The organism is Streptomyces sp. NPDC058326, assembly GCF_042879855.1.
In the GTDB taxonomy this organism is placed as follows: domain Bacteria; phylum Actinomycetota; class Actinomycetes; order Streptomycetales; family Streptomycetaceae; genus Streptomyces.
In genome coordinates this window covers 141180-198564 of the sequence record NZ_JBHVZO010000014.1, presented here as the reverse complement: position 1 = coordinate 198564, position 57385 = coordinate 141180, and the positions used below count along the sequence as shown (strand labels likewise).

47 protein-coding genes and 1 pseudogene (2 of these 48 only partly in view) are annotated in these 57385 nt (G+C 69.8%); 33 read left to right on the top strand and 15 right to left on the bottom strand.

Annotation, left to right across the window (positions count from 1 at the left end):
* Nucleotides 1-119 carry the start of an exodeoxyribonuclease VII large subunit gene (xseA, locus tag ACFVYX_RS25000; RefSeq protein ID WP_389683691.1) on the bottom strand. It extends 1099 nt beyond the left edge of the window, so only the first 119 of its 1218 coding nucleotides appear in the window; the start codon lies at nucleotides 117-119; its stop codon lies off the left edge, out of view.
* 270 nt (nucleotides 120-389) lie between these two features.
* Entirely contained in the window at nucleotides 390-1751 is a 1362-nt protein-coding gene (locus ACFVYX_RS24995) for an APC family permease (protein WP_389683690.1), read from the bottom strand.
* 54 nt (nucleotides 1752-1805) lie between these two features.
* Here ACFVYX_RS24995 and ACFVYX_RS24990 point away from each other — a divergent pair, with 54 nt between their 5' ends.
* Together ACFVYX_RS24990 and ppgK are read left to right on the top strand one after the other, a co-directional pair.
* Nucleotides 1806-2849: a 4-hydroxy-3-methylbut-2-enyl diphosphate reductase gene (locus ACFVYX_RS24990; protein WP_389683689.1), complete on the top strand. Its 1044-nt coding sequence runs from the start codon at nucleotides 1806-1808 to the stop codon at nucleotides 2847-2849.
* 30 nt (nucleotides 2850-2879) lie between these two features.
* Nucleotides 2880-3635, top strand: a complete 756-nt coding sequence (ppgK, locus tag ACFVYX_RS24985; protein WP_389683688.1) for a polyphosphate--glucose phosphotransferase — start codon at nucleotides 2880-2882, stop codon at nucleotides 3633-3635.
* A gap of 52 nt (nucleotides 3636-3687) precedes the next feature.
* Here the strand turns inward: ppgK and ACFVYX_RS24980 are convergent, their stop codons facing one another.
* Nucleotides 3688-4233 carry a DUF6542 domain-containing protein gene (locus tag ACFVYX_RS24980; protein ID WP_389683705.1) on the bottom strand — a complete coding sequence of 182 codons (546 nt, stop codon included), beginning with the start codon at nucleotides 4231-4233 and terminating at the stop codon, nucleotides 3688-3690.
* A gap of 350 nt (nucleotides 4234-4583) precedes the next feature.
* Here ACFVYX_RS24980 and ychF point away from each other — a divergent pair, with 350 nt between their 5' ends.
* Nucleotides 4584-5672 carry a redox-regulated ATPase YchF gene (ychF, locus tag ACFVYX_RS24975; RefSeq protein WP_389683687.1) on the top strand — a complete coding sequence of 363 codons (1089 nt, stop codon included), beginning with the start codon at nucleotides 4584-4586 and terminating at the stop codon, nucleotides 5670-5672.
* Nucleotides 5673-5836: 164 nt separating this feature from the next.
* On the opposite strand, the gene ACFVYX_RS24970 is transcribed toward ychF, so the two are convergent.
* Nucleotides 5837-6274 carry a hypothetical protein gene (locus tag ACFVYX_RS24970; protein ID WP_389683686.1) on the bottom strand — a complete coding sequence of 146 codons (438 nt, stop codon included), beginning with the start codon at nucleotides 6272-6274 and terminating at the stop codon, nucleotides 5837-5839.
* A 140-nt stretch (nucleotides 6275-6414) separates the two neighbouring features.
* On the opposite strand from ACFVYX_RS24970, the gene ACFVYX_RS24965 reads away from it, so the two are divergent.
* A complete protein-coding gene (locus ACFVYX_RS24965) occupies nucleotides 6415-7560 on the top strand; it encodes a LuxR C-terminal-related transcriptional regulator (RefSeq protein WP_389683685.1) in 1146 nt (381 codons plus the stop codon).
* 57 nt (nucleotides 7561-7617) lie between these two features.
* Here ACFVYX_RS24965 and ACFVYX_RS24960 read toward each other — a convergent pair whose 3' ends face one another.
* Complete coding sequence (locus ACFVYX_RS24960) at nucleotides 7618-8247, bottom strand: DUF6000 family protein (protein WP_389683684.1); 630 nt, start codon at nucleotides 8245-8247, stop codon at nucleotides 7618-7620.
* Nucleotides 8248-8250: 3 nt separating this feature from the next.
* Complete coding sequence (locus ACFVYX_RS24955; RefSeq protein WP_389683683.1) at nucleotides 8251-8481, bottom strand: hypothetical protein; 231 nt, start codon at nucleotides 8479-8481, stop codon at nucleotides 8251-8253.
* A 594-nt stretch (nucleotides 8482-9075) separates the two neighbouring features.
* Between ACFVYX_RS24955 and ACFVYX_RS24950 the strand changes: the two genes are divergently transcribed.
* Complete coding sequence (locus tag ACFVYX_RS24950; RefSeq protein ID WP_389683682.1) at nucleotides 9076-9690, top strand: LuxR C-terminal-related transcriptional regulator; 615 nt, start codon at nucleotides 9076-9078, stop codon at nucleotides 9688-9690.
* Between the two features lie 26 nt (nucleotides 9691-9716).
* Here ACFVYX_RS24950 and ACFVYX_RS24945 read toward each other — a convergent pair whose 3' ends face one another.
* Complete coding sequence (locus ACFVYX_RS24945) at nucleotides 9717-10553, bottom strand: UbiA prenyltransferase family protein (protein ID WP_389683681.1); 837 nt, start codon at nucleotides 10551-10553, stop codon at nucleotides 9717-9719.
* A gap of 638 nt (nucleotides 10554-11191) precedes the next feature.
* Between ACFVYX_RS24945 and ACFVYX_RS24940 the strand changes: the two genes are divergently transcribed.
* The 11 genes and pseudogenes from ACFVYX_RS24940 (at nucleotide 11192) to ACFVYX_RS24890 (ending at nucleotide 24764) form a co-directional block, all read left to right on the top strand.
* Nucleotides 11192-12028 carry a sugar phosphate isomerase/epimerase family protein gene (locus tag ACFVYX_RS24940; RefSeq protein WP_389683680.1) on the top strand — a complete coding sequence of 279 codons (837 nt, stop codon included), beginning with the start codon at nucleotides 11192-11194 and terminating at the stop codon, nucleotides 12026-12028.
* On the top strand, nucleotides 12012-12680 hold the full coding sequence (locus ACFVYX_RS24935) for a cupin domain-containing protein (protein WP_389683679.1): 669 nt from the start codon (nucleotides 12012-12014) through the stop codon (nucleotides 12678-12680). Before ACFVYX_RS24940 ends, ACFVYX_RS24935 begins: the two co-directional genes overlap by 17 nt.
* Before the next feature lie 4 nt (nucleotides 12681-12684).
* On the top strand, nucleotides 12685-13851 hold the full coding sequence (locus tag ACFVYX_RS24930) for an FAD-dependent monooxygenase (RefSeq protein WP_389683678.1): 1167 nt from the start codon (nucleotides 12685-12687) through the stop codon (nucleotides 13849-13851).
* A complete protein-coding gene (locus ACFVYX_RS24925) occupies nucleotides 13830-15656 on the top strand; it encodes an FAD-dependent oxidoreductase (RefSeq protein ID WP_389683677.1) in 1827 nt (608 codons plus the stop codon). The genes ACFVYX_RS24930 and ACFVYX_RS24925 overlap by 22 nt, the downstream gene beginning before the upstream one ends.
* Before the next feature lie 11 nt (nucleotides 15657-15667).
* Nucleotides 15668-16735: a methyltransferase gene (locus tag ACFVYX_RS24920; RefSeq protein ID WP_389683675.1), complete on the top strand. Its 1068-nt coding sequence runs from the start codon at nucleotides 15668-15670 to the stop codon at nucleotides 16733-16735.
* A 30-nt stretch (nucleotides 16736-16765) separates the two neighbouring features.
* Nucleotides 16766-17980 carry an MFS transporter gene (locus ACFVYX_RS24915; RefSeq protein ID WP_389683674.1) on the top strand — a complete coding sequence of 405 codons (1215 nt, stop codon included), beginning with the start codon at nucleotides 16766-16768 and terminating at the stop codon, nucleotides 17978-17980.
* Between the two features lie 386 nt (nucleotides 17981-18366).
* Nucleotides 18367-20097: an acetolactate synthase large subunit gene (locus ACFVYX_RS24910; protein ID WP_389683673.1), complete on the top strand. Its 1731-nt coding sequence runs from the start codon at nucleotides 18367-18369 to the stop codon at nucleotides 20095-20097.
* A pseudogene (gene ilvN / locus ACFVYX_RS24905) lies at nucleotides 20094-20324 on the top strand (acetolactate synthase small subunit); the annotation flags it as partial. The gene ACFVYX_RS24910 and the pseudogene ilvN, both read left to right, overlap by 4 nt.
* 232 nt (nucleotides 20325-20556) lie before the next feature.
* A complete protein-coding gene (locus tag ACFVYX_RS24900) occupies nucleotides 20557-23202 on the top strand; it encodes a BTAD domain-containing putative transcriptional regulator (RefSeq protein ID WP_389683672.1) in 2646 nt (881 codons plus the stop codon).
* 130 nt (nucleotides 23203-23332) lie between these two features.
* On the top strand, nucleotides 23333-24109 hold the full coding sequence (locus ACFVYX_RS24895) for a DUF4232 domain-containing protein (protein ID WP_389683671.1): 777 nt from the start codon (nucleotides 23333-23335) through the stop codon (nucleotides 24107-24109).
* A 172-nt stretch (nucleotides 24110-24281) separates the two neighbouring features.
* Nucleotides 24282-24764, top strand: a complete 483-nt coding sequence (locus tag ACFVYX_RS24890) for a cupin domain-containing protein (protein ID WP_389683670.1) — start codon at nucleotides 24282-24284, stop codon at nucleotides 24762-24764.
* On the opposite strand, the gene ACFVYX_RS24885 is transcribed toward ACFVYX_RS24890, so the two are convergent.
* Nucleotides 24749-25954: a pyridoxal-phosphate dependent enzyme gene (locus ACFVYX_RS24885; protein WP_389683669.1), complete on the bottom strand. Its 1206-nt coding sequence runs from the start codon at nucleotides 25952-25954 to the stop codon at nucleotides 24749-24751. The genes ACFVYX_RS24890 and ACFVYX_RS24885 overlap by 16 nt on opposite strands.
* Before the next feature lie 176 nt (nucleotides 25955-26130).
* Here ACFVYX_RS24885 and ACFVYX_RS24880 point away from each other — a divergent pair, with 176 nt between their 5' ends.
* Nucleotides 26131-27705 (top strand): S8 family serine peptidase, encoded by a 1575-nt coding sequence (locus tag ACFVYX_RS24880; RefSeq protein WP_389683668.1) that lies wholly within the window; start codon nucleotides 26131-26133, stop codon nucleotides 27703-27705.
* 264 nt (nucleotides 27706-27969) lie between these two features.
* Nucleotides 27970-29067 carry a DUF4190 domain-containing protein gene (locus ACFVYX_RS24875; RefSeq protein WP_389683667.1) on the top strand — a complete coding sequence of 366 codons (1098 nt, stop codon included), beginning with the start codon at nucleotides 27970-27972 and terminating at the stop codon, nucleotides 29065-29067.
* A gap of 216 nt (nucleotides 29068-29283) precedes the next feature.
* Here ACFVYX_RS24875 and ACFVYX_RS24870 read toward each other — a convergent pair whose 3' ends face one another.
* Complete coding sequence (locus tag ACFVYX_RS24870; protein ID WP_389683666.1) at nucleotides 29284-30690, bottom strand: glycoside hydrolase family 18 protein; 1407 nt, start codon at nucleotides 30688-30690, stop codon at nucleotides 29284-29286.
* 246 nt (nucleotides 30691-30936) lie between these two features.
* Between ACFVYX_RS24870 and ACFVYX_RS24865 the strand changes: the two genes are divergently transcribed.
* The 5 genes from ACFVYX_RS24865 (at nucleotide 30937) to ACFVYX_RS24845 (ending at nucleotide 35906) form a co-directional block, all read left to right on the top strand.
* Nucleotides 30937-31689, top strand: a complete 753-nt coding sequence (locus tag ACFVYX_RS24865) for a GntR family transcriptional regulator (RefSeq protein ID WP_389683665.1) — start codon at nucleotides 30937-30939, stop codon at nucleotides 31687-31689.
* A 272-nt stretch (nucleotides 31690-31961) separates the two neighbouring features.
* On the top strand, nucleotides 31962-32141 hold the full coding sequence (locus ACFVYX_RS24860) for an SPOR domain-containing protein (RefSeq protein ID WP_389683664.1): 180 nt from the start codon (nucleotides 31962-31964) through the stop codon (nucleotides 32139-32141).
* Between the two features lie 40 nt (nucleotides 32142-32181).
* On the top strand, nucleotides 32182-32625 hold the full coding sequence (locus ACFVYX_RS24855) for a (deoxy)nucleoside triphosphate pyrophosphohydrolase (RefSeq protein WP_389683663.1): 444 nt from the start codon (nucleotides 32182-32184) through the stop codon (nucleotides 32623-32625).
* A gap of 143 nt (nucleotides 32626-32768) precedes the next feature.
* Nucleotides 32769-33191: an ATP-binding protein gene (locus ACFVYX_RS24850; protein ID WP_389683662.1), complete on the top strand. Its 423-nt coding sequence runs from the start codon at nucleotides 32769-32771 to the stop codon at nucleotides 33189-33191.
* Nucleotides 33192-33335: 144 nt separating this feature from the next.
* Nucleotides 33336-35906: a SpoIIE family protein phosphatase gene (locus ACFVYX_RS24845; RefSeq protein WP_389683661.1), complete on the top strand. Its 2571-nt coding sequence runs from the start codon at nucleotides 33336-33338 to the stop codon at nucleotides 35904-35906.
* A 44-nt stretch (nucleotides 35907-35950) separates the two neighbouring features.
* Here ACFVYX_RS24845 and ACFVYX_RS24840 read toward each other — a convergent pair whose 3' ends face one another.
* Both ACFVYX_RS24840 and ACFVYX_RS24835 read right to left on the bottom strand, forming a co-directional pair.
* Nucleotides 35951-36658: a PspA/IM30 family protein gene (locus ACFVYX_RS24840; RefSeq protein ID WP_389683660.1), complete on the bottom strand. Its 708-nt coding sequence runs from the start codon at nucleotides 36656-36658 to the stop codon at nucleotides 35951-35953.
* Nucleotides 36659-36732: 74 nt separating this feature from the next.
* Nucleotides 36733-38841 (bottom strand): TPM domain-containing protein, encoded by a 2109-nt coding sequence (locus ACFVYX_RS24835; protein WP_389683659.1) that lies wholly within the window; start codon nucleotides 38839-38841, stop codon nucleotides 36733-36735.
* A 170-nt stretch (nucleotides 38842-39011) separates the two neighbouring features.
* Here ACFVYX_RS24835 and ACFVYX_RS24830 point away from each other — a divergent pair, with 170 nt between their 5' ends.
* Nucleotides 39012-40010, top strand: a complete 999-nt coding sequence (locus ACFVYX_RS24830) for a hypothetical protein (RefSeq protein WP_389683657.1) — start codon at nucleotides 39012-39014, stop codon at nucleotides 40008-40010.
* Between the two features lie 91 nt (nucleotides 40011-40101).
* Nucleotides 40102-40905: a transglutaminase domain-containing protein gene (locus tag ACFVYX_RS24825; protein ID WP_389683656.1), complete on the top strand. Its 804-nt coding sequence runs from the start codon at nucleotides 40102-40104 to the stop codon at nucleotides 40903-40905.
* Here ACFVYX_RS24825 and ACFVYX_RS24820 read toward each other — a convergent pair.
* Genes ACFVYX_RS24820 through ACFVYX_RS24805 form a run of 4 tightly spaced genes read right to left on the bottom strand, consistent with a single transcriptional unit; the run spans nucleotide 40886 to nucleotide 44667 of the window.
* On the bottom strand, nucleotides 40886-41656 hold the full coding sequence (locus ACFVYX_RS24820; RefSeq protein ID WP_389683655.1) for a succinate dehydrogenase/fumarate reductase iron-sulfur subunit: 771 nt from the start codon (nucleotides 41654-41656) through the stop codon (nucleotides 40886-40888). The two genes, ACFVYX_RS24825 and ACFVYX_RS24820, sit on opposite strands and share 20 nt — an antisense overlap.
* Nucleotides 41653-43584, bottom strand: coding sequence for a fumarate reductase/succinate dehydrogenase flavoprotein subunit (locus tag ACFVYX_RS24815; RefSeq protein ID WP_389683654.1), 1932 nt, complete (start codon nucleotides 43582-43584; stop codon nucleotides 41653-41655). Before ACFVYX_RS24815 ends, ACFVYX_RS24820 begins: the two co-directional genes overlap by 4 nt.
* Nucleotide 43585: 1 nt before the next feature.
* Nucleotides 43586-44407 (bottom strand): hypothetical protein, encoded by an 822-nt coding sequence (locus tag ACFVYX_RS24810; protein WP_389683652.1) that lies wholly within the window; start codon nucleotides 44405-44407, stop codon nucleotides 43586-43588.
* Nucleotides 44408-44439: 32 nt separating this feature from the next.
* A complete protein-coding gene (locus ACFVYX_RS24805; protein WP_389683651.1) occupies nucleotides 44440-44667 on the bottom strand; it encodes a hypothetical protein in 228 nt (75 codons plus the stop codon).
* 248 nt (nucleotides 44668-44915) lie between these two features.
* Between ACFVYX_RS24805 and ACFVYX_RS24800 the strand changes: the two genes are divergently transcribed.
* From ACFVYX_RS24800 to ACFVYX_RS24765, 8 genes are all read left to right on the top strand, one after another.
* Nucleotides 44916-47414 carry an ABC transporter family substrate-binding protein gene (locus ACFVYX_RS24800; protein ID WP_389683650.1) on the top strand — a complete coding sequence of 833 codons (2499 nt, stop codon included), beginning with the start codon at nucleotides 44916-44918 and terminating at the stop codon, nucleotides 47412-47414.
* A gap of 339 nt (nucleotides 47415-47753) precedes the next feature.
* Complete coding sequence (gene typA, locus ACFVYX_RS24795) at nucleotides 47754-49655, top strand: translational GTPase TypA (protein ID WP_389683649.1); 1902 nt, start codon at nucleotides 47754-47756, stop codon at nucleotides 49653-49655.
* A 481-nt stretch (nucleotides 49656-50136) separates the two neighbouring features.
* On the top strand, nucleotides 50137-51774 hold the full coding sequence (locus tag ACFVYX_RS24790; protein ID WP_389683648.1) for an ABC transporter substrate-binding protein: 1638 nt from the start codon (nucleotides 50137-50139) through the stop codon (nucleotides 51772-51774).
* A 170-nt stretch (nucleotides 51775-51944) separates the two neighbouring features.
* Entirely contained in the window at nucleotides 51945-52877 is a 933-nt protein-coding gene (locus ACFVYX_RS24785; RefSeq protein WP_389683703.1) for an ABC transporter permease, read from the top strand.
* Complete coding sequence (locus tag ACFVYX_RS24780; protein ID WP_389683647.1) at nucleotides 52870-53820, top strand: ABC transporter permease; 951 nt, start codon at nucleotides 52870-52872, stop codon at nucleotides 53818-53820. Before ACFVYX_RS24785 ends, ACFVYX_RS24780 begins: the two co-directional genes overlap by 8 nt.
* Nucleotides 53821-53834: 14 nt before the next feature.
* Nucleotides 53835-54893, top strand: coding sequence for an ABC transporter ATP-binding protein (locus ACFVYX_RS24775; protein WP_389683646.1), 1059 nt, complete (start codon nucleotides 53835-53837; stop codon nucleotides 54891-54893).
* On the top strand, nucleotides 54886-55995 hold the full coding sequence (locus ACFVYX_RS24770) for an ABC transporter ATP-binding protein (protein ID WP_389683645.1): 1110 nt from the start codon (nucleotides 54886-54888) through the stop codon (nucleotides 55993-55995). The genes ACFVYX_RS24775 and ACFVYX_RS24770 overlap by 8 nt, the downstream gene beginning before the upstream one ends.
* A gap of 230 nt (nucleotides 55996-56225) precedes the next feature.
* Nucleotides 56226-57385, top strand: partial view of an ABC transporter substrate-binding protein gene (locus tag ACFVYX_RS24765; RefSeq protein ID WP_389683644.1) — the 5' portion only. Its footprint extends 466 nt past the window's final position; only the first 1160 of its 1626 coding nucleotides appear in the window; its start codon is at nucleotides 56226-56228; its stop codon lies beyond the right edge, outside the window.

The following is a 57385-nucleotide window of genomic DNA, read 5'->3' as shown; positions in this document are numbered from 1 at the left end:
GACAACTGCGTGATCTGCCCCTCGACCCAGATCGCCCCGAGCCGGTCGATCCACCCCCCGATCAGCCGGGAGACCTCACCGACGGGAAGCGGTGCTTCGGCGGACGTAGTCAGACCCATGGACCGAGCGTAACCGCGCGGTACGACAACGTCAGGGGCGCGGGGCCGGGGATGTCTCCGGCAAAGGTGCCGCGTACCGAAAGGGCGGGTACGCCGGCGCCGCGCTCCGCCAGGGCGGGTACGCGGGCGCGCGCTCCGGCAGGGCGGGCACGCCGCCGCCGCGTCCTGAAAGGGCGGGTACGTCGGCGCCGCGCTGCTCCACGCGTCCTCAGCGTCGCGCCGCGCCCCCGAGAAGGCGGGCACGCCGGCGCCGTGCCGCTCCCCTCGTCCTCAGCGTGCCGCCGGGCCCCGCGTCGCCCCCTGGACGGCCAGGACCACCAGGCCCACCCCCAGCCACACCACTCCCACCACCTGCGCCTCCGGCGAGGCCTCCACGATGACCGCGATCAGGATCGCCGCCCCGACGACCGGCAGGACGATGTGTTTCAGCCAGTGCGGCGGACCCTCGGCCCGCCGTACCGCGAACCAGCCCACCACGCTCGCGTGCAGCAGGACGAAGGCCGTCAGCGCGCCGACGTCGACCACCGACACCAGGTGGTCGAGGCCGTCGTCCCTGCGGGCCGCCCACACCGCCGCGATCATCGTCACCGTCGCGGACACGAGCAGGGCCACCCTCGGCACGCCCCCGTCCGTCCGGGCGAGCAGGTGCGGGAGGCGCCGGTCGCGGCCCATCGCGAACAGCAGCCGGCAGCCGGCCGCCTGCCCCGCCAGCGCCGCGAAGGCGGCGCCGATCGCCTTGGACACGGCCACGAGGTCGTGCAGCCAGCCGCCGACCGAGGTCTCCACGGCGTCGTAGAAGGCCGAGCCCTGCTTCCCCGGATCCGCCGCGAGCTCGGCGGAGGAGACCGGTTCGAGGAGCGCGACGAGCCAGGACTGCGCCACGAAGAGGACACCCGCGAGGGCCAGGCAGAACAGCACCGCCCGCGCCACCTTCGCCGAACCCCCCGTGACCTCCTCCGCGAAGGAGGCGATGGCGTCGAAGCCCAGGTAGGAGAGGACGGCCACCGACACGGCGCCCACCACCGCCGCGAGCGAGAACGAGACGTCGCCGGTGAGCGGAGACCACCAGTCGCGCCGTGCCCCGTCCCGTACGAGCACCACCACGGCCGAGACGACGAAGACCAGCAGGACGACGATCTCCATCGCGAGCACCGCGAAGCCGACCCGGGCCGCGGCCCGCACGCCCCAGAGGTTGAGCAGCGTGGTGACGACGACGGCGATCCCGGTCCACACCCACCGGTCCACCTCGGGGACCAGCGCCTCCATCGCGATGCCCGCGAAGAGGTAGGCGACGGCCGGGATCAGCAGGTAGTCGAGCATCGCCATCCAACCGGCGATGAATCCCGGCCCCTCACCGAGCCCCTTGCGGGCGTACGTGAAGACGGAACCGGCCTGCGGGGCGACCCGCACCATCTGCGCGTAGCTGAACGCCGTGAACGCCATGGCGACGGTGGCCACGACGTACACGAGTGCGACGGCGCCGCCCGACTTGGCGTCGAGCGTGCCGAAGACACCGACGGGAGCCATCGGCGCGATGAAGAGCAGCCCGTACACGACAAGGTCACGGAACCCGAGGTTCCGTCGAAGTCCCGTGTGGTCCCCGCGCTCCGCCACCTGCGATTCCTCGGACATGGCGACAGTTTCGGCCACGACACCGATCAAACCCCTCACCGACGCGGCCTTACGATGGGACGCATGACTGCAACGCCCGCGCCGACGCCCGAGTCCGCCCCCGCGACGAACCGTCCGAAGCGTGTCCTGCTCGCCGCTCCGCGCGGCTACTGCGCGGGCGTGGACCGTGCCGTGATCGCCGTGGAGAAGGCCCTGGAGCAGTACGGGGCGCCGATCTACGTCCGGCACGAGATCGTCCACAACAAGTACGTCGTCCAGACCCTGGAGCGGAAGGGCGCGATCTTCGTCGACCAGGCGACCGAGGTGCCGCCGGGGAACATCGTGATGTTCTCCGCCCACGGCGTCGCCCCGACCGTCCACGAGGAGGCGCGCCAGGGCCGCCTCAAGACCATCGACGCGACCTGCCCGCTGGTCACCAAGGTCCACAAGGAAGCCGTCCGCTTCGCCAACGACGACTTCGACATCCTCCTCATCGGCCACGAGGGCCACGAGGAGGTCATCGGCACCTCCGGCGAGGCCCCCGACCACATCCAGCTGGTCGACGGCCCGGGCGACGTCGCCAAGATCGAGGTCCGCGACCCGTCCCGGGTGGTCTGGCTCTCCCAGACCACGCTCTCGGTCGACGAGACGATGGAGACGGTCGACGCGCTGAAGGAGAAGTTCCCGCAGCTGATCTCCCCGCCGTCCGACGACATCTGCTACGCCACGCAGAACCGCCAGATCGCGATCAAGGAGCTCGCCGGTCAGGCCGAGCTCGTGATCGTCGTCGGCTCGAAGAACTCCTCCAACTCGATCCGCATGGTCGAGGTCGCCAAGCAGGCCGGCGTCCCCGCCGCCTACCTCGTCGACTTCGCGAGCGAGATCGATGAGGCCTGGCTCGAGGGCGTGACCAGCGTCGGCCTCTCCTCCGGCGCCTCCGTCCCGGACGTCCTCGTGCAGGAGGTCCTGGAGTGGCTCTCGGAGCGGGGCTACGCGGACGTCGAGATCGTCAAGACGGCCGACGAGTCGCTCACCTTCTCGCTCCCCAAGGAACTCCGCGACAAGAACCTGCGGGCCGAGGCGGCGAAGCTCCTCGACGCCACGCCGGTCACGGAGTAACACCGCGCCCCAGCCCTTACGGTGGGTTCCATGAACGTCTTCGGAGTGGACATCGGCGGCTCGGGCATCAAGGGCGCCCCCGTGGACCTGGAGCGCGGCGCGCTCACCGAGGAGCGCCACAAGGTACTGACCCCACAGCCCGCCACACCCGACGGTGTGGCGGGCTGCGTCGCGGAGGTCGTGGCGCACTTCGGCTGGACCGGACCCGTGGGGGTGACCTTCCCCGGAGTGGTCACGGGCTCCACGATCCGTACGGCCGCGAACGTCGATCCGTCATGGATCGGCGTGGACGCCGGCACCCTCCTGAGCGACCGCCTCGGCGGCCTCCCGGTGACCGTCCTGAACGACGCCGACGCGGCCGGGGTCGCGGAGATGACCTACGGCGCGGGCCGGGGCCGCAAGGGCACGGTGATCCTGCTGACCCTCGGCACGGGCATCGGCTCGGCCCTCTTCGTCGACGGCCGTCTCGTCCCGAACACGGAGCTGGGCCACCTGGAGCTGAAGGGCCACGACGCGGAGACCAGGGCGTCGACGAAGGCCAAGGAGGACGAGGACCTCACCTGGGAACACTGGGCGACGCGCCGCCTGCGGAAGTACCTCGCGCACGTCGAGATGCTGTTCTCGCCGGAGCTGTTCATCATCGGTGGCGGGGTGAGCCGGAAGGCGGACAAGTTCCTTCCGCTGATCGAGGGCATCCGGGCGGAGATCGTCCCCGCGGAGCTCCAGAACAACGCGGGGATCGTGGGAGCGGGGATGGCGGCGGGGACGGTGAAGGCGACGCCGTGAGCCGGCGGGGACGTACGCCGAGGCTGACCCGCTGACCCGCTGACCGGGAGGTTCAGGCCACGGGGCGGCGGCGGGGGGAGCCTCCGCCCCTTCCGCCGGGAGCTTCCCCGGCCACCGAGGAGGGGCCGCCCGGTCCCGCGGCCGGACCGTCTGTCATGCGGGCGGCGGGCGGCTGACGCCGGCCCATCTCCCGTACCTTCCGTACGCTCGCGATGAGCCCGGCGACGAGGGTGCCGCCGTACAGCCAGCCGGCGTGCACGGCGAGGGCGGTCACGACCGCCATGGCCTGGCCGCCGAGGCCGCCCGTGCCGCCCGCGATGGGGACGACGCCGACGGCGAAGGCGATGGGGACGCCGATCGGGGCGGTGACGAGGTCGGCCGTACGGACCCACAGCGCGGTCAGGGCGCTGACCAGCAGGAACAGCAGCCCGTACACGATCGGGGAGCCGTCGAGGAGCAACCGGTCGAGGAAGCCGAGCACCAGCATCACGGCGGAGGCGAAGAGCCCGGCGCCGAGACCGGTGAGCCGGGGCGAGGGAAACCGCCGGAGGGCGAGGACGACCGGAGGCACGGGCCGGCCGCCGGGCGCCCGCCCCACCGCCTTCCCGCTCGGCCCCGCCGCCCCCGCCCGCTCGACCCGTGCCCCGCCGGGAAGCCGCCGGGCCCGGCCGGTCACGCGGTACACGGCCGCACCCTCCACGAGCGCGCCGGGCGGCGTCACGGGCGGCGCGACGGGGGTTTGCGGCCGTCGGCGGCCTTGCGGCTGACTTGTCCTGTGCTGCTCCACACCACCAACGTAGGTCGGGAGGGGGCGGGAACCGGGTCCGGGACACGCCCTTTGGGTGACCTTGCCCCCGAGAACGACCGAAGGTCGGCGTCACTGGCCGGTTCGGCCCGCCCGTAAACTGGGGGATCGGCCCCCCGTCCACACTTCAGGAAGTCGCCACCGTGTCGCTCACGATCGGAATCGTCGGTCTGCCGAATGTCGGCAAGTCGACCCTGTTCAACGCCCTGACCAAGAACGACGTGCTGGCGGCCAACTACCCGTTCGCCACGATCGAGCCCAACGTCGGCGTCGTCGGCGTCCCCGACGCCCGCCTCACCAAGCTCGCGGAGATCTTCAACTCCCAGCGCGTCCTCCCGGCGACGGTCGACTTCGTCGACATCGCGGGCATCGTGCGCGGCGCGAGCGAAGGCGAGGGCCTCGGCAACAAGTTCCTCGCGAACATCCGCGAGTCGGACGCGATCTGCCAGGTCATCCGCGCCTTCAAGGACGAGAACGTCGTCCACGTCGACGGCAAGGTCTCGCCGAAGGACGACATCGAGACGATCAACACGGAGCTGATCCTCGCGGACCTCCAGACGATCGAGAAGGTCCTCCCGCGCCTCCAGAAGGAGATGCGGATCAAGAAGGACACGGCGCCGAAGGTCGCCGCGGTCGAGGCGGCCCAGGCGATCCTGGAGAAGGGCGACACCCTCTTCTCGCAGGGCATCGTGCAGGGCTCGGAGAAGGCGGAGCTGCTCCACGACCTCCACCTCCTCACCACCAAGCCCTTCCTCTACGTGTTCAACGTGGACGAGGACGAGCTGACGGACGACGCCTTCAAGGCGGAGCAGAGCGCGCTGGTCGCCCCGGCGGAGGCGATCTTCCTCAACGCGAAGCTGGAGCAGGACCTCGCCGAGCTGGACGAGGAGGACGCCATGGAGCTCCTCCAGTCCGTCGGCGCCGACGAGCCCGGCCTGGCCACCCTCGCCCGCGTCGGCTTCGCCACCCTCGGCCTCCAGACGTACCTGACGGCCGGCCCCAAGGAATCCCGCGCCTGGACGATCAAGCAGGGCGCGACGGCCCCCGAGGCGGCCGGTGTCATCCACACCGACTTCCAGAAGGGCTTCATCAAGGCCGAGGTCATCTCCTTCGCCGACCTCGTCGAAACGGGCTCGGTAGCCGAGGCCCGCGCGGCCGGCAAGGCCCGCATGGAGGGCAAGGAGTACGTCATGCAGGACGGCGACGTGGTGGAGTTCCGCTTCAACGTCTAATACATCCGGCGAAAGGCCGTCTGACCTGCGGCGGAGCGGGTTGGGCGGCCTTTGCGGTCGGCGCAGAGGCCGCAGCGTGCTGGCTTCGGTCAGCGCGCGGGGCTCGCAGGGCACACTATGGCCCCTGACTCCGGTTCGGAGTCAGGGGCCTCGGTTCGGACGCGCTAGGTGAGTGGGTTGTCCTGCCAGGCGCTGAAGTAGCACCTGGGAGTCGACGTGTCGACGCAGGCCACCACCTGAACGCTGGTGATGTAGTAGCCGGCGTCAAAGCCGAGACCGGTCCAGTAGCCGTCGTCCCCGCGGCAGCCGTTGTAGTTGAACCGCTTCACTGTGGAATAGACATAGGTCGAATTGGCCTTCTTGGCCCGGAAGTGGACGTAGACCGGCTCCCCGTCGCACCCGGTGTCCCGCACCGCGGCGTTGCCGTTCTTCCAGCCGCTCCTCGTCCACTCCCAGTTCGCGGATCCGTAGACCCCGGTGCCGGATGCGGTGGCCGAGCCGGTGGCCGCCGAGGCGACTCCGGCGGAGGCCAGCAGCGCCGTCGCGACGGCCGCGGCGACGACCCCCGTGCGCCGCAGAGTGCCGGTGATAGGTCGTTTCATGGTTCCCCCTTGTTCAGTGAAGGCGGCTCGCGGAGAGCCGCCTCTGCCTGACTGAGTACGACGCTAGACGGGCCCCTGCCCGTACGGGATCCCCGGTCCTGGGGGTTTCGCGGGCCGGTGGGATGCGGTAGTGGCCCAGGGTGACGTCTGCGGAACGGAAAGCACGGAACGGCGCGCGCCTGGACCGGGCCCGCGCGCGGATCGAGCGGCTGTGCCAGGAACTGCCCACCGCCATGACGCTGTTCGCCCGGTTGAACGACATCGTTCCGGCGGTGGTCCCGGTCGACGGCGTGTGCGGGCTGACGCTCGACCCCGCCACGCTGCTGCACACCGGGGGCTTCCACGAGAAGGGCGTCCCGCACTCCCACCTGCCGAGGCTGCTGGAGATCGAGCACGGGGAGGAGGACGTCAACCAGCTGCCCGACCTGGTCAGGCGCGGTCGGACCGCCGCCGGACTCTGGCTCGCCACCGGGCACCGGCCGCACCGCAGCCTGCGCTACCGCGATGTGTACGAAGCGGTCGGGATGGGGGACGAGCTGCGGGTGCTGCTGTACGACAACCGGGCCGTGTGGGGTGCGCTGGTCCTGCACCGCGGCGGTGACCGGCCGCCCTTCACCGCGGCCGAGGCAGCGGCCGTGGAGGCGCTCGCCCCCGCCGTCACCCAGGGCTTGCGGCGGGCATACCTGCGGCATGACGCCGCTGTGGCGGGCTCCGAGGCCCCCGGTCCGACGGGCCTGCTGACCTTCGAGCCCGACGGCGGGCTGGACCGGATCACCGCCGGCGGAAGTTGGTGGCTCGACCAGTTGGGCGGGGCGGGGTCGCCGACGGCGGGTGCTCGTATCCCGCAGCCCCTTCTGCACGTGGGCGCGAGGGCGAGGAGGGAAGGCGAGGCGAGCGTACGGGTGCAGGGCCGGTCCGGTCGCTGGCTGACCCTGGTAGCCACCCGCGTGGACCAGGACGGCCGCGTCGCCGTCCTCGTCCAGCCCAGCCATCCCGAGCACACCGTCGGGATCATGATGGAGGCGTACGACCTCACCCCGCGCGAGCAGCAGGTGGCGCAGCTCGTCATCTACGGGCTGACGGACACCGAGATCGCCAAGCGGCTCGTGATCTCCACGCACACCGTCCGTGACCACCTCAAGAAGGTCTTCGACAAGACGGGGACCAACAGCCGGGGCCGCCTCCTCCATGTCCTGTACTTCGCCCACTACCGGCCGGACATCGAGGCCGGGCGTCCGATGGGCACCCGTGGCTGGTTCACCGCCCCCGGTCCGCCCCTGCGCTGACGGCGTGCGGCGGCGCAGACGTACGAGGGCGGGCTGTGTGCGCTCATCTCCTCACCGTCAAGGGCATGTCCAGCCGTTGGCGAAGTCGCATTGGAGATCCGTCCAGCGGCGCTGTTCGGCGGGGATGTGGCTGGGGTAGCCGAGGCGTCCCACGCCCTTGACCCACTCGTCCCAGAGGCCGTCGGGCTCAGTGAAACGGTCGGCGTGGCGGGTACCGAGGAGGGCGTCGAGGCGGAGGAGGGCACCGAGGGCGTCGGGCTGGTCGTAGTGGAGGTCGGTGCGGGGGAGGTAGTGGTCGAGGTAGGCGGTGAGGATCTCGGCGTCGGCGTGGGTGCCGAAGCGGGCCAGGGCGAAGCAGTAGGCGCTGCCGGAGTAGCAGACCTCGCTGGCCAGGAGCAGGTCGCCGATGCGTGCCCGGAACCGGTCGCGGCGGTCGACGCCGATCAGCCAGGCTGCGGTGAGGCGCGAGCGCCATTCGTACCCGAGGAGGGCTTCCAGTTCCTCGTCGGTGATCGCGGCGGCGTCACTGAGGAGGTGTCGGGTGAAGCGGGTGGTGTGCCACCACCGGGGGCCCAGGAACCGCCCGCCGTTCAGTACGAGGTAGCGCGGGAGGCCCCCGTACGTCCGCGTCACGTAGCTCTCGACCACATGGCCGTAGCCGATCTCCTCGGGGTGCTGGGACGGCATCGGTCACCTCTCCGGGTGCAGGTCGGTACGGTCGATCCAGGTGGGGGCGACGAAGATGCTGTCGCCTACGGGGGCTTCAGCGGCTTCCAGCAGGGACCAGAGGATCACCTGGGCGTGGTCGGCGAGGTCGTTGATGACCTCGGTGAAGCGGGCCGAGGGCCGGCCGGGGGCGTCGTACGACGGGCCGGTCGAGTTGTCGAGCTGCCGGATGAGTCTCTCGATGCGGGTCGTCATGGGTGGCCCGGCGCCAGAAGGTGGGGAGCCACCAGCAGAGCATCGAGCGGTCCTCCGGCCACGGGGCGCGGTTCTCGGCTGCGCAGTTCTCTAGGGCAGGAGTCGCTCACCTGCGCAGTCTCGTTGCAGTCCCGTCGGTGTGCCATGGATTTCTCTGCCACGGCACCCCGGCCAGTCCGCAGCCAGTCCGCGGAACACCCGTGAGCGGTCGGCGAGAGCCCACGCATGCCAACGAGGAATCCCAGGTCAGGGCTATGCGCGGGGCTGCGCCGCAGGTCAAGATCTGGCTTCGGGTATGCCGCTTCCCGTGCCGGGATGTGGTGCCCGGTTCGGTGCCCGGAGGGCCGGATACCGTTGGTGCCGCGGGAGATCTGGGGTGCCGAGGCTTCGCATGGGGGTGTTCGGTATTGTGTTCGGATCGAACATCGTCACACTGAGCTACGGCCTCGAACCGTGTATCCGGCTCGTCCGAGAGGGCTGTAGCAGGGAGGGTCTTTGCGTTACCCAGCTGCGGCGCAGTTTCTGCGTAACGCGATACCGGACGTCATCCATGCCTATCAGATGGCGTTGAGGACGGTCCGTAGTCCCTTGGCCATGCGCAAGGAGGCGTGGCCGAAGTGCCGCGACCAGGCGCAGGCGATCGTAGAGGACTGCGTCGCGCGACTGACCGGGGACGGCCCGCTCGAGTCGGCCGAAGCCTGGCGGTACTCGCATCTCGTGGGCACCGACCGTGCCCACCAGGGAATCGCGGTCGCCGAGTCGGTGCGTGCGGTGGAGATCCTGTGGAATGCCATGCAGCCGGCCATCAACGCCGCCGTGCGGCACGAGGCGCCCGCGCGACGGGCCTCCGCGCTGTTGCTGATCAGTACCGCGTTCCGCTCCAGCGCCGGAAGCCGGCTCTACGCGGGCGCCGTCGGCTATGGCGGGGCCACCGCCCGGTCCTCCGACACCCTGCCGAACGATGACGACACCGCAGCCGCGGCGGGCGTCTCCGAGGCGGCGCCGATGCACGCCGGGGTGGGGGTGGCGTTGTCCCGGCGTGAGAAGGAGGTGCTCGAGGGGGTGGCGAAGGCGATGACCAACAGCCAGATAGCCAGCCGGCTCGGCATCACCACGGCGACCGTGAAGCGCCATCTCAACAACATCTACGGCAAGTTGGGCGCCGTCTCCCGCATCGACGCCGTCAACAAGGCCTTCGGGCGGTACTGACACGCGGACCGCCGCACGGGCGACGGTCACGCGGGCCCGTGCAGCAGGAGCGCGAGCAGCATGGTGACGTTCGCCGCGAACTGGGTGCGCATGAACACGCGGTACGCACTGCGGCGGGTCTTCTTGTCCCCGTCGGCGGCCCTGGCCGTACGGATGATCTGCGCCACCATGCAGAGGGCTCCGATCGCCAGGGGGACCGCTCCGGCCAGCGTCAGCGGAGCCCGGACCAGCGCCGCCACCACCCCGCCCGCTCCGACGAGGAGAGCGCCCGCCACCGCGACCGCGCGGGCCCGGGCGGCACCGCAGCGCACGGCCACGGTGCGACGCCCGCCGACAGCGTCTCCTTCGACGTCACCGAGGTCCTTGACGACCGCTCCCACCAGGGCCATCCAGGCGCTCATCACCGTGGCGAAGACCAGTCCGGATGAGTCCAGTTCGCCTCCCACGGCAACGGCACCCGACGCGAACGAGGTCCAGCCGAGTCCGAACACCACCACCGCGCAGGTGCTGCTCCAGCGTTTCGCGGGAAACGGCGGCGCCGAATAGAGCCAGCCCAGCAGCAGAAACAGCGCCACCCACAGGGTGAGGCCGGGGATGTACAGCGACAGCAGGAGGGACCCAGCGGCCGTGACCCCGGTGAGCAACGCGGCCGTCCGCTCCGGCAGATCGCCCCGGGCGATCGGACGGGCGGACCCGTTGGCGCGGTCCTCCTTGACGTCCAGCACACCGTTGACGAGGTAGGCGGCCACCACGGCCAGCCACCAGACGAGGACCCCGGCGGCCAGGTGCGGTACGTCCGCCAGACCCTGGGAGACGAAGGCGGCGCCCACCGTGAACCGCGTGAGGAACACGATCTGAACCACAGGCCGTGCCTCGACCAGGCTCAGACGCGCGTAGCGGAGGCCGCGGAAAAGCGAAACACGAGGCCGCGATTCAGGGAGGAGAACTCTGCCGGAGGTCGATGTCACGGCGTTCAGGGTACGAGGAACGTGTCGTCCCGGGCCGTGACTGCATCCAAGGGTGTACTCAGGGCCTCGCTCTCGCGCCCGCCCGCGTCCTCACCCTCGCGCCTGCCCGCCTCCTCGCCTTCGTCGGCGTCCTCGCATCGGCCCTCGCCTCCGCCCACGCCCTCGTCCTGAGCGCGGTCGCGGGCCCGGTACATCCTTGGGTGCAGTTCCGCCTGCCCGCCGCCCCTGGTTGACATCGTATGGGTCGACCGAGGAAGCAGGAGAGAGTCATAAGTGGCCGGCATCAAAAATGCTCGGCGTGTGACTGCCGATCTGCCAAAGGCCGCCTGAAACCGCTCGCCGGAACACCGCCGGTGGATTCGGGCCGGTTCGGACTGCTCGACCCGGGCGCAGCGGCAACACGTTCACCGCATTCCCGCCGACTGGGTGCTCCCGGTTTTCGATGTAGCTGCCTGCCGACTGCGAAAGCAGCTATCGATGTGCACTGTGACGTGCCGTTCCACTATCGGGAGGTAAGCGAAGTGGATTACCACATGGGTACGGTCACCCTGGGTGGCTCGCTGCCAGATAAATTGGAAGCAATCGCTGACGCCGGCTTTTCCGGTATCGAATTGATGGAATGGGACCTTCAGGGATCCTCGGTGCCCGTCGCCCGAGCCATGGCGGAAGACCTCGGCCTGGAAATCATCAATTATCAGCCGCTCAGGGATTTCGAAGGCGGCCCCAGGGACCAGCTGGTGCCCAGGCTGGACCGGATCGAGCGAATCTTCGACTGTATGGAGCAGTTGAGGACGAGCACGCTGATCCTGTGCAGCAACGTCAGCGACGTCTCGGATCTCGACGACGACGCAGTCGCCGATGACCTGGCGCTCCTGGGAGAAAGGGCGGCGGCCAGAGGGTTTTCGATCGGTTACGAAGCGCTGTCCTGGGGCCTGCGGGTCAATACGTTCCGTCAGGCCTGGAGAATGATCGAGCGCTCCGGCGCCGGAAACATAGGTCTGGTGCTGGACAGCTTTCACACCCTGGCCCTGAACGACCACTTCGATGATCTGTCCGACGTGCCGCCGGATCGCATCGCGCTGATCCAGGTGTCGGATGCTCCCCGCATGGATCTGGATGTGAAGTCCTGGAGCCGGCATCACCGCTGCTTGCCGGGTGAGGGGGATTTCGATGTAGCCGCGTTCCTGGCGCCTGTACTGGCCAATGGTTATGACGGTCCGATTTCGCTTGAGATATTCAACGATCATTACAAGGCGCGGCCTCCTGCGCCGCTGGCGCGACGAGGTATGACCGCCTTGCGCGACGTCACGTCGGCGGCGATGTTGACGGCTCCCCGAGAAGGAAGGCAGTTCCATGAGCACCGAGTATGAAATATTCGACTTCCCGGAGATCCGACCCGGCCCGGAGAAGCCGTTGGTACTCGGCCCGGCGGGCGAGGTCTTCAACTTCGTGCAGACCGGCGAAAGCAACGGCGGCAAGTTCCTGTTCTCCAAGCTGACCGTGCCGCCGCACGTCGGCCCGCCGCCGCACATCCATCACCGCACCGACGAATGGTTCTATGCGCCGAACGGCGGATTCAGCATCTTCGTGGGGCCCAATGAATTTCCTGACCTGGACATCACGCCGGGCGATGGTGCCGACAAGGAAACGGTCGCCATGCTGCCGATGCGCCCGAAGGAACTGCTCTACGTTCCACGCAACTACACGCATGGTTTCGTCAATACGACAAACAGAAACCAGGAGATGTGGTTGGTCTGGTCGCCGGATACGCCGGAGAGTTCCATTCTCCCGTATTTCATGAACGCGGGCAAGGTCGTCACCAGCAAGCAGGACATCACGGAGCCGGATTTCCTGTCCCGCATTCGTCTTGTTTCCATGGCCCGCGACTACGGCATCAATCAGAGCGCGGACTTCTGGGACTTCGTCAAGGACGTCGTGGAAGACAGGCCCGAATGGTTGCCGAGCGACAGTCGCGCGAGGCTGCTCAACCTGTTCCACGATGAAATCGAGGCGCAGGCGTAGTCTCATGGGCATCCACAACAAGTCCTCAATTGCCATCGTCGGCGGTGGATTGGGCGGAGCCGCGACGGCCGTGTTGCTGCAGCGGGCCGGATATTCCGTGGCGGTATTCGAGCAGGCACGTACGTTCGAGCCCGCCGGCGCCGGGATCCATCTGTCGCCCAACGTGATGCGCATCTTGGGCAATGTGGGGATCGATGACGCACTCGTCAGGTCCGGATACCTGCCCGAATCATTTACCAGCCGGAACCTGACGTCGAATTCCGTCAGATGTGCATTGCCGCTCGGTGACCAAGCGAAGGAGGGGTACGGAGCTCCCTATCTCACCGTCGGTCGCGGCGTTCTCCATCGGGAGCTGGTCGACGCCCTGCGGCCGGGCACCGTGCGGTACGACAAGCGACTGGTCTCGCTCGACGATCGCGGCACGGAGGTGCGGATGCACTTCGCCGACGGAAGCACCGCCGAAGCCTCCTGCGTCATCGGTGCCGACGGTCTGGGGTCTCAGGTCCGTGAAGTGATGCACGGCGCCGAACGCCCCAGCTTTTCCGGCCAGATCGCGTACCGGGCGACAGTGCCCGCCCACACCCGAGTCCCTGTCGACAGGCGGTGCATCACCAAGTGGTGGGCCGACGAGAGTTTTGTCATCGGCTACCCGACCGACTCCCGGAGCGATGACTACTACTTCGTCGCCGGCGCGGCTGCTGACACGTGGACGCATCCGCAGTCCTGGGTCGAGGGCGACAAGGACGAGATGCTGGACGCTTTCACCGGCGCATGCGACGAAGTCCTCAGCCTGCTCGATGCGGCTCAGTCCCTGACCAAATGGCCACTCTTCGAGCGCCCGCCGTTGCAGCAATGGGGGCGAGGGCGAATCGCGCTCCTCGGCGACGCCTGTCATCCCATGAGGCCGCACATGGCGCAAGGGGCGGCCATGGCCATCGAGGACGGCGTGCTGCTGCTGCGTTGCCTGGAAGTCGAGGACGAGACCGAGGCCGCGTTCTGGCGTTACGCCGAGAGCCGCAAGCAACGTACCGCTCGGATCCAGGCCGTGTCCGCCGAGAACTCGTGGCTCAAGGATGCCGAAGACCCGGCCTGGGTTTTCAGCTACGACGCGATGAGCGTAGATCTACATGAACTCAGGAGAAATTCCACGTGTACGACACTGACGTCCTGATCGTCGGGAGCGGTCCGGCGGGGTCATCCGCAGGACTGATGCTGAGCACGTACGGCATCGACAACCTCGTGATCACGAAACACCGCTGGCTTGCCGACACTCCGCGTGCGCACTACAAGAACCAACGCACCATGGAGGTCTTCCGAGACCTGAACGTGGCGGACGAGATTCTTGCCAAGGCCTCGCCCAAAGAAGTCATGGGCAATGTGGTCTTCTGCACCAGTCTGGTAGGCGAGGAACTGGGGCGACTGCCCTATGGCGCCAACAGGGCACAACGGCAGAGCGATTACGCGTCGGCCAGCCCGGCCGAACACTGCGACCTGCCGCAGACCCTGCTGGAACCCATCTTGCTGTCCAATGCCGCCGCGCGCGGCAGCCATGTCCGGTTCGACACGCAGTTCCTGCGGCTCGACCAGGACGATCGCGGTGTCACCGCGCAGGTCCTGGACAGGCTGAAGCGCGAGCGTTACGAGATCCGGGCCAAGTACCTGATCGGGGCGGACGGCGGCAACAGTCTCGTAGCGGAGCAGATCGGCCTGCCCATGGAAGGCCACATGGGGCTCGCCGGCAGTATCAGCATCATTCTGCAAGCGGATCTCTCCCACCTCGTGGCACACCGTCCCGGCTATCTGTGGTGGATCATGCAGCCGGGCGCCAACGTCGGGGGCATCGGCATGGGTCTCCTCCGCATGGTCAGGCCGTGGAACGAGTGGCAGATCGTGTGGGGCTACGACATGAGCGCAGGCGAGCCCGATCTCTCCGAAATCGATGCGGTCGGCATCGCCCGTCAACTGATCGGCGACGATTCGGTGGACATCACCGTACGCTCGGTCTCGACGTGGACGGTGAACCAGAAGTACGCCACGAAGTACTCCCGAGGGCGGGTGTTCTGTATGGGCGATGCGGTGCATCGTCATCCACCGTCGAACGGCTTGGGCTCGAACACCTCGATCCAGGACGCCTATAATCTGGCGTGGAAAATGGCGATGGTCTTGAAGGGCCAGGCGACGGACCGACTCCTGGATACGTACGACCAAGAACGCGTGCCGATAGGCAAGCAGATAGTCGAACGCGCGAACAAGAGCATCGAGCAGTTCGGAGGCATTTTTTCCGCACTCGGACTGGACGCGAACCTGGACGCGGAGCAGATGCGCGTCAATATGTCCGGCCTGAAGGAGGCTTCCGCAGCGGGCGCCGAAAAGCGGAAGATGCTGCGCGAGGCCATCGAGCTCAAGTCGTACGAGTTCGCCACGCAAGGCGTCGAACTCAATCAGCGTTATGCGTCACATGCCGTCTGCCCGGACGGTACCGCGCAGCCCGCATGGCAGCGCGACCCTGAGCTGTACTACCAGGCGTCCAGCCGGCCGGGCGCCCGCCTGCCGCATGCGTGGCTCGACCGGCAGGGTACGCAGGTCTCGAGCCTGGACGTGGTGGGCAAGGGAAAGTTCACCCTGCTGACGGGGCTGAACGGGCAGATCTGGCTCCAGGCCGCCAAGCGTCTTTCGGAAGAGCTGAACATCGAGATCGCTGCGCATGTCATCGGCCCCGGACACGCCCTGCAGGATCTCTACGGCGATTGGGCAGACGTTTCGGAAATTCCGGAAGACGGCTGTCTGCTGGTGCGTCCGGACGCGTTCATCGCCTGGCGCAAGGCGGACTCTTCTGCTGCCGTGGACGCGCTGCGCGCAGCCTTGCAGGAGATTCTCGGGCGAGGTTCGGACGGGCGGTGCGACCGGGACGGGCTGATGCGCTCCGGAGGCGAGCGGGCCTCGGCGGCCCCTCCAGACATGGCGATGAACAAGTAGAAGAGGTGCGTATGACTATCCAGACGTCTTTTCAGACGGGGCCCGTTGCGCACGAAGGTCCTGAGAGCCGGGCATCTGCTGCCGGCGACATCCGCAGGATGCAGGAGCTGATCCGCGGGATGGCGGTCACCCAAATGATCGCTGCGGCCTGCGAAGTCGGACTCCCCGACGCGGTGGACGACGACGGAACCTCGCTGAGCTCTCTGTCCGGACGCTTGAAGGTTCACGCAGGCGTCCTGACACGGCTTGCCCGAGCACTGTCGTCCTACGGCATATTCGACGCGGATGCGGACGGCGGAATTCGCCACAGTGAAGCCTCGCGCCTGTTGAGGACCACCACGGCCGGCCCCTCGCTCCACTGGGCTGCGCGATTCTGGGGCATGCCCGGCATCTGGCGGTCCTGGGGAGCGCTGAGCCATTGCGCCGGTACCGGCGAGGAAGCGTTCTCACACGTCAACGGTCAGGACTTCTTTTCCTACATGAACGGAAGCCCTGAAGAGGAAGCGCTCTATCAGCGCTATATGGCGAGCGGGTATCCGGGGCGCTATGCGGCGATCGCCGACGTACTCACGGTGGCCCCTGGCGAACGAGTGATCGACGTGGGCGGGGGAACCGGAACCCTGGCGCGGACGATTCTCGAACGAAATCCGGACGCGCAAGCCGTCGTGTACGACCAGGCCAGCGTAATTTCGGCCCTTCCCGGGGCGCCGGGGGACGACCGGCTGAGCACGTGCGCGGGTAGTTTCTTCGACTCGGTACCCGTGGGAGGAGACATCTACATCCTGTCGTGGATTCTTCACGACTGGCCGGACGAGAAGGCGGAATCCATTCTTCGCAACTGCCGCAAGGCGATGAGCGCCGACGCCCGACTCGTTGTGGTGGATCGCGTTCTGCAGGAGTCTCCGAAGGACTGTGATCCGCTTGATCTGGTGCTGGATCTGCAGATGCTGGTCCTGCATGGAGGGCGTGAGCGCACACTGGACGACTTCACGCGAATCCTGAATGCGGCAGGCTTTTCCGCTCCCCAGGTTCTGTCCGCGCGTCCGGAATTCTCGGTCATCCAAGCATGTGCCGTGTGAACGTCGATTCCCTATCCTGTCGAGAGAGTAATGACCACTGAGAGTGCAACAAGCCGGGCGGCGCAGCTCGGCATGTCACGCGGCCTGACCTTCCTGATGGCTCTGGCCTGCGGCGCGGTCGCGGCCAACATCTATTACGCGCAGCCCTTGGTGGCGTTGATCGGCCCCGATGTGGGCTTGAGCGCGAACGCCTCCAGCCTCGTGGTGACCCTGACCCAGATCGGCTATGGCGTCGGCCTCGTCGTGCTGGTTCCGCTGGGCGACATCTTTGAGAACCGTCGTCTCATCATGGTCACCTTGACGGCATGCATGGCGGCGCTGCTCAGCGCGTCGGTCGCATCGAACGCCGGGCTGTTCCTTGCCACTTCGCTGGTCATCGGCCTGAGCTCGGTCGTGGTGCAGATGCTGGTGCCCTTCGCGGCTCATCTTGCCCCCGAGGAAAGCCGTGGACAGGTCGTCGGCAACGTCATGAGCGGCTTGCTGATGGGAATCCTGCTTGCGCGTCCTGTGGCCGGCATGACGACCGAGCTTCTCGGCTGGCGTGCGGTATTCGCCATCTCCGCCGGCCTGATGCTGGTGCTCGCCGTCATCCTGCGTTCGGTCCTTCCGGAAAGGAAGCCGAACACCTCCGTCCCCTACCTGGCGTTGTTGGGGTCGATGGGTCAACTGCTCGTCCGCACGCCGATCCTGCGGAGGCGGGCGTTCTACCACGCCATGTTGTTCGGGGCGTTCAGTCTGTTCTGGACCGCTGTGCCACTGATCCTGGCGAGCCCGGCGTGCGGTCTGAGCCAAGGCGGAATCGCCCTGTTCTCCCTGGCGGCGGTGCTCGGGGCCTTTGTCGCGCCGGTTGCGGGCCGTATCGCCGACCGCGGTCTGACGAAACCCGCGACGGGCTTCGCGATCCTGACTGTCGTGGCCTGTTTTCTTCTGGTGTTTGCCAGTGGCGGACATGGCGTCGCGGCCCTCTTCGTCGCGGCGCTCCTGCTCGACGTGGGCATTTCGTGCAACCTGGTGCTGGGACAGCGTGCGATCTTCTCGCTGGGGGCGGAGGTACGCAGTCGACTGAACGGCCTCTACATGGCGATTTTCTTCATCGGAGGCGCCGTCGGGTCTGCCGTGGCAAGTTCGGTGTACGCGTCGTACGGGTGGGCGGGTATCGCCTGGTGCGGTATCGCCTTCCCGTTGCTGGCGGGCCTCTACTATCTGACGGAGCTGACGCCACGGCGTCCCGCGCCGACTGGTTGATCCGGAGGCTTTCGCCACACCGTCACCGTGGCCGGCGAACCCCGCCGACGGTGACCCAGAGCCCGGGGGACTGGCATCCCCGCACAACGGGAAGATAGGCTGAGACCTCGCATTCCCGTGGTGTACCGCGAGATTTGCTTGAGCCGTCACGAACGGATTCGCTCTGCTCCGACGTGTGTTCTGACCCCTCGGAGCCGCCGAGCGCGTAGTCGTCACCCGACACCGCTCCTTGCGCGCCATCCTGTAGTACTTCCGGACTTACCGTCCGACTGCTGAATTCTGCGCGCTGCCCTTCGAATCAGTCTTGCGAACGGGCGTCCTCCTCTCATCCCACTCGGGTCAGCAGGCACGCCCAGCATTCGAGCCACGCCAAAAGGAACGAGCAAATGGCCGAACAGATGACAGGTGCTCAAGCTCTGGTCAGGGCTTTGGAGCACGTCGGAGTCGACACCGTGTTCGGATATCCGGGCGGTCATATCCTCCCCGCCTACGATCCGCTCTACGACTCGACCAAGGTCCGCCACGTACTGGTCCGGCACGAGCAGGGCGCCGGACACGCCGCGGAGGGGTATGCCCAGGCCACCGGCAAGGTCGGCGTCTGCATGGCCACCTCAGGGCCGGGCGCCACCAATCTGGTCACGCCGATCGCCGACGCGTACATGGACTCCGTCCCGATGGTCGCCATCACCGGTCAGGTGTCGAGCAGCATGATCGGCACGGACGCCTTCCAGGAAGCCGACATCTGCGGCATCACCCTGCCGATCACCAAGCACAACTTCCTGGTGACCGACGCCGACGACATCGCGCGGACCATCGCGGAAGCCTTCCACATCGCCTCCAGCGGCCGTCCCGGTCCGGTACTGGTCGACATCACCAAGGACGCGTTGCAGGCCGACACCGAGTTCCACTGGGAGCCGACGACGCACCTGCCGGGCTACCGGCCGGTCACCCGGCCGCATGCCAAGCAGATCCAGGAAGCAGCCAAGCTGATCTCCGAGGCCGAGTGCCCTGTGCTGTACGTCGGCGGCGGCGTGCACAAGGCCGGCGCCTCGGCGGAACTGCTCCGCCTGGCAGAGCTGACCGGTATTCCGGTCGTCACCACGCTGATGGCCAGGGGCACCTTCCCCGACAGCCACCCGCTCCACATGGGGATGCCCGGCATGCACGGCAGCGTCTCGGCGGTGGGCGCACTGCAGAAGGCAGACCTGCTCATCGCCCTGGGCGTGCGGTTCGACGACCGGGTCACCGGGCAGCTCTCGTCGTTCGCACCGCGGGCCAAGGTCATCCACGCGGACATCGACCCGGCGGAGATCTCCAAGAATCGGGCGGCGGACGTACCGATCGTGGGTGACTGCAAGGAGGTCATCGGCGCCCTCGTCCACGCGATCGACCGCCCCGGTGACTACGCCGAGTGGCGTGCGCTGCTCGACAGGATGAAGGAGACCTACCCGCTGGGGTACGAGGACTTCGGGGACGGCTCGCTGGCTCCGCAGTATGTCCTGGAAAGGCTCAGCTCCCTCGTCGGGCCGGACGCCCTCTACGTGGCCGGCGTCGGCCAGCACCAGATGTGGGCGTCCCATTTCATCGGCTTCGAGAAGCCCGGCGCCTTCATCACCTCAGGCGGCCTGGGCACGATGGGTTTCGCCGTGCCCGCCGCGATGGGCGCCAAGATGGGGCGGCCGGACACGGTGGTCTGGGCGATCGACGGAGACGGCTGCTTCCAGATGACCAATCAGGAGCTGGCCACCTGCACGATCGAAGGTGTGCCGATCAAGGTCGCGGTCATCAACAACGGCAACCTCGGCATGATCCGCCAGTGGCAGTCGCTCTTCTACGGCCGGCGGTACTCCAACTCCGACCTGCAGACGGCCCGGCGCGTCCCCGACTTCGTGAAGCTGGCGGACGCCTACGGCTGCGTCAGTCTGCGGTGCACACGGCCCGAGGACGTGGACGACACGATCGCCAAGGCGATGGAGATCAACGACGTGCCGGTCGTCATCGACTTCGTGGTCCACGAGGACGCCATGGTCTGGCCCATGGTCCCCGCCGGGACCAGCAACGACGACATCAAGATCGCCCGGGACATGACTCCGAGGTGGGAGAGCGACGACGCATGAGCACACACACCTTGTCGGTCCTCGTCGAGGACAAGCCCAGCGCGCTCACCCGGGTCACCGCCCTCTTCAGCCGGCGCGGCTTCAACATCGACTCCCTCGCCGTCGTCCCGGCCGAGGGGGAGGGCTTCTCCCGGGTCACCCTCGTGGTCGACGCGGACGACACTCCGCTCGAGCAGGTGACCAAGCAACTCGACAAGCTCATCAACGTGCTGAGCGTCACGGAAGTCGGCCATGCGCGGCCGGAGAACGCGTACGAACCCCGGCCGTGGTGACGTACGCCTCAGAAGGGGCCGGCTCCTCCGGGGGCCGGCTCCTCCGGGGGCCGGCCCGGTTGCCCGGGCCACGTGCGGATTCGGACGGCGGTGGCGGGATCGGGGATCTCCGCGCACGGGCGACCCCTCCACCCCACGTATCCTCGACTGCTGGGGAAATGGGGGAGAGGGATCCGGAGGTATACAGGTGGAGTTCCGGCTGCTCGGCTCCGTTGCGCTGGTGACGGAGGACGGGGACGTAGCCTTGGGGCCCGCCAAGCGGTCCAGTCTCCTGGTCATGCTCTTGTTGCGGCCCAACAGTGCCGTGAACGTCAGTCAGTTGATCGACGCGCTGTGGGAGGAGGAGCCGCCCACCCATGCCAAGACCGTGCTCCAGGGGCACGTCTCGCGGCTGCGGGCGCTGCTGGCCGAGCACGGGGCTGAGGCGTACGGGGTCGAGCTGGCCACCCAGGGCTCGGCGTACGTGCTGCGGATGCCCGAGTCGCTGGTGGACGCGCACCGCTTCGAGGAGCTCGTGGGGCTCGCCCAGGTGCAGCGGCGGCCCGCCGACGCGGTGCGGATGCTGCGCGAGGCGCTGTCGTACTGGCAGGGGCCCGCGCTCACCGGAACCGTGCACAGCCGCCCCCTCGAGGCGGCGGCCGGGGGGCTCGAGGAGCTGCGGCTCGCCTCGGTGGAGGCGTTGGCGGAGGCGTACGGGGAACTCGGCGAGCACGGCCGGGCCGCCGCCGTCCTGCGGACCGAAGCCGTCGCGCATCCACTGCGGGAGTCCCTCGCGGCCGCGCTGATGCTGGCCCTCGGCCGTTCGGGACGTCAGTCGGACGCGATCGACTGGTACCACCGCACCCGGCGGCTGCTCGCCGAGGAGCTCGGCGTCGACCCCGGCGAGACGCTCAGCGAGGCCTACGCGACGCTGCTCCGCTCGGCCGGGCCCGCCGCCGTGCCCCGTCCTGTCGTCCCGGCCGAGGTCCCGGCGCCGGAGGGGCTGCCCCGGGCGCCGCGCGGGTTCACCGGGCGGGGGCCCGAGCTGGCCGCGCTCGACCGGGTGGCCCTGGGCGGGGACGGCCCCGTCTGTCTCGTCACGGGGCCGGCCGGTGTCGGCAAGACGGCCTTCGCGGTGCACTGGGCGTACGAGCGGCGCACCGACTTCCCCGACGGGCGGCTTTTCGCCGATCTGCGCGGCTTCAGCGACACCCCGGCGCCCGAGACCGCCGCCGTCCTGCGCGAGTTCCTGCTTGCGCTCGGTGTGCAGCCGCAGCGGATCCCGGAGGCCGTGGAGGCGCGGGGCGCGCTGTTCCGTTCCCTGACCGGCGGCCGCCGGCTGCTCGTGGTCCTCGACAACGCCCGCTCCTCCGAGCAGGTCCGGCCGCTGCTGCCCGGCGGTGACCACTGCACGACGCTCGTCACCAGCCGCGACCGGCTCGGCGGCCTCATCGCCTCCGACGCGGCCCGGCCGGTGCCGCTCGGGCACCTCCCGCCCGCCGACGCTGCGGCCCTTCTCACCACCGTCCTCGGCGAGACGCGGGTCGCCGCCGAACCGGGGGCCGTGGCGCGGCTCGCCGGGCTCTGCGACGGCCTGCCGCTGGCGCTGCGCGTCACGGCGGCCCGCCTCGCCGAGCGGCCGGGGTGGACGCTCGACGCGATGGTCGGTGAACTCGCCGACGAACAGGGCCGCCTGATGCTCCTCGACGTCGAGGACCGGGGCGTCTCCGCCGCGCTGCGGCTCACCGTGCAGCAGCTGCCCGAGTCGGCGGCCCGGCTGTTCCGCGCGATCGGCCTGCACACCGGCTCCGATCTGGACCGGTTCGCGGCGGGCGCGCTCGTCGGGACGTCTCCCGCGCAGGCCTCCGCCGACCTGGACCGGCTCGCCGCGGCGCATCTGCTCACCGAGGCAGTCCCCGGCCGCTGGATGCCGCACGACCTGGTGCGGCTCTACGCGCGCCATCTCGCCCCGGAAGCCGACCCAGAGGGCCTGCCGCGTCTCCTCGACCACTACCTCTACACGGGTCTCGCGGCCGATGCCGCCGCCGAACCGGGCTCCCAGCCCTGCTACTCGCTGCCCGCCGACGCCCGGCGGCCGGCGGCGACGCGGGAGTTCGAGGACCGGACGGCGGCCCTCGACTGGTACGTGGCGGAGCGCCCCGCCCTGGAGGGCGCCGTGGCGGCCGCGGCGGCCCTCGGCCTGCACGACCGGGCCTGGCGGCTCGCCCTGGTCCAGTGGCCGCTGATGCTGATGCGGATCGGGGACGGCTGGACGCCGCTCCTGGAGGCGGGCCTCGCCTCGGCCGAGCACGTGGGTGATCTCGACGCCCAGTCGCGGTCGCGGGCGCTGCTCGGCTGGATCCTGCACGAGGAGGGCCGGGACGCCGAGGCGCTGGTCCATCTGGCGAAGGCGCCCGGTCTCGCGGCGCGGGCGGGCGACACGATCAGCGAGGCCATCGCCTACGTCAACTACGCGGCCGTCCTCGACGCCTCCGGGGAGCACGAGCGCGCGGGACTGCTCATGATCCACGCGGTCTCGCTCGCCGACCGCACGGGTCATCCCTCCACGCAGGCGCTGACCCTCCAGCATCTGGCGGGGCACTGCCTGAAGGCGGGGGACTACGAGGCGGCGCTCGCGCACACCCTTCGCGCCGGAGAACTCGTCGCCCCCGACGCGGTGGTCGTCCAGGCGCAGCTGCAGATCGTCAGGGGCGAGGCGCTGGCCGGTATCGGCCGCCTGGAGGAGGCCACCGACCAGCTGGAACGCGCGATCGTCGCGGCCGACGCGGCCGGGTATCCGGAGGGTTCGGCGCGGGCGGCGGCCCGTCTCTCGCGCCTGTCAGCGGATCGTTAGCGGTACGCAAGCGGGACGGCAGCGCGAGGCGGGAGTCTGGTGACTGCACGGAGTACGTGCATTGACCAAACGAGTCAGACGCGTCGACGGCGCCGACCGCGCCGATCGCGTCCCACGGGGGAGAACCATCATGCGTACGCACAAGTCCACCGTCCTGGCCGCCGCCGCCATCGCCGCCCTCTCGCTGGGACTGACCGCCTGCGGCGGCGGCGACAGCGGTGCCAAGGACGCGGGGAGCGCGAGCGCCTCGCAGGCGGCCGGCGGGACGGCCGACAAGGGCGGGGCCGACGGCGGCGCCGAGGGCTCGGCGGACCAGACCGCGGCGAAGAGCGGTTCGGGCTCCACCGGCGGCTCGACGTCCGGCGGCACCGGAACGTCCGGGTCCACGGCCGGTTCCACGTCCGGATCCTCGGCCGGTACCGCGTCCGGTTCCACGGCCGGCGGCTCCACCACCGGCGGCAAGAGCTCCGCCACGGCTCCCGCCTGCGCCCATGGCGACGTCAAGATCACGGCGGCGAAGGCGGACGAGGTCCCGACCGAGCACATCGTCCTCACCGCCACCAACGTCTCCGGCCGCTCCTGCACCCTCCTGAAGTACCCGCTGATCGCCTTCGGCCCGATCCAGACCGCCAAGGACATCCCGGCCGTCGCGAAGAGCGAGCCGGCCGGCCCGGTCGTCGTGAAGCCGGGTGCGCCCGCGTACGCCAACGTGCGTGTCTCGCTCGGAGGCGTCCACGAGGAGAACAAGGTCGTGAAGCAGTTCAACGTGAACCTCTTCGCCGCCGACGGCCCGGCCGAGGGCAGCGTCATCGTCAAGGCGCCCGCGGGCGGTCTCGCGGTCGACGAGGCCGCCGCGAAGACGGGCTACTGGACGTACGAGCTCCGCAACGGGGCCGACGAGTTCTGATCCGTACGGGATGCGCGAGGTGCGCGGGGCGTGACGGTGCGGCTTCGGGGACGGGATCGGTTCCGGCCACGAAGCCGCACCCTTCGGTGTGGTCCGGGGCCCGAATCGCCCTGTGTCAGCGGTGCCTGATTGACTGTCAGGACTGCTGACCCGTGACGAGACGGAGTGACCGATGTCCTACCCCGAGCCCCGCTACCACGGCGAGACCGGCGAGATCACTGCCTCCTTCCGGCCTGCCGGAGCGCCCGCCGACCTCGTCGTCGAGAACGGGACGGAGACGCACTACCTGGCCACCACCGCCTCCACGGGCGGGGAGTTCGGGCTCTACCGTGTCGACATGACCCCGAAGGCGGGCGGACCGGCCACCCACTTCCACCGGGGGATATCGGAGACCTTCTTCGTCCTCGACGGGACCGTCCGGCTCTACGACGGAGACCACTGGATCGACGCGACGAAGGGCGACTTCCTCTACGTGCCCACCGGTGGCCTGCACGCCTTCCGCAACGACTCCGACGAGGCGGCGTCGTTCCTGATCCTCTTCGCACCGGGCGCACCCCGCGAGGAGTACTTCGAGAAGGTGTCGACCGTCGCGACGATGACGGACGAGGAGCGCACCGCCTTCTTCGTGAAGCACGACACCTACTGGACGGACTGAGGGCCGCCCCCGGGGGCCAGGCCCGTCTTCGCGCCCGCCCCACAGAGCGGCACCACGGTGAGGCCGGGGCGTGGCGGGGCCGCCTGGACCGCCGCCCAGCAGGCCACGCCGGTGGACTCGACGAAGAGGCCGCGGTGGGCCAGGTCCCGCTGGGCCGAACGGATCTGGCCCTCCGTCACCGTCAGGAAGGTGCCGCCGGTCGCGCGTACCGCCCGCAGGATCTGGCGGGCGCGGGGCGGGGCCGGGATCGCGATGCCCTCGGCGAGGGTGGGGCGGGCGGGGGCGGGCGCGCCGAGTTCCTCCGCGCCCGCGTGGAAGGCCGTCGCCAGCGGGGACACGGCTTCCGCCTGGACGGCGACGAGCGCCGGCCGGGTGTCCGTGAGCCCGTGGTTTCGGAGTTCGTCGAGGGCGAGGGCGGCGCCGAGGAGCAGGGTGCCGTTGCCGACGGGGACGACGATCGTGTCGGGGAGCCGGCCACCGAGCTCTTCCCAGAGCTCGTACACATAGGTCTTGGTGCCGTGCAGGAAGTACGGGTTGTACACGTGCGAGGCGTAGAAGGCGCCGGGCTCGTCGGCCGCCGCCTGTGCCGCGCGGGCCGTCGCCTCGCGGTCGCCCGGCACCTCGACGACCTGGGCGCCGTGCGCCCTGATCTGCTCCAGCTTCTTCGGGGACGTGCCCTCGGGTACGTACACGAGGCAGTCGAGCCCGGCCCGTGCGCCGTACGCGGCGACGGCGGTGCCCGCGTTCCCGCTGCTGTCGGCGACGACCCGGTCGAGGCGGCCGGCCCGTGCGAGGCGGAGGGCATGGGCCGCGAGCATCACGGCGCCGCGGTCCTTGAAGGAGAGCGTCGGCATGAGGAAGTCGAGCTTGGCCGAGACGGACCCTCCGCCGGGCGCCGCCGCGGTCTCTGCCGCCGGTTTCTCCTCCGCCTTCGTGAGCGGTGCGAGGGGTACGAGCGGCGTACCGCCCTCTCCTAGCGTCACCTCCGGTGCGTAGGGCATCGGAGGTAGAGCTTCCTCGTAACGCCACAATGAATTTCCTCGTGACGCGAGTGACGGGAGGGAAACCGACGCACTCGCGAACTCCAGGTCCCAGGGTCCGCGGCATTCCGGACAACGCCAGGTGAGCGCGTCCGTGGGCGACTGGATCCGGCAACGGGAGCACACGTAGGCGGTCATGACCTCCAGCATGTCAGCCGTGTGGCGCGGTCGTTGCGGGGATGGCACGACTCTTGTGCGATTCCTATGGATCCGCCAATCTTTCGCTCGGCAGCCGAATGTCCGAGACGGCGCGGAGCCCGCGTCGCCTTGTCATGCTCCTGCCATTCCCCCACAGCAGCGCACCACCAATGAGGAGGACCCCTCACATGTCAGTGATGCGTGACTCACGCCGCCGAGTCGCCACCGCAGCGGCCATAGCCGTCGCCGCCCTCGCCCTCGGCTCCCTCTCCACCCTCCCGGCCGTCGCCTCACCGGCGGCCCCGGAGGGTGTCATCGAGAACGCCGGAGCCGAAGGCGCGATCGCCGGCAGCTACATCGTCACCCTCGAGGAGTCGGCGCAGGCCGAGACCGCGAAGGGCCGTGCGGTCGCCGCCGAGTACGGCGCCAAGATCAAGAAGACGTACACCTCGGCGCTCAACGGCTACAGCGTCGAGCTCTCCGAGGCGCAGGCCAAGAAGCTCGCCGCCGACCCCGCGGTGAAGTCCGTCGCGCAGAACCGCGTCTTCAAGATCAACGGCACCCAGCCCTCCCCGCCGTCCTGGGGCCTGGACCGGATCGACCAGCGGGGCCTCCCGCTGAACCAGAGCTACACCTACCCGGACACGGCCGGCACGGGCGTCACGGCGTACATCATCGACACCGGTGTGCGGATCTCCCACAGCGACTTCGGCGGCCGCGCCTTCAACGGCTTCGACGCCGTCGACAACGACAACGTCGCCCAGGACGGCAACGGCCACGGCACCCACGTCGCCGGCACCGTCGCGGGCAACGCCCACGGCGTCGCCAAGAAGGCCAAGATCGTCGGCGTCCGCGTGCTCGACAACAACGGCTCCGGCACCACCGCCGGCGTCGTCGCGGGCATCGACTGGGTGACCCGCAACGCCGTCAAGCCGGCCGTCGCCAACATGAGCCTCGGCGGAGGCGCGGACTCCACCCTCGACACCGCCGTCCGCAACTCGATCGCGTCCGGCGTCACGTACGCCATCGCCGCCGGCAACAGCAACGCCAACGCCTCGAACTACTCCCCGGCCCGCGTGACCGAGGCGATCACGGTCGGCTCCACGACCAACACCGACGCCCGCTCCAGCTTCTCCAACTACGGCACCGTCCTGGACCTCTTCGCCCCGGGCTCCTCCATCACCTCGGCGTGGAACACCGGCGACACCGCCACCAACACGATCTCCGGCACGTCGATGGCGGCCCCGCACGTCGCCGGCGCGGCCGCGCTGTACCTCGGGAACAACCCGACGGCCACCCCGGCCCAGGTGGGCACCGCGCTGGTGAACGCCGCGACGCCGAACGTGGTGACCAGCCCGGGCACCGGCTCCCCGAACCGCCTGCTGTACGTCGGTGACGGCGGCACCACCCCGCCGCCCGGCAAGAAGTTCGAGAACACCGCCGACTACGCCATCGCCGACAACGCGACCGTCGAGTCCCCGGTCACCGTCACCGGCATCACCGGCAACGCCCCCGCCACCCTCCAGGTGCCGGTGAGCATCGTCCACACCTACATCGGTGACCTCCAGGTCCAGCTGATCGCCCCCGACGGCTCGGCGTACACCCTGAAGGCCTTCGGTACCGGTGGCAGCGCGGACAACATCAACACCACGTACACCGTGAACGCCTCCTCGGAGGTCGCCAACGGCACGTGGAAGCTGCGGGTCACGGACAACGCGAACTACGACACCGGCAAGATCGACACCTGGGCCCTGCAGTTCTGAGGCACTCGGAGCTCTGAACCCGGCGGAACACAGTGAGGGGCGGTCGCCTGCGGGCGGCCGTCCCTTCCGTCCGTCGGCCCCGCGTGTCCGTCCCGCACACCCCTCCACGTACGATGCGCGACCGATCACCCGTTCGCGCCGCCCGCCCCGAACAGGAGCACCGTACCCGTGGAGCCGACCCAGCCGACCCCGCCGCCCCCCGCACCTCAGGGGGGCCCGCAGCAGGGGGGATGGCCCGCCCCGGGGCCGTACACCTCCCCTGGGATGCCGTACACGGCCGGCCCCTACGTCGGAGCTCCGGGCGCTCCCGGTACGCCCGGTCCAGGTGCTCCCGGAGCCGGGCCGTACGGCCTGCCCCGGCGTACCACCAACGGGCTCGCCGTCAGCTCCCTCGTCGCCGGCATCGTCTGCTGTCTCCCGCCCCTCGGGCTGATCCTCGGGCTCATCGCCCTCCCGCAGATCAGGAAGAAGGACCAGGCGGGCAAGGGGCTCGCCGTCACCGGCATCGTGCTCTCCGCCGTCAGCTGTCTGCTGCTCGTGCTCGGCCTCGTCAGCGGAGGCTTCCGTACGGCCTGGAGCGGCTTCAAGGAGGGCGTGGACGAGGCGTCCCGCTCGAAGTCGCCCTTCTCGCTGCGGACCGGGCAGTGCTTCAGCGACGACGGCAAGCTGGAGGAGTACACGGAGGAGGTCACGATCGTCGACTGCGACCGCCCGCACGACGGCGAGGTCACCGGAAACTTCAAGGTCACCGGCTTCGACAAGTGGCCCGGCGAGGACGCGATCGACGAGATCGCCCAGCCGCGCTGCGAGACGGTCAACGCCGCGTACGCGATGGACACCTGGGCCGTGCCGCAGGACGTCTGGGTCTACTACTACCTGCCGAGCAGCCAGAGCTGGCGCCTCGGCGACCGTACGGTGACCTGCGCGTACGCCACCGAGAAGAAGCCCTTCAAAGGCTCGGTGCGCTCCGACGCGTCCACCCTCACCCTCGACCAGGAGCACTTCCTGAGGTCCGTCAACCCGATCGAGACCGTCATGTACCGCGAGCCGGAGGACGACCCGGACGAGGACTTCGCCGCCAACAAGGCGTGGTCGGGGGAGATGCTCGCGGCGATCGACGCGGCGCGCGCGGACCTCGGGAACTACCACTGGTCCGGCCTCCCCAAGGCCCCCGTCGAGGCGCTCCACAAGGAGCTCGGCGCGGCCTCGAAGGAGTGGCGCAAGCTGGCGACGGCGGCCGACGCGGACGCCTATTGGGAGGCGTACGACACGGCCTGGGATGCCCTGCCCGACAGCGCGGAGGCACGGAACGAGCTCGGCCTGACGGACACTCCGCCGGAGGGCGAGGGCACCTCGGCCTGAGCCGCTGTCCCTCGCCCTCGGCCTCGTCCTCGTCCTCGCACGGGAACGGGGCCGGGACTCCCTCGGGAGGCCCGGCCCCGCCGGTGCGGACCGGGGCGGTGGGCGGGGGAGCGGCGGCCCGTGACCGACGGCCGCTCCCGTCTCCGCACCGCGAGCGGCGGGTCCGGTCCGCGGCTCAGGGGCCGGCCACCCGCGCGGGTGGCCGGGGCAGGGGCGTCAGCGCCGGGTCAGACCCCGGTCGATGGCGGTGATCAGCTCACCGTCCGCGGTGTCGCCGTCGAGGGACCAGACCATCGCGCCGCCGAGTCCGTGCTGCCGGACGTAGGCCGCCTTGGTGCGCAGTACGGCCGGGTCGTCGTAGGTCCACAGGGTCGTGCCGTCGAAGAGCCAGGCGTGGCCGTTCCGGTGTCCCCGGTGCAGCTCGTACGTCCCCGATTCGGCCAGCTTCTTCAGGTGCTTGTAGTCCTCCGAGCCGGCCGTCCAGGTCGCGGGGGCGGGGCCGGCCGCCGGCTGTCCGAGGCCGTCGCCGCCACCGGTCACGCCGGTCCAGCCCTGGCCGTAGAACGGCATGCCGACCACGAGCTTGTGGGCGGGAGCTCCGCGTCGCAGCCAGGCCTTGACGGTCTGGTCGACGCTGAAGTCGTTCTTGGCGAAGAGCGCGGACTGCTGGGCGGTCGTCTTCTCGCCGGAGACGTGGAAGTCGTAGCCCTGGAGGTTCACGAAGTCGAAGTCCCGCATGATCCGCGCGACTTCGAAGCCCGCGTCGATCTTGGCCGGGGCGGTGGGCACGTAGGCGCTGAGCTCGTAGTGCTTGCGCTTCGGCAGTGAGCGGCCGTAGGCGTCGAGCTGGGTGCGGAACTCCCTGACGAGCTTGGTGAAGTTGGGCTTGTCCTCCGGGCGGATGACGTTCCCGGGGGCTCCGTCCGAGCCCGGCCACTCCCAGTCGAGGTCGACGCCGTCGAAGACCCCGGCGGCGGCCCCGGCGCCGCCGCGGGCGCCGTCGACGGGCAGGTTGCCCTTGATGTACGTGTCGACGCAGGATGCGACGAGCGCCTTGCGGCCGGCGTCGGTGCGCACCGCGTCGGAGAAGTGCGCGGAGCCGCTCCAGCCGCCCAGCGAGATCATGACCTTGAGGCCGGGGTTCTTCGCCTTGAGTTCCCGCAGCTCGTTGAAGTTTCCGGCCAGTCGCTGGTCGGCGGAGTCGCCGACGCCGTCCACCGAGGTGGCGGCGTCGAGGGGGCGTACGTAGTCGGCCCAGGGGTCGGAACCGGGGGCGTTGCCCATCAGGCACCTGCCGTCCGGACCGATCACGCCGAAGGCGTAGTTGATGTGGCTGAGCTTGGCGGCGGTGCCGCTCGTCTCCAGGTCCTTGACCTGGAAGTTCCTTCCGTAGATGCCCCATTGGGTGAAGTAGCCGACGCGCTTCGGCTCGGGCTTGTGCCCGGAGGTCTGGTGCCCGGAGGCCAGATGTCCGGAGGCCAGATGCCCGGAGGCCAGATGCCCAGAGGTCTGGTGCTCGGAGGTCCGGTGTGCGCCGGCGGTGGGGGTGAGGGTGGCGAGGAGGCCGAGAGCGGCCGCGGCGGCCGCACCGAAGGTCAGCTTGGTCATGGCTCTGGGACGCATGGGCTCGTTCCTGTGCGAGGCGGGATGGCGCGTGCGAGGGGGAGCGTGCGGGGCGTGCAGGCAGGAACGTATTGGTCTGGACCAATGCGGGTCAAGGGGTTCGACGGCATCTACCGGGGGTGACCGTGGGTAGCAAGGTTTGGCGCCGGGTCGTCATCACTTCGAGTGAAACTTTGGCCCACACTTGCGGACCGCGACCCTGGGTCGTCACGCTGTAGCTGACAGTCAACCTGAGGGGAGTGTCCAGTGACGTTCGGTGAGCAGCCCGCCTATCTGCGCGTGGCGAGCGATCTGCGGGAGAAGATCGCCAACGGCTCGCTTCCGCCGCATACCCGCCTCCCCTCGCAGGCGCGCATCCGCGAGGAGTACGGGGTGTCGGACACCGTCGCGCTGGAGGCCCGCAAGGTGCTCATGGCCGAGGGGCTCGTGGAGGGGCGATCCGGCTCGGGCACCTATGTGCGCGAGCGCCCGGTGCCGCGCCGGATCGCCCGCTCCGGCTACCGTCCGGCAGCCGGAGCCAGCCCCTTCCGGCAGGAGCAGGCGGCCGAAGGGGCGCGCGGCACCTGGGAGTCGGGGAGCGAGCAGGAGCCGGCGAGCGCCGAGGTGGCCGAGCGGCTCGGGATCGAGCCGGGGGAGCGCGTGATGCGCACGCGGTACGTGTACCGGGACGGAGGCGAGCCGATGATGGTCGCCACCTCCTGGGAACCGCTCGCCGTCACCGGCCGGACGCCGGTCATGCTGCCCGAGGAGGGCCCGCTGGGCGGCTGCGGCGTCGTCGAGCGGATGGCGGCCATCGACGTGGTCGTGGACAACGTGGTGGAGGAGGTCGGCGCCCGTCCGGGCCTCGCCGAGGAACTCCTGGCGCTCGGCGGGGTGCCGGGTCATGTGGTGATGGCCGTCGAGCGGACTTACTACGCCTCGGGAAGGGCTGTCGAGACGGCGGACGTCGTGGTCCCCGCGGACCGCTACCGCCTCTCGTACCACCTGCCGGTGCGGTGAGCCCCGGCGGTGCCTCTCTGGCGTGGGTGGGGCTCTGGCGGCGAGGGGCTCTGGCGGGGGTGACGCTCCGGCGGTGAGGGGGTCCCCTGAGGCGGCGGCTCCCTCTCAAGGGTGTGCGCTTCGGCCGCCCTCCGTCGGTTCCCGGCCGATCCGTATCTCTTTGTGCAATTCCGTATCCGCTGTGTGAAGGTCAGGCGTAAGCTCCGGCATATGCGGATTGCGGTTTCCCGGAGATCCTTTGCGGCGCCCGGACCGGCGGAGGGAGAAGCCTGATGACCGACAGTGGCCCCGACCTCGCCTGGCTCGTCATTCGGCAGGACGACAACGGCAACCGCTACCGGGTGGGGCGGTACGCGACCAAGGACGAAGCGCAGAAGATCGCGGACAGTCTCGACGACCGCGGTCACAAGCAGCTCTACTGGGTCGAGCGCATCGGCAGTCCCGCCCTCTGAGCGCCGCGGGCTCCGGCGGGGCCGGGCTACGCTCGCGCCCATGACGGAACGCACCATCGACCCCGCCGCGCCCCCTGTGGTCGTCGTTGCCGGCGCCCTGTACGACGAGGGGCGTCTGCTCGCCGCGCGCCGCAGCGCCCCCGCCGAGCTCGCCGGCCGCTGGGAACTGCCCGGCGGCAAGCTCGAACCGGGCGAGAGCCCCGAAGAGGCCCTGGTCCGCGAGCTGCGTGAGGAACTCGGCGTCGAGATCGAGCCGGGTGAGCGCATCCCCGGCGAGTGGCCGCTGAAGCCCGGATACGTCCTCCGGGTGTGGACCGCCCGGCTGCTCTCCGGTGAGCCACGCCCGCTGGAGGACCATGACGCGCTGCGCTGGCTCTCCCTCTCCGAACTGGACTCGGTCGACTGGCTCGACCAGGACCGCCCCGCCGTCGCCGAGGCAGCCCTGAGACTCCCCGCGGTGCCCGGAGCCGGAGCGCGCGGCTGAGTCCCTACGCCGTTCGTGCCACCGTGCGCCCGCTGCTGCGCCCAGCGCGATATCCCGTCCTTAATTTCGGGTATGTCCTGATTGACCCGTTGGAAGAAGACGTGGGCCTTCCTGCTGACGCACGGCTGGGGAAGTGATCGGGTGTGATCGACACCGACGGCGACCGCGCCGAGTGGAACTTCCCGGCGGAGGCCAACGCCGTGCGCGCGGCCCGCCACGTCGTGCGCGAGACCCTGCGGGCCTGGGAGCTCGACACGGCCCTCGGCGATGTGACCGTCCTGCTGGTCAGCGAGCTGGTGACCAACTCCCTGCGGTACGCCTCCGGCCCGATCGGGGTCCGCCTCGTCCGCCCCCGCTCCGACGGCACCGATCCGGCCCAGCCCCCCGCCCTGCTCGTGGAGGTTTCCGATCCGCTTCCGGATCCGCCGACCGCGCGGGCTCCCGGACCCGAGGACGAAGGAGGCCGCGGCCTCGGTCTCGTGGCCTGTTCCGCCCGCCGCTGGGGAACCCGTAAAGGAAGGACCGGCAAAACCGTATGGTTCGAGCTGGCTCTGCCTGGTGAGTAAACAGGGTGGGACAACGATCACCGGTACTCGGCGCGAGGCGAACGAGACCACCCTGTGATCGTGAACGTCGTGCCGCCGGGGCCTGCCGTATTGAATACTGCGGGCATGGCCGGTCCGGTGCGGTGAGCTGGAGGGGACGGTCGCGTGAGCGAGATACCTGAGACGACGAGTGGCGGCGTCGTGTGGCAGAGCAGCCCGCCCGGCTCCATCTATGACTACATCCGGGTGGCCTCCTTCTCGATCGGGCCCGACGGTCTGGTCGAGCAATGGAGCCGCCGGGCCGTGGACCTCTTCGGGGTCACCGCCGAAGAGGCCAGGGGCAAGGACCCGGTCGAGGCCTTCATGCCCGCCGACCTGCGCGAGCGTGGCCACCGGCGGGTCAGGGAGATCCTCGACGGCAAGGAGTGGACAGGCCTCGTCCCCTTCCGGATGCCCGGCGAGGACCAGCCCCACGGCATCGCCGAGATCTACGTCATGCCGAGCGAGACCCAGTCCGGGGAACGCGCCGCGCTCTGCATCGTCGTCGACGTCCGCGCCCTGCGCCGCATCGAGACCGACCTCGCCGCCTCCCAGGCGATATTCGGCCAATCCCCCTTCGGCTTTCTCCTCTTCGGCACGGACCTCACCGTGAAGCGGGCCAACCGGCGCTTCGCCACCGTCTTCGGCGGCTCCGCCGACGACCACCGCGGCCGCACCGTCCACGACTACCTCAACCGGTCCGAGGCCGACCGGATGACCGCCGCACTCCGCAGCGTCCTGGAGACCGGCGAGTCCGTCACCGACTTCGAGATCGTCGGCGCCGCCCCCGGCGCCAGGGACCGCCGTCACTGGTCCATCAACCTCTACCGGGTGCACAGCGGCTCCGGCCGCCCCATCGGCGTCGCGGGCCTCGGCATCGACGTCACCCGCCGCCACAACGCGGCCAGGGAAGCGGCCAGCGCCCGCCGCAACCTGGCCCTGCTCAACGAGGCCGGCGCACGCATCGGCAACTCCCTGGACCTGGAGGTCACCGCCCGGGAACTGCTCGACGTCGCCGTCCCCGGCTTCTGCGACCTGGCCTCCGTCGACCTCTACCAGGGCCTCCTGACCGGCGACGAGGCACCGCCCGGCCGGTGGGGGAGCTCCCACGACCTCGGCTACGGCGCCGGCAGTGCCGAACTCCGCAGGGTCGCCGTCGCCAGCGCCGTCTCCGACACCCCGCTCAGAACCGAAGCGGGACCCGGACCGGGCAGCGGCTGTTGCGGACCCGAGCCGATCGAGCTCGGGGCCGTCCACCGCTATCCCTTCAACTCGCCGTGCGCGGGCGCCCTGCGCACCGGCCGTCTCCGGACCGTGCCGGGCGCCGACGGCGACCTCGTCCAGTCCACCCTCGTCGTCCCGATGGTCGCCCACGACATCGTCGTCGGCCTCGTCCAGTTCTCCCGCACCAAGGGCAGCGAGTCCTTCGGGGAACGCGACCGGGCCCTCGCCGTCGAGCTCGCCGCCCGGGCCGCCGTCTGCATCGACAACGCGCGCCTCTACCGCCGCGAGCACGAGCGGGCCCTGATCCTCCAGCGCAGCCTGCTCCCGCCCGGCGACCCCGAAGCGGCCGGGCTCGACATCGCCTGCCGCTACCTCCCCGGCACCGCGGCCACCGAGGTCGGCGGCGACTGGTTCGACGTCATCGAACTCCCCGGCCACCGCACCGCCCTCGTCATCGGGGACGTCATGGGCCGCGGCCTGCGCGCCGCCGTCGCCATGGGCGAACTGCGCACCGCCGTCCGCACCCTCGCCCAGCTCGACCTCGAACCCGCCGAGGTGCTCTCCCACCTCGACGAGATCGCCCGCGGCCTCGGCGCCCCCATCGGAGCCCAGCAGTCCCGCGGCCACAAGTCCCGCGGCCCCGAACTCTCCGAGGTCTACCTCGCCACCTGCGTCTACGCCGTCTACGACCCGGTCACCCGCCGCTGCACCTTCGCCAACGCCGGACACCTCCCGCCGGTACTCGTCGAACCGGGCGAGGAAGCCCTGCTGCTCGACGTACCCCCCGGGATGCCTCTGGGGGTCGGTGGCGAACCCTTCGAGGAGGTCGAGGTCGAACTTCCGGAAGGCGCCCTCCTCGCCCTCTACACCGACGGGCTCGTCGAATCCCGCGACCACCCCCTCGACGAGGGACTGAGCGCCTTCCGGCGCGCCCTCACCGACCCGGCCCGCCCTCTGGAGGACGTCTGCGACCGGGTCCTCAACAGCCTGGAGACCGGGCACGGCGAGGACGACATCGCCCTCCTCATGGCCAGGATCCAGGGACTGCCCGGCGAGGCCGTCGGCGACTGGCGGCTGCCGCGGGAACCCCGCTCGGTCGGCCGGGCCCGGGAACTCGCCCGCACCCAGCTCAAGGCCTGGGACCTCGAACCGCTCATCGACACCGTCGAACTCCTCGTCAGCGAGCTCGTCACCAACGCGCTGCGCTACGGCGAGGGAGAGATCCGGCTGCGGCTGCTCCGCGACAGGACCCTCGTCTGCGAGGTCTGGGACGCCGGTCTGGTGCAGCCCCGACGCCGCCGGGCCAAGGACACCGACGAGGGCGGACGCGGCCTCCAGCTGGTCGGCCTGCTCAGCTCCTCCTGGGGCTCGCGGCGCACCCCGCGCGGCAAGACCGTCTGGTTCGAGCTGGCCCTGCCGGACGGCGAGGGGGCGGCCGAACCGACGGTGGAACAGCTCCTCAGCATGTTCTGACCGGCGCCCGGCCCAGCCGGCCGCCAGCCGGAGGCACCTGCCGATCAGCCCTTGAGCGCGGCCAGCCGGGCCTCGATCTCGGCGCTGTCGCCCAGCGAGTCCAGCTGCTCGAACTGGGCGTCCAGGGAGGAGGCGGCGAGCTCCTGCTTGCCCATCGCCCGTGCCTCCTCCCGGCGCACCTTGTCCTCGAAGCGGCTCAGCTCGCTCGTCGGGTCGAGCACGTCGATGTTCTTCACGGCGTCCATCATGCGGTTCTGCGCCCGCGCCGACGTGGCACGGGCCACCAGCTCGTCCCGCTTCGCCTGCAACTCGCCGAGCTTGGCCTTCATCTGGTCCAGGCCCGTCCTGAGCTTCGCCACCACCTCGGTCTGCGCGGCGATCGTCGGCTCCGCCGTCCTCGCCTCCTTCTCCGACTGGAGCTGGCGGCCCAGCGCCACCTTCGCCAGGTTGTCGAAGCGATCGGCCTCCGCCGTCTGCCCGCCGCTCCGCAGCTCGTCGCCCTTCCGGCTGGCGGCCAGCGCCTTGCCGCCCCACTCCTTCGCCGCCTCCAGGTCCTCCTGGTGGTCCTGCTCCATCAGCCGGAGGTTGCCGATGGTCGCGGCCACCGCCTCCTCCGCCTCCGCGATGTTGTTCGAGTAGTCGCGGATCAGCTGATCCAGCATCTTCTGCGGATCCTCCGCCTGGTCCAGCAGAGCGTTGATGTTGGCCTTCGCCAGCTGGGTGACCCGGCCGAGAATGGTCTGCTTGCTCATCGCGCTTCTCCTTGCGAGGTACGGAAAATTCCTTGAGAGGGAGAGAAGAGGGCAGGTCACGGCTCGCGCCGCCCTCAGAAGCGGCCGCCGCCGCCCAGCCGGCCACGCGTGCCGCTGCCGCCGAAGCTGCCCGGCCCGCCGCCGAAGCCTCCGCCCCCGAACCCCCCGCCCGAACCTCCACCGAACCCCCCATGTCCGCCTCCCCTTCCACCGCCGAACAGTCCGCCGAGGATGATGCCGCCGAGCACCGCACCGCCGAGCCCGCCGCCACCACTTCCTCCTACTCCTGTTACACCGCCCAGGCCGTTCGGGTTCCCATAGGTCCGTACGTCCTGTTCGGCGAGGTCCTGGGCGCGCCGGGCCAGGGCGTCCGCCTGCTGGGCCTCCACGAGGGCGGTCGCCGGGTCGCCGGCGTCGGCGAGCGCCCGCGCCTTCTCCCAGCGGCGCTGGGCCTCGGCCAGGCGGGTGCGGGCCTCGCTGCCCACCGCGCCCCGGTGGGTGGTGACGTAGTCCGAGGCCGCTCCGATCGCCGAGCGGGCCGTGAGCATCGCCTGATCGAGGAGCGCGCGGGCGCGCCGCGTACCCGACTCGCGCTCCCGTGCGCCCTCAAGCGCTTCGTCGAGCGCCGCGTCGGCCTCCTCGACCCGGCGCAGGGCGCCGATCGGGTCGTAGCGCCCGGTGTCCACGAGGCGCCGCACCTCCGCGGCCACCGACCGGGCGCGGGCGATCCGGCCCTGGAGGTCCGCGGTGGACACTCCCTCGGCGGTCCCCTTCAGCAGGCCCTCGGCGTCGGCGAGGTCCGCGTCCGTCTCCGACAGCGCGCCCGGCAGCCTGCCGACCGCCTCCGCGAGCTCCTGGGCCCGCCGGTCCACGGCCTCGATCAGCCGGGCCGCCTGGTCCACGGCGCCCTCGGCTGCCCGGATGTGCACGGCGGCCCCGCCGTTGTCCCCGGTGTCGATCCGCTGGCGGGCCTGGTTGACGTGGGTCGCCGCGAACACGAGCCGGTCCCTGGCCTGTTCGACATGGCCCGCGACGGCCGCGGCGGCCGTCTCGGCGTACCGCTCGCGCATCGCGGTGAGCGCCGCCTCGGCCGTGCCCGTCCTTCCGGTCTGTTCCCTGAACGCGGCCTCGACGGACTCGAGGGCCTGGGGCGCGGTCCGCTCCAGGGCCCGGAGCCGGTCGAAGTCCTCGCTCTCGGCGTCGAGTCGCGCGTTCGCCTCCGCGCAGCGGCGCAGGATCTCGTCCAGCATGGTCCGGCGGGCCGAGTCGTCCTCGGGGAAGGCGTCGTCGAGCTTCTGCCGCAGCCGGAACGAGGCCGTCAGCTGTTCCTTGGCGAAGGCGACCGCCTCGGTGAAGGGGCGTACCGTCTCCTCGCCGAACTGTGCGGACGCGAAGCCGAGTTCCTCCTGGCTGGTGCGGACGGCGTCGTCCGTGTCGACGAGCGTCCGGCGGGCCTGTCCGTCGAGCGCGTCGAGGGACGGCGGCGCGGGTTCCTTCGGTGCGCCCCAGCCCTGCCCGTCCTGTGGCGTCGTGCGGGTCTCGGTCCGCCTGCGCCGTTTGAGGTACGCGTACGCCCCCACGGCACCGGCGCCGCCGACGAGGACCACCGGCAGGAGCAGATCGCTCCCCGAGGTGCCGTCGTCGGCGGCGCCGCCCGGGTCGGCGGGCCCGGGGGTGAGGGTCGGGACGGGGACGGGCTGTCCGGCGAGGACGGCGGCGTATCCGCCGGCGGCGCCGATGGCGGCACCCGCCCAGTCGTTCTGCCGCAGCGCCGGTTCGATCGCGGTCCGGGCCACCTCGTCGAGCTGGGCCTGGGTGAAGCGGGAGCCCGGGTCGGCCGAGTAGCCGTACTGGCGGTCGTGGGTGGCGACGGCGAGCAGGACGTCGTCGAGACCGAGGCCGTTGCGCTCCGCCGTGGCGTCGGCCCAGGTCTGGCCCGAGCGGCCGGAGAAGTCCCGTACGTAGACGACGAAGAGCTGGATCCGCCGTTCGTCGTAGAGCCGGTCGAGGGCCTGCGCCACGGCGCTTCGGCGGTCACCGAGGGCGCCCACCCGGTCGGTGATCTGACCGTCCCGGGACAGGACGGCGGGGTCGTCGGCGTGGGCACCGTGAACGGCGGGCACGAGGAGCCACCACGCCGCCACCAGTACCGCGAGAAGGGTTCGGGTGGCTATTCGCGTCACAGAAGGGAGGCTATGTCCGTGTATGTCGCTCCGCGAGCGGACCGAGGCCGGACGGAAACCATTCTGCACAGCCCCGCGTCACTGTCGGTAGTCACCGCTACGGTGTGAAGCGGTGGTACGGACGGCATGACGGCTCTTGGGGGGCTCGGGTGAGTGGACGGCTGAGGAGTATGTGGCGACGGGGGCGCTGGTTCGCGCTCGTCCTGGCCCTGGTGCTCGTGGTGCCCCCGCTGTTCGGCGCGCTCGCCCTGCGCGTCAGCTACACGGGCGACCTCAGGGAGGACGCGAAGAGCCGGGGCAAGGACGCCATCTGGCTCGGACACGCCTGGGTCGACGGGCGGAAGAAGGACGCCGACCTCGCCGCGTTCGCCGAGCGGATCAAGGGCACGGGCATACGCGACCTGTATGTCCACGCCGGCCCTCTGGAGCACGACGGCACCCTGCCCGCCGCCCGGTACCCCCGCGCGCAGTGGCTCATCGACGCCGTGCACCGCACGATGCCCGGGATACGGGTGCAGGCCTGGCTCGGAGACATCCTCGCCACCGAGGGCCCCGACGGGCTGCGCCTGGAGAAGGCCGAGTCCCGGGCCGCCGTGGTCACCTCGGCCCGGCAGATCCTGGACACCGGCTTCGACGGCGTCCACTTCGACCTGGAGCCGCTGCTCTCCGACGACGCCCACTACCTCTCCCTCCTCGACGACCTCGGGGAGCTGACCCGGTCGAGGAAGGCCCCGCTCTCGGTCGCCGCCCACCAGATCGACCCGCTGCCCGGCCTCCACGCGGTGAACGGCGCGGTCAGCGGCAGCGAGAAGTGGTGGTCACAGGAGTTCTTCGGGGAGGTCGCCAGACGGGTCGACCAGATAGCCGTCATGTCGTACGACACCTGGATGCCGCTGGAGAGCCTCTACGGCGGGTACGTCGCCCAGCAGACCAGCCTCGCCCTCGAAGTGACCCCCGAGTCCACCGATCTGCTGATGGGACTCCCCTTCTTCCACGAGGACGACCTCGGCCACCACGACAACGCGGAGACCGTCGAGGCGGCCGTCCGGGGCACCAGACTCGGCCTCGGACGCACCGACCCCGGCCGTGAGCGGTTCGGCGTCGCGCTGTACGTCGACTTCGCAGCGAAGGAGAGCGACTGGGCGGCCTACCGGGCCGGCTGGCACTGACGGAGGGGACCCCCGCGCACCCGGCGGGACCGGGCGGAGGAGGATGGTGCCGTCGGCGCGACCCGGCCGCCGCGCACAGGGGGAGTACGCCATGACCAGCCGTCTCTTGATGCCCTTCCGGACCGTCGGCGGGGTCCCGGCCCCTGTGGTGGAGACCGCCGGATCCACTCGGCCCACGCCGATCCTGGACGTGGCGCACCCCCGGGTCACCGCGCTCGTGGAGCGGGTGCGGCGGGAGGCCGAGGAGCGGGGCGCGGACTCGGACCGTGCCCGGCTCCGGACCGCCCACGGGATCATCGCCGCCACCGTGCGGCCGGTGTACTCGGTGGAGGACGTGCGCCGGGTGTCGCGGACGCTGCGGCTCGGCCGTGGCTCGTGCAGCCAGCGCATGGCGGTCCTTGAGGCGGTGGCCCGGTCGCTCGACGTGCCGACCCGGGTGCGGGGCCTGCTGGTCGACGGCGCGTTCTGGTACCCGCGCTTCCCGAAGGCGCGCCCGTTCGTGCCCGAGGAGGTGCTGCTCGCCTGGCCCGAGTTCCTGCTCGACGACACCTGGGTACCGATCGCGGAGCTGTTCGCGGGGCGTGGCGGCACGGGACCTGTCCCGAGCGGCTTCACCAACTCCGGCCCCGAGACCCTCTTCGAGGCCGTCGCCCGGACCACCGTCGACTGGGACGCCCCGGCCGCCTGCGCCGGCGCCGCCCCCTGCGACCTGTCCGCCCACCTCCGTACGGACCTCGGCCGCTTCTCCTCGCGCGACGAGCTGTTCGCCCGGCACGGCCAGACCCTGTGCCGCCCCGCCCGGACCCTGGCCGAGCCGGTCCTCGGCCGCTGGAGCGCGGGCGCGGGTACGGGCAGGGGTGCGGTCGGGGCGGGCGCTACGCCTTCCGCCGCCTGATCGTGTTGCCGAGCCACACGAGCGGGTCGTACTTCCGGTCGACGACCCGCTCCTTCAGCGGGATCAGGGCGTTGTCGGTGATGCGGATGGACTCCGGGCACACCTCCGTACAGCACTTGGTGATGTTGCAGTAGCCGAGCCCGTGGTCCTCCTGCGCCGTCCGCCGCCGGTCGACGCCGGCCTCGTCCGCCGCGTCCAGCGGATGCATGTCGAGCTCCGCGATCCGCATGAGGAAGCGAGGCCCGGCGAAGGCCTCCTTGTTCTCCTCGTGGTCACGCACCACATGGCAGGTGTCCTGGCACAGGAAGCACTCGATGCACTTCCTGAACTCCTGCGAGCGTTCCACGTCCTCCTGCCGCATCCGGTACTCGCCGGGTCCCACCCCCGGGGGCGGGACGAACGCCGGGATCTCCCGGGCCTTCGCGTAGTTGAAGGACACGTCCGTGACCAGGTCGCGCACGACCGGGAAGGCGCGCATCGGGGTCACGGTGATCACCTCGTCCCGGTCGAACACCGACATCCGCGTCATGCAGAGCAGGCGCGGTCTGCCGTTGATCTCGGCCGAGCACGAACCGCACTTGCCGGCCTTGCAGTTCCAGCGCACCGCGAGATCCGGCGTCTGGGTGGCCTGGAGACGGTGCACGACGTCGAGGACGACCTCCCCGTCGTGCACCTCCACGGTGTAGTCGGTCAGGGCACCGCCGCCGGCGTCGCCCCGCCACACCCGGAACCGCGCGTCGTACGTACTCATGCGCCCAGCTCCCCTTCCAGCTCGTCGTCGGCGAGGTACTTGGCCAGCTCCTCCGGTTCGAACAGCGCGAGCAGATCGGGCCGTACGGGCTCCGTACGGGTCCGTTCGAGCGTGATGCCGTCGACACCGCCGGTCCCGTCGACGCCACCGGTCCCGTCGCCGTCCGCCCGGCACAGCAGGTTCACCGGCCGCCAGGCGCGGTCCATCCCCGGGTAGTCCTCGCGGGTGTGCCCGCCCCGCGACTCGGTGCGTTCCAGGGCGGCGCGGGCCACGCACTCGCCGACGAGCAGCATGTTCCGCAGGTCCAGGGCCAGGTGCCAGCCCGGGTTGAACTGCCGATGGCCCTCGACGGCGATCCGCCGGGCCCGCGCCCGCAGGGCGGCGATCCGCTCCAGGGCCTCGGCCATCTCGCCCTCCCGCCGGATGATCCCGACGAGGTCGTTCATCGTCTGCTGGAGCTCCTGATGGAGCGTGTACGGGTTCTCCCCGGCGCCCGACGCCGGGCCGCCGAACGGAGCCAGCGCCTCGGCCGCCGCGGCCTCCACGTCCGCCGCGGCGACCGGGCCGCCGGTCCTCGAAAGGGCGTACTGCGCCGCGTACAGACCCGCCCGCCGCCCGAAGACCAGCAGGTCGGAGAGGGAGTTCCCGCCGAGCCGGTTGGAGCCGTGCATCCCGCCCGCGACCTCACCGGCGGCGAAGAGCCCCGGCACGCCCACCGTCGCAGCCGTCTCCGATTCGACGGCGACCCCGCCCATCACGTAGTGGCAGGTCGGCCCGACCTCCATCGCCTCCGCCGTGATGTCGACATCGGCCAGCTCCTTGAACTGGTGGTACATCGAGGGCAGCCGGCGCCGGATCGCTTCGGCCGGCATCCGGGTCGACACGTCGAGGAACACGCCGCCGTGCGGGGAGCCGCGGCCCGCCTTCACCTCGGCGTTGATGGCCCGGGCCACCTCGTCGCGCGGCAGCAGCTCGGGCGGGCGCCGGTTGTGGTCGGGGTCCTCGTACCAGCGGTCGCCCTCCTCCTCCGTCTCGGCGTACTTCTCCTTGAAGACGTCGGGGACGTAGTCGAACATGAAGCGCCGGCCGTCGGAGTTCCGCAGGACGCCGCCGTCGCCGCGGACGGACTCGGTGACGAGGATGCCCTTCACCGACGGCGGCCAGACCATGCCGGTCGGGTGGAACTGCACGAACTCCATGTTCACCAGGGGCGCCCCGGCGAGCAGGGCGAGCGCGTGCCCGTCGCCCGTGTACTCCCAGGAGTTCGACGTCACCTTGAAGGACTTGCCGATGCCGCCGGTGGCGAGGACGACCGAGGGGGCCTCCAGGACGAGGAAGCGCCCGCTCTCCCGCTCGTAACAGAAGACCCCGGCGACACGTCCGTCACCGTCCTTCAGGACGCGGGTGACCGTGAACTCCTGGAAGACCTTCAGGCGCGCCTCGTGGTCGCCGGTCTCGCGGTGGTCCTCCTGCTGGAGTCCCACGGTCTTCTGCTGGAGGGTGCGGAGCAGTTCGAGGCCGGTCCGGTCGCCGACGTGTGCGAGCCTCGGGTACTCGTGGCCGCCGAAGTTGCGCTGTGAGATGCGCCCGTCGGGTGTGCGGTCGAAGAGCGCGCCCCAGGCCTCCAGCTCCCAGACCCGTTCGGGGGCCTCCTGGGCGTGCAGCTCGGCCATCCGCCACTGGTTGAGGAACTTCCCGCCGCGCATGGTGTCGCGGAAGTGGGTCTTCCAGTCGTCCTGGGGGTGGACGTTGGCCATGGAGGCGGCGATGCCGCCCTCGGCCATCACGGTGTGCGCCTTGCCGAAGAGGGACTTGCAGATGACGGCCGTACGGGCGCCCGTACGGCGTGCCTCGATCGCGGCGCGCAGCCCGGCGCCGCCCGCGCCGACCACGACCACGTCCCACTGCTCTCGCTCGACGTGCGTCATCTCAGAAGAACCTCGGGTCGTCGAAGGTGCCGGTGGCGAGCAGGTACACGTACAGGTCGCAGAGGGCGACGCTGATCAGGGAGGCCCAGGCGAGGAGCATGTGGCGGGCGTTGAGCCGGCCGGTCCAGGTCCACAGCCGGTAGCGGACGGGATGCCTGGAGAAGTGCCGCAGCCGGCCGCCGACGATGTGCCGGCAGGAGTGGCAGGAGAGGGTGTACGCCCAGATGAGGGCGATGTTGACGAGGAAGAGGAGCGTCCCGAACCCGGCGTGACCCCAGGCGTAGTCGGCGTTCCGGAAGGTGAGCACGGTGTCGTACGTGAGGATTCCGGCCACCGGAAGCGCCGCGTAGAAGAAGTACCGGTGGAGGTTCTGCAGGAGCAGCGGAAAGCGGGTCTCGCCGGTGTACGCGCGGTGGGGTTCGGCCACCGCGCAGGCCGGGGGAGCGGCCCAGAAGCCCCGGTAGTAGGCCTTCCGGTAGTAGTAGCAGGTGAGCCGGAAGCCCAGCGGGAAGACCAGGATCAGCAGGGCGGGCGAGAGGCCCCACCAGCTGCCGAAGATCTCCCAGTTCGGCCCGCCCCTCATGGGGACGCAGTTCTCCGCCAGGCAGGGCGAGTAGAACGGTGAGACGTAGGGCGCCGCGTAGTAGTCGGCGCCGGCGAAGGCCCGCCAGGTCGAGTACACGACGAAGGCGAGGAGTCCGGCGGCGGTGGCGGCGGGGGAGAGCCACCACCGGTCGGTGCGCAGATGGCGGGCGGTGATGGCGGCGCGGCCGGGGGAGCGAACCCCCGTCGCCGCGCCGGGGGGTTCCGTACCTGTGGCCAACAGGTCCTCCTACGGTCGGTTGCCGGTAGGTCCTACGGCGCGTGGCGGTCGCGTGCTCCCAGCCCCTCGTCGTCCGTGTCCGTCCACAGTCCGCTGTCGTACGGCGTGTCGGGGATGGTCACCAGGCTCTCGGCGCGTCCGGAAGCCGGGGCCGCGGGTGCGCCCCGCTCCGCCGTGACGGAGCGCTCCAGCTGTCCGACCGTGCGGACCAGGTCTTCGAGGCAGCGCTTGACGGCCGCCAGATCGTCCTGAACGGACATGGTTCGCCCTCACTTCCGCGAGCGGCTTCGGCAGGAGTGTCGCGCGTCACATCCCGCTTGGGAAGCCATGTGCACGGGATTCCACTCGTCCGGAGCGCCCGGTCCTCGGGGGGTTGGGCCGCACGAGTGGCGTTTTTCTGGCGCGCCGCCGTGTCGCCGTGGCCGGATCTGCTCCGTCCTTTTCAGTGTATGAGCAATAGGTGTGATCATCTCCAAATGGAATGAATCTGGACGAAGGGGTACAAGTCATGTCCCAGATCGGCGCCCCTCGCGGGAGGACATGCTCCAGGAGCCCCCGCTCCCGCACGCTCCGCTCCGTCGCCACCCTGACCAGCGCCGTCCTCGCCGTCACCGTCCTCGCCGGATGCAGCTCCGGCGACGAGACCGACGGGGCCCCGGCCGCTGCCCAGGACAACGCGCCCGCGGCACGCGAGAAGGTCGCCGACGGAGGCACACTGCGCTGGGCCGTCGACGCCCTGCCCACCACCTTCAACACCTTCCAGGCCGACGCCGACGGCACCACCTCCCGCATCGCGGGGGCCGTGCTCCCCTCCCTCTACACGCTCGACGAGCGGGGCAGGCCGCAGCGGAACCCCGACTACCTGGAATCCGCGCAGGTCGCGGAGACCGAGCCCAAGCAGGTCGTCCTCTACAAGCTCAACCAGCAGGCGGTATGGAGCGACGGCCGCGAGATCGGGGCGCCCGACTTCGTGGCCCAGTGGCGGGCACTGAGCGGCCGCGACACCGCGTACTGGACCGCCCGCAACTCCGGCTACGAGCGGATCGAGAAGATCGAGCGGGGCAAGAACGACCTGGAGGTACGGGTCACCTTCTCCAAGCCCTACGCCGACTGGCAGTCCCTCTTCACCCCGCTGTACCCGAAGGAGGTGATGGGCTCCCCGAACTCCTTCAACGACGGAGCCCGCACCACCCTCAAGGCCACCGCAGGACCGTTCCTGCTGAAGGCGACCGACCGCAAGAGCGGCGACGTCACCCTCGCCCGTAACCCCCGCTGGTGGGGACAGCCCGCCAAACTCGACAGCATCGTCCTCAAGGCCGTCCCCCGCGCCGACCGCGCGGACGCCCTCGCCGCCGGCACCCTCGACCTGGCCGAGATCGACCGGTCCACCGCCGAGCGCATCGCCCTCGCGCTCCGCGACGCCCGCGCCGGGCGCAACGGCGCGCAGGCGGCCCTCGCCCACGGCCCCGGCTCCTCGATCACCCCCTCCAAGGCCCTGGAGTCCTGGGCGCTCGCCCACGGGTCCGACGAGGAGAAGGCGGAGGAGGTCCAGGCCGCCCGCAGGAAGAACCAGGAGGCGATCGCCCGGTACGCGAGCGCGCAGGACACCCTGGCGAAGTACGTGGTCCGCAAGTCCCTGGAGCCCGCCTACACCCAGCTCTCCCTGAACGGCGAGTCGGGACCGCTCGCCGACGAGCGGGTACGGCGCGCGGTGGCGCGGGCCATCAACCGCCAGGAACTCGCGGAATCCGTCCTCAAGCCGCTCGGCCTCCCGGCGCATCCCCCCGGCAGCCACCTGGCCCTCGCCGGGCAGGCGGCGTACGCGGACAGCAGCGACGCGCTCGGCGACCAGGACACCGAGGAGGCGCGGGCGCTCCTCGCCGACGCGGGCTGGGTCCCGGGCGGCGCGGTGAAGAAGCCGGCAGGGGCGGGCACGAAGGCGGGCAGCGAGGCCGAGAAGAAGGCAGCCGAGAAGAAGGCGGCGGAGAAGGTCGGAGAGAAGGGAGAGAAGAAGGAAGGGGAAAAGACGGCCGAGAAGACCTCCCCCGAGAAGACCTCCCCCGAGGAAGCGGCGGACAAGAAGACGGCGGACGAGAAGGGGAGCGACACCGCATCCGACGAAGGCCTCTACATCGTCGGCGACGACAAGCCGGGCGAGACCACCGGCGACGACAAGCCGGGTGAGCGCCGCGCCCCCGCCATCGGCGCCCCCGCCCCCCTCATCGCCGCCGCCGACCCCGAGGACAGCACCCACGCCCTCGCCCCGGCCCCCGCCGCCCCCCGGAGCGCCGAGCTCCTCGCCCCGGCCGAGGCACTCGACACCGGTACGGGCTCCGGCGCCCGCGCCGGCCACCCCGTCGTCAGGACCGACAAGGGCGTCGCCGGGGCCTACGCCCCGCGAGGCACCGCCGCCCCCGCGGCCGTGCCCGACAGCAGCCGCGCCCTCGGCAAGGACGGCAAGGCGCTCAGCCTCCGCTTCGTGCTGCCGTCCGGTCCCGGCTCCGAGTCACTGCGCGCGGTCGGCGACCGGATCGTCCGGATGCTCGACGCGGTGGGCATCCGTACCGAGGTCACCAAGGTCTCCGACGACAGCTTCTTCAAGGACCACGTGGCTTCGGGCGACTACGACCTGGCCCTCTACTCCTGGCCGGCCTCCGCCTTCCCGGCGACCGACGCCCGGCCGATCTTCGCCAAGCCCGAGCCGGCCTCGGACGGCTCGCTCCTGGTCGAGCAGAACTACTCACGCGTCGGCACCGACCGCATCGACCAGCTGTTCGACCAGGCGGCGGGGACGCTCGACGAGGAGGAGGCCCGCGACCTGGTGCGCCAGGCCGACGCCCGCATCTGGGCCGCCGCCGGCTCCATCCCCCTCTACCAGCGGCCGCAGCTCGTCGCCGCCAGGGCCGATCTGGTGAACGCCGGGGCCTGGGGTCTCGCCGGTCCCCGCTACCAGGACATCGGCTACAAGAAGGCCGAATCCGCCAAGGGCGCGGAACGAAACCGCTGAAAGCTCTGAAACCGCAGGTCACAACCTCAGAAGCAGCTCAATTTCCTTGCCCGCCGGTGATCCCGGCGGGCAGGATCGCGTCGGCCGCTTGACCCGGCCCGTCCACTGTCACACCGCAGCAGCCCCGCACGTGCACCGCCGTCGTACCTCTGTCGTACCTCCGTCGCGCCGCACCCCGGGCGCGACGGTGAAACCCCCCAGTAGACCCTCTCGGATCCGGGCGGGGAAGCCCCTTGCGCGGCAGCCCCGTACCATAGGACATAGCCGTGGCGCGTCCGCCCGGCGGGCGTACGAGGAACTGACGCCGCATCCCACGATCCGAGAGAAGCGCAAGCACCCATGCCCACGCGCCACGACATCCGTAACGTCGCCATCGTCGCCCACGTCGACCACGGCAAGACGACCATCGTCGACGCCATGCTCAAGCAGGCCGGTGCCTTCGCCGCCCACCAGCAGCTCGACGACCGCATGATGGACTCGAACGACCTGGAGCGTGAGAAGGGCATCACGATCCTCGCCAAGAACACGGCGGTGAAGTATCACCCCAAGGACGGCGGGGCCCCGATCACGATCAACATCATCGACACCCCGGGCCACGCCGACTTCGGTGGCGAGGTCGAGCGTGGTCTGTCGATGGTGGACGCGGTCGTCCTCCTCGTGGACGCCTCCGAGGGGCCGCTCCCGCAGACCCGCTTCGTGCTGCGCAAGGCGCTCCAGCAGCGCAAGCCCGTCATCCTCTGCATCAACAAGACGGACCGCCCGGACTCCCGGATCGACGAGGTCGTCAACGAGACCTACGACCTCTTCCTCGACCTGGACGCCGACGAGGACCAGATCGAGTTCCCGATCGTCTACGCCTGCGGCCGTGACGGCATCGCCTCGCTGACCAAGCCGGAGAACGGCACGGTCCCCGCGGACAGCGACAGCCTCGAGCCGTTCTTCGCCACCATCCTGGAGCACGTCCCGGCCCCGGTGTACGACGAGGAGGCGCCCCTCCAGGCCCACGTCACCAACCTGGACGCCGACAACTTCCTCGGCCGCATCGCGCTGCTCCGCGTCGAGCAGGGCGAGCTGCGCAAGGGCCAGACGGTCGCGTGGATCAAGCGGGACGGCACGATCTCCAACGTCCGCATCACCGAGCTGATGATGACCGAGGCGCTCACCCGCAAGCCCGCCGAGGTCGCGGGCCCCGGTGACATCTGCGCCGTCGCCGGTATCCCCGACATCATGATCGGCGAGACGCTGGCCGACCCGGAGAACCCGATCGCGCTGCCGCTGATCACGGTCGACCAGCCGGCGATCTCCATGACCATCGGTACGAACACCTCGCCGCTCGTCGGCCGCGGTGGCACCGGCAAGGGCGCCGACGCCAAGTCCGCGGTCAAGCAGCGCAAGGTCACCGCCCGCCAGGTCAAGGACCGTCTGGACCGCGAGCTGATCGGTAACGTCTCGCTCCGCGTCCTCGACACCGAGCGTCCCGACGCCTGGGAGGTCCAGGGCCGCGGTGAGCTCGCGCTCGCCATCCTGGTCGAGCAGATGCGCCGCGAGGGCTTCGAGCTCACCATCGGCAAGCCGCAGGTCGTCACGAAGATGGTCGACGGCAAGGTGCACGAGCCGGTCGAGCGCCTCACGGTCGACGTGCCCGAGGAGCACATGGGCGCGGTCACGCAGCTCATGGGTGTCCGCAAGGGCCGTATGGACAACATGTCGAACCACGGCTCCGGCTGGGTCCGCATGGAGTTCGTCGTTCCGTCCCGTGGCCTCATCGGCTTCCGTACGGAGTTCCTCACCAACACCCGCGGTACGGGTATCGCCCACTCGATCCACGAGGGCCACGAGCCGTGGTTCGGCACGCTGACGACCCGTAACAACGGTTCGCTGGTCGCCGACCGCGCCGGCGCCGTCACCGCCTTCGCGATGACGAACCTCCAGGAGCGCGGCGTCCTGTTCACCGACCCCGGCACCGAGGTGTACGAGGGCATGATCGTCGGCGAGAACTCGCGCTCCGACGACATGGACGTGAACATCACCAAGGAGAAGAAGCTCACCAACATGCGCTCCGCCTCCGCCGACTCCTTCGAGGCGATCGTCCCGCCGCGGAAGCTCTCCCTGGAGCAGTCCCTGGAGTTCTGCCGCGACGACGAGTGCGTCGAGGTGACCCCGGAGGCCGTGCGCATCCGCAAGGTCATCCTGGACCAGAACGCGCGTGGGCGTGCGTCTTCCCGCGCCAAGAACGCCTGAGCAAGCTCGCATACGGCCGAGTGCGGCGGGGTAGGTCACCGACCTGTGATCTTCGCCGCTCTCCGCTGACATGACGTCAGCACAGAGCCCGGACCCCCACAGACACCTGTGGGGGTCCGGGCTTTTCGTCAAGTTCCGTCAACTCCATTTCGGAGGCCGGGTGTCCGCATATCGGCCATCGCTCTCCGGTACGTGTGTTAACGGTCCGTTTCGGGGGTGTCTGTCTGTGCTCAGTTTGTCCGGATTTCGGTATCTGGGGGCTTGGTGATGTTGTCAAACCGAGACCACTTAAGTGTGGTTTACAGCCCGGACGTACTTAATAGTTGGCTCCATTGAGCTCGGGTCAATGGGTCACGCACTGTGGGGAGTGCCGACTCACGAGCACACTCGGGGCACTTGAGTCCAAAAGCCGTCAGGGGTGTCGGCAGAACTCGGAGTGCCCCTCTTGTAGTGACAAAAGTGGACTCATGAGGAGGAACCCATGCGCGGTGCCAAGAGCGCCAAGTGGGTAACGGGCGCGATCATCGTTGCCCTTGCTGCGACCGCCTGTGGCGGGGGTAAGAGCGACAGCGGCGACGCCAAGGGCGCTGTTGACCCGAACGGAATCTTCTCCGTCGAGCTGGGCGAGCCTGAGAAGCCCCTGCTCACCGGTGACACGATGGAGTCCAACGGCTCCGCCGTCATGGCCGGCCTGTTCTCGACCCTGGTCGACTACAAGGCTGACGGCTCCCTGGAGATGATCAACGCCGAGTCGGTCACCACGACGGACTCGAAGACCTGGACCGTCAAGCTCAAGCCGGGCTGGACCTTCCACGACGGCACCCCGGTGACCTCGAAGTCCTTCGTGGACGCGTGGAACTGGAACGCCAACGTCAAGAACGCCCAGGGTCTGTCCTCCTGGTTCGCGGACATCAAGGGCTTCGACAAGGTCCACCCCGAGGCCGAGGGCGCCAAGCCCACCGCCGACAAGCTCGATGGTCTGACCGTCGTCGACGAGACCACCTTCAAGATCGAGCTCACGAAGGCCGTTCCGTACTTCGGCCACAAGCTCGCCTACATCGTCTTCGCCCCCCTCCCCGAGTCCTTCTACAAGGACCCGGCCGCGGGCGGCCAGAAGCCGGTCGGCAACGGTCCCTACAAGTTCAAGAGCTGGGACCACAAGAAGAAGATCGAGATCGTCCGCTACGACGACTACAAGGGCCCGAACAAGGCGAAGAACGGCGGTGTGGTCTTCAAGAACTACACCACCCTCGAGGCTGCGTACGAGGACCTGAAGTCCGGCAACGTCGACGTTCTGCGCCAGATCGCGCCGAAGGACCTCCCGGTCTACCGCCAGGACCTCGGTGACCGTGCCGTGGACCAGCCGTACTCCGCGATCCAGACGATGGCCATCGCCTTCTACGCCGACCAGTGGAAGAAGCCGAAGCAGGTCGACCCGAAGGTCATCCAGGGTCTGTCGATGGCGATCGACCGCGCCACCATCACCAAGACGGTGCTGCAGGGTACGCGTGAGCCCGCGACCGGCTGGGTCGCCAAGGGTGTCCTGGGCTTCCAGGAGGACGGTGGCGCCGGCGTCACCAAGTTCGACCCGGCGAAGGCCAAGGAGCTGATCAAGGCCGGCGGCGGCGTCCCCGGCAACAAGATCTCCATCCAGTTCAACGCCGACGGTGGCCACAAGGAGTGGGTGGACGCTGTCTGCAACTCCATCACCCAGGCCACGTCCGTCCAGTGTGTCGGCGACGGCAAGCCGGACTTCCAGGCCGACCTGAACGCCCGTAAGAGCAAGCAGGTCAAGTCGATCTACCGCTCCGGCTGGGTGCTCGACTACCCGGTGAACGCCAACTTCATCTCGGACCTGTTCCGTACGGGTGCGGCGGGCAACCAGGGCGACTTCTCCAACAAGGCGCTGGACGCCAAGATCGCCAAGGCTGACTCCGCGGCGACGCTCGACGAGTCGGTGAAGCAGTTCCAGGCCATCGAGAAGGACCTGGTCAACTACATGCCGTCCATCCCGCTCTGGTACTACAAGGTCAACGCGGGCTACTCCGAGAAGGTCTCGGGCGTGGCTTACGGTCAGGACGGCGACCCGATCCTGACCGGCGTCGAGGTCCACAAGTAAACCCGAACGTAGTCCGCACGCCGTCACAGGACTGACGGATCGTCAGTCCCGTCTCGGTGCCTTAACGCAGTGGCTGGGGGGCCCTTCCACGACATCGCCGTGCCCGGAATCGGGCCGGGCTGTCGCGGGAGGGCCCTCGGCTGCGGCCGTCACATCTCAACGGAGGCATGATGGGGCGCTATGTCGCACGACGACTGCTCCAGATGATCCCGGTCTTTTTCGGGACAACCCTGCTGATCTTCCTCATGGTCTACAGCCTGCCCGGCGACCCCGTGGCCGGACTGTTCGGTGACAAGGGCGCTTCGCCCGCCACCATCGCGGAGATCAGACACAAGCTCGGTCTCGACCAGCACATCCTGAAGCAGTACTGGGATTACATCACCGGGATCCTCTTCCACTTCGACTTCGGGACGCAGATCCGCAACGACCGTCCCGTCACCGAGGTGCTGGGGGACGCGTTCCCCGTCACGCTGCAGCTCGCAGCGCTCGCCTTCGCCGTCGAGCTGATCTTCGGCATCGGCCTCGGCGTCATCGCAGGTCTCCGCGCCGGCCGTCTGGCCGACAACGCCATCCTGATCTTCACGCTGCTGATCATCTCGATCCCGGTCTTCGTGCTCGGCTTCATCATCAAGATGGTGTTCGCCTTCCAGCTCGACTGGATCGCACCGAACGTCAGCAACGACCAGCTGCTCTCCGAGATGATCGCTCCGGCCATCGTCCTCGGCGGTCTCTCCCTCGCCTATGTGGCACGGCTCACCCGCACCTCCATGGCGGAGAACCTGCGCGCGGACTACATGCGCACGGCCGTCGCCAAGGGTCTGCCGAAGAGCCGCGTCATCGGCGTCCACCTGATGCGCAACTCGCTGATCCCGGTCGTCACCTTCCTCGGTACCGACATCGGCGCCCTCATGGGCGGCGCGGTCGTCACCGAAGGCATCTTCAACGTCAAGGGTGTCGGTGGTCTGATCTACGAGTCGATCACCCGGCGCGAGGGCACCACCCTCGTCGGCCTCGTCACGATCCTGGTCGTCGTCTACCTCATCACCAGCCTGCTCATCGACCTGCTGTACGCGGTCCTGGACCCGAGGATCCGGTATGCCTGACGTGACCAAGACCGCGACCGCGGCCGCCGAGGACGCCGTCGCCACCCCCTCGGTGGACGTGTCCGGTGTCAAGGGCGAGAAGGCGCGCAGCCTCTGGGGCGACGCCTGGAGCGACCTGCGCCGCAACCCGTACTTCATCGTGTCGTCGGTGCTGATCTTCTTCCTGCTGCTGATCGCCGCCTTCCCGAGCCTCTTCACCAGTGCCTCGCCCACGACCGGTGACCTCGTCAAGCACTACGTGGGCAAGCCGGAGCTCGGCGACATCGGCTCCCCGGGCTGGCTCGGCTACGACATCCAGGGCCGGTCCGTCTACGCCCGACTGATCTACGGCACCCGTGCCTCGATCATCGTCGGCATCTGCGTCACCGCGATCGTCACCGTCGTCGGCGGCATCACGGGCATGATCGCCGGCTACTTCGGCGGCTGGATCGACGCGCTCATGTCCCGGGTCACCGACATCTTCTTCGGTATCCCGTTCCTCCTCGGCGCCATGGTCGTCCTCCAGGCGTTCGTCGAGCGGACCGTCTGGGTCGTCGTCTTCGCCCTCGCCTTCCTCGGCTGGACGCAGATGGCCCGCGTCATGCGCGGCGCCGTGATCACGGTCAAGCACGCCGACTACGTCCACGCGGCGAAGGCCCTCGGCGCCGGCACCAGCCGGATCCTCTTCCGGCACATCCTGCCCAACGCCATGGCCCCCGTGATCGTCGTCGCGACCATCGCGCTCGGCGGCTACATCTCGGCCGAGGCCACCCTGTCCTACCTGGGCCTGGGCCTTGCCTCCCCGACCGTCTCGTGGGGTGTCGACATCTCCGCGGGTGTTCAGGCGATCCGTACGTCGCAGCACATCCTGCTGTACCCGTCGATCATGCTGAGCCTCACCGTTCTGGCGTTCATCATGCTCGGCGAAGCCGTCCGCAACGCCCTCGACCCCAAGCTGCGCTGAGGAGGGCGTAAAAGATGAGCATCATCGACAAGACCGCGGCCGTCCCCGCGCCGCGCGACGGATCCGACTTCAACGGTCCGCTGCTCGAAGTCCGCGACCTGCACGTCGAGTTCCACACCCGTGACGGTGTGGCCAAGGCGGTCAACGGTGTCAACTACTCGGTGAACGCCGGCGAGACCCTCGCCGTCCTCGGCGAGTCCGGCTCCGGCAAGTCCGTCACCGCGCAGGCCATCATGGGCATCCTCGACATGCCGCCCGGCAAGATCCCGCAGGGCGAGATCCTGTTCCGCGGCCAGGACATGCTGAAGATGTCCGAGGAGGAGCGCCGGAAGATCCGCGGCCGGAAGATCGCGATGATCTTCCAGGACGCGCTGTCCTCCCTCAACCCGGTCCTCAGCGTCGGCTACCAGCTCGGCGAGATGTTCCGGGTGCACCAGGGCCTGTCCAAGAAGGACGCCAAGGTCAAGGCCATCGAGCTGATGGACAAGGTCAAGATCCCCGCCGCCGCGGCGCGGGTCTCCGACTACCCCCACCAGTTCTCCGGCGGCATGCGCCAGCGGATCATGATCGCCATGGCGCTCGCCCTGGAGCCGGACCTGATCATCGCCGACGAGCCCACCACGGCTCTCGACGTGACCGTCCAGGCCCAGGTCATGGACCTCCTCGCGGAGCTCCAGCGGGAATACAACATGGGCCTGATCCTGATCACCCACGACCTCGGCGTCGTCGCCGACGTCGCGGACAAGATCGCCGTGATGTACGCCGGCCGGATCGTCGAGCAGGCGCCGGTGCACGAGCTGTACGGCCGCCCGGCCCACCCGTACACCCGGGGTCTCCTGGACTCGATCCCGCGCCTGGACCAGAAGGGCCAGGAGCTCTACGCGATCAAGGGCCTCCCGCCCAACCTGCTCCGGGTGCCCTCCGGCTGCGCCTTCAACCCGCGCTGCCCCAAGGCCGACGACATCTGCCGTACGGAGATCCCGGCCCTGGCGCCGGTCACCGAGCAGGACGGCACGGATCTCCCGGGCCGTAAGAGCGCCTGCCACTTCTGGAAGGAGACGATCCATGGCTGACCTCAGCAAGAACGACGAGGCCGTGGCCGCGTCCGAGGCGGAGGCCGTAGCCGCCATCGAGGCTCCCGTGGGCCGCGGCGAGCCGATCCTCCAGGTGCGCGACCTGAAGAAGCACTTCCCGCTGACGCAGGGCATCCTCTTCAAGAAGCACGTCGGCGCGGTCAAGGCCGTGGACGGGGTCTCCTTCGACCTCTACCAGGGCGAGACCCTCGGCATCGTGGGCGAGTCCGGCTGTGGCAAGTCCACGGTCGCCAAGCTCCTGATGAACCTGGAGCGGGCCACCGCCGGCGAGGTCTTCTACAAGGGCCAGGACATCACCAAGCTGTCCGGGCGCGCGCTGAAGGCCGTCCGCCGCAACATCCAGATGGTGTTCCAGGACCCGTACACCTCGCTCAACCCGCGCATGACGGTCGGCGACATCATCGGGGAGCCCTTCGACATCCACCCCGAGGTGGCCCCGAAGGGCGACCGGCGCCGCAAGGTGCAGGAGCTCCTCGACGTCGTCGGTCTCAACCCGGAGTACATCAACCGGTACCCGCACCAGTTCTCCGGCGGTCAGCGCCAGCGCATCGGCATCGCCCGCGGCCTCGCGCTCAACCCGGAGATCATCATCTGCGACGAGCCGGTGTCGGCCCTGGACGTCTCCGTCCAGGCGCAGGTCATCAACCTGATGGAGAAGCTCCAGGACGAGTTCAACCTCTCCTACCTCTTCATCGCGCACGACCTGTCGATCGTCCGGCACATCTCGGACCGCGTCGGCGTCATGTACCTCGGCAAGATGGCCGAGATCGGTACGGACGAGCAGATCTACGAGCACCCGACGCACCCGTACACCCAGGCACTGCTCTCCGCGGTGCCGGTGCCGGACCCGGAGGCCCGCGCGCACCGCGAGCGGATCATCCTCACCGGTGACGTCCCCTCGCCGGCGAACCCGCCGTCGGGCTGCAGCTTCCGCACCCGTTGCTGGAAGGCGCAGGAGAAGTGCGCGCAGGAGACGCCGCTCCTCGCGGTCCCGCAGCGCTTCCAGGGCCAGGACACCCCGGCCGCGCACTTCTCGGCGTGCCACTTCGCCGAGGAGAAGCAGGTCGTCCCGGTGCACTGACGCCCGGCGCGCCGGACCTGAGAAGGGGCGCCCCGTTCCGTACGTACGGAACGGGGCGCCCCTTCGTCGTCCGCGGGGCCGGAAGGGCGTCCGTCCGCGGGGCCGCAGGGAGTCCCTCCGTCCGCCGGGCCGGAAGGGCGTTTCCGTCCGGCCCCCATAAAAGTGCACCCCCGTCAATATCGGGTGATATTGGGGCCTAAGTCAGACTGAGGACATTCGGGAGGCACTCCATGCGCGGAGCCACGCACGCCAAGTGGGCCGCTCTGGCCACCGCCGTCGCCCTCGCGGCGACCGCCTGCGGTGGCGGCGACGACAGCGGCGGCGGCGGTGCCGACGGCATCGTGAGCTCCTCGTGGGGCGACCCGCAGAACCCGCTGGAGCCCGCCAACACCAACGAGGTCCAGGGCGGCAAGGTCCTCTCCATGATCTTCCGCGGGCTCAAGCAGTACGACCCGAAGACCGGCGAGGCCAAGGACATGCTCGCCGAGAAGATCGAGACCACCGACTCGACCAACTTCACGATCACCGTCAAGGACGGCTGGACCTTCTCCAACGGAGAGGCGGTCACCGCCAAGTCCTTCGTCGACGCCTGGAACTACGCCGCCCATCTGAAGAACAACCAGAAGAACGCCTACTTCTTCGGCCAGATCGAGGGCTACGACAAGGTCCACCCCGAGAAGGGCGAGCCGACGGCCGAGACCCTGTCCGGCCTCAAGGTCACCGGCCCCCGGACCTTCACGGTCAAGCTCACCCAGAAGTTCTCCACCTGGCCCGTCACCCTCGGCTACGCCGCCTTCGCGCCGCTCCCCAAGGCCTTTTTCGACGACCACGCCGGCTGGCTCTCGAAGCCCGTCGGCAACGGCCCGTACACCGTCGACTCGTACTCCAAGGGCTCCCAGATGGCCCTCAAGCGCTGGGACGGCTACCCCGGCACCGACAAGGCGCAGAACGGCGGTGTGACCCTCAAGGTCTACACCGACAACAACACCGCCTACACCGACCTGACGGCCGGCAACCTCGACCTCGTCGACGACGTGCCCGCCTCCCAGCTCAAGAACGTCGAGGCCGACCTCGGCGACCGGTACATCAACGTCCCCGCCGGCATCATCCAGACCCTGTCGTTCCCGTTCTACGACGCGGCCTGGAACAAGCCCGGTCAGGAGAAGCTCCGCCAGGGCCTCTCCCGGGCCATCGACCGCGCCCAGATCACGGAGACGATCTTCCAGAAGACCCGCACACCGGCCGTCGACTGGACCTCCCCGGTCCTCGGCGAGGAGGGCGGCTACAAGGACGTCTGCGGCGACTTCTGCAAGTACGACGCGGCCGAGGCGAAGAAGCTCGTCGCAGAGGGCGGCGGCATCCCCGGCGGCACCATGAGGATCTCGTACAA

What these genes read in the sequence shown, in the direction of transcription:
- ACFVYX_RS24855 (WP_389683663.1), top strand. Translation starts at nt 32,182, where the DNA reads ATGACGGAACGCACCATCGACCCCGCCGCGCCCCCTGTGGTCGTCGTT.
- ACFVYX_RS24880 (WP_389683668.1), top strand. Translation starts at nt 26,131, where the DNA reads ATGTCAGTGATGCGTGACTCACGCCGCCGAGTCGCCACCGCAGCGGCC.
- ACFVYX_RS24820 (WP_389683655.1), bottom strand. Translation starts at nt 41,656, where the DNA reads ATGAGTACGTACGACGCGCGGTTCCGGGTGTGGCGGGGCGACGCCGGC.
- ACFVYX_RS24915 (WP_389683674.1), top strand. Translation starts at nt 16,766, where the DNA reads ATGACCACTGAGAGTGCAACAAGCCGGGCGGCGCAGCTCGGCATGTCA.
- ACFVYX_RS24930 (WP_389683678.1), top strand. Translation starts at nt 12,685, where the DNA reads ATGGGCATCCACAACAAGTCCTCAATTGCCATCGTCGGCGGTGGATTG.
- ACFVYX_RS24800 (WP_389683650.1), top strand. Translation starts at nt 44,916, where the DNA reads ATGTCCCAGATCGGCGCCCCTCGCGGGAGGACATGCTCCAGGAGCCCC.
- ACFVYX_RS24920 (WP_389683675.1), top strand. Translation starts at nt 15,668, where the DNA reads ATGACTATCCAGACGTCTTTTCAGACGGGGCCCGTTGCGCACGAAGGT.
- ACFVYX_RS24885 (WP_389683669.1), bottom strand. Translation starts at nt 25,954, where the DNA reads ATGCTGGAGGTCATGACCGCCTACGTGTGCTCCCGTTGCCGGATCCAG.
- ACFVYX_RS24860 (WP_389683664.1), top strand. Translation starts at nt 31,962, where the DNA reads ATGACCGACAGTGGCCCCGACCTCGCCTGGCTCGTCATTCGGCAGGAC.
- ACFVYX_RS24970 (WP_389683686.1), bottom strand. Translation starts at nt 6,274, where the DNA reads ATGAAACGACCTATCACCGGCACTCTGCGGCGCACGGGGGTCGTCGCC.
- ACFVYX_RS24870 (WP_389683666.1), bottom strand. Translation starts at nt 30,690, where the DNA reads ATGCGTCCCAGAGCCATGACCAAGCTGACCTTCGGTGCGGCCGCCGCG.
- ACFVYX_RS24805 (WP_389683651.1), bottom strand. Translation starts at nt 44,667, where the DNA reads ATGTCCGTTCAGGACGATCTGGCGGCCGTCAAGCGCTGCCTCGAAGAC.
- ACFVYX_RS24995 (WP_389683690.1), bottom strand. Translation starts at nt 1,751, where the DNA reads ATGTCCGAGGAATCGCAGGTGGCGGAGCGCGGGGACCACACGGGACTT.
- ACFVYX_RS24990 (WP_389683689.1), top strand. Translation starts at nt 1,806, where the DNA reads ATGGGACGCATGACTGCAACGCCCGCGCCGACGCCCGAGTCCGCCCCC.
- ACFVYX_RS24910 (WP_389683673.1), top strand. Translation starts at nt 18,367, where the DNA reads ATGGCCGAACAGATGACAGGTGCTCAAGCTCTGGTCAGGGCTTTGGAG.
- ACFVYX_RS24840 (WP_389683660.1), bottom strand. Translation starts at nt 36,658, where the DNA reads ATGAGCAAGCAGACCATTCTCGGCCGGGTCACCCAGCTGGCGAAGGCC.
- ACFVYX_RS24825 (WP_389683656.1), top strand. Translation starts at nt 40,102, where the DNA reads ATGACCAGCCGTCTCTTGATGCCCTTCCGGACCGTCGGCGGGGTCCCG.
- ACFVYX_RS24890 (WP_389683670.1), top strand. Translation starts at nt 24,282, where the DNA reads ATGTCCTACCCCGAGCCCCGCTACCACGGCGAGACCGGCGAGATCACT.
- ACFVYX_RS24815 (WP_389683654.1), bottom strand. Translation starts at nt 43,584, where the DNA reads ATGACGCACGTCGAGCGAGAGCAGTGGGACGTGGTCGTGGTCGGCGCG.
- ACFVYX_RS24785 (WP_389683703.1), top strand. Translation starts at nt 51,945, where the DNA reads ATGGGGCGCTATGTCGCACGACGACTGCTCCAGATGATCCCGGTCTTT.
- ACFVYX_RS24940 (WP_389683680.1), top strand. Translation starts at nt 11,192, where the DNA reads ATGGGTACGGTCACCCTGGGTGGCTCGCTGCCAGATAAATTGGAAGCA.
- ACFVYX_RS24790 (WP_389683648.1), top strand. Translation starts at nt 50,137, where the DNA reads ATGCGCGGTGCCAAGAGCGCCAAGTGGGTAACGGGCGCGATCATCGTT.
- ACFVYX_RS24780 (WP_389683647.1), top strand. Translation starts at nt 52,870, where the DNA reads ATGCCTGACGTGACCAAGACCGCGACCGCGGCCGCCGAGGACGCCGTC.
- ACFVYX_RS24960 (WP_389683684.1), bottom strand. Translation starts at nt 8,247, where the DNA reads ATGCCGTCCCAGCACCCCGAGGAGATCGGCTACGGCCATGTGGTCGAG.
- typA (WP_389683649.1), top strand. Translation starts at nt 47,754, where the DNA reads ATGCCCACGCGCCACGACATCCGTAACGTCGCCATCGTCGCCCACGTC.
- ACFVYX_RS24895 (WP_389683671.1), top strand. Translation starts at nt 23,333, where the DNA reads ATGCGTACGCACAAGTCCACCGTCCTGGCCGCCGCCGCCATCGCCGCC.
- ACFVYX_RS24875 (WP_389683667.1), top strand. Translation starts at nt 27,970, where the DNA reads ATGCCGTACACGGCCGGCCCCTACGTCGGAGCTCCGGGCGCTCCCGGT.
- ACFVYX_RS24770 (WP_389683645.1), top strand. Translation starts at nt 54,886, where the DNA reads ATGGCTGACCTCAGCAAGAACGACGAGGCCGTGGCCGCGTCCGAGGCG.
- ACFVYX_RS24950 (WP_389683682.1), top strand. Translation starts at nt 9,076, where the DNA reads ATGCGCAAGGAGGCGTGGCCGAAGTGCCGCGACCAGGCGCAGGCGATC.
- ACFVYX_RS24955 (WP_389683683.1), bottom strand. Translation starts at nt 8,481, where the DNA reads ATGACGACCCGCATCGAGAGACTCATCCGGCAGCTCGACAACTCGACC.
- ACFVYX_RS24830 (WP_389683657.1), top strand. Translation starts at nt 39,012, where the DNA reads ATGTGGCGACGGGGGCGCTGGTTCGCGCTCGTCCTGGCCCTGGTGCTC.
- ACFVYX_RS24775 (WP_389683646.1), top strand. Translation starts at nt 53,835, where the DNA reads ATGAGCATCATCGACAAGACCGCGGCCGTCCCCGCGCCGCGCGACGGA.
- ACFVYX_RS24935 (WP_389683679.1), top strand. Translation starts at nt 12,012, where the DNA reads ATGAGCACCGAGTATGAAATATTCGACTTCCCGGAGATCCGACCCGGC.
- ppgK (WP_389683688.1), top strand. Translation starts at nt 2,880, where the DNA reads ATGAACGTCTTCGGAGTGGACATCGGCGGCTCGGGCATCAAGGGCGCC.